The 54,932-nt window shown below is 64.7% G+C and carries 59 protein-coding genes, 1 tRNA gene and 1 pseudogene (2 of these 61 only partly in view); 29 read left to right on the top strand and 32 right to left on the bottom strand.

Features of this window, described 5'->3' with window-relative positions; translation table 11 throughout:
• From PEP31012_RS05905 to PEP31012_RS05920, 4 genes are all read right to left on the bottom strand, one after another.
• Positions 1-353, bottom strand: partial view of a DeoR/GlpR family DNA-binding transcription regulator gene (locus tag PEP31012_RS05905; protein ID WP_150588401.1) — the 5' portion only. The gene continues 403 nt to the left of window position 1, outside the view; the window shows 353 of its 756 coding nt (coding positions 1-353); it begins with the start codon at positions 351-353; its stop codon lies beyond the left edge, outside the window.
• An 83-nt stretch (positions 354-436) separates the two neighbouring features.
• The gene (locus PEP31012_RS05910) at positions 437-1,051 is read right to left on the bottom strand and encodes a LysE family translocator (RefSeq protein ID WP_150588402.1); all 615 of its coding nucleotides are present in this window, start codon (positions 1,049-1,051) and stop codon (positions 437-439) included.
• A gap of 84 nt (positions 1,052-1,135) precedes the next feature.
• Complete coding sequence (locus PEP31012_RS05915; protein WP_150562280.1) at positions 1,136-1,687, bottom strand: adenine phosphoribosyltransferase; 552 nt, start codon at positions 1,685-1,687, stop codon at positions 1,136-1,138.
• A 230-nt stretch (positions 1,688-1,917) separates the two neighbouring features.
• Positions 1,918-3,900 carry a monovalent cation:proton antiporter family protein gene (locus tag PEP31012_RS05920; protein ID WP_150588403.1) on the bottom strand — a complete coding sequence of 661 codons (1,983 nt, stop codon included), beginning with the start codon at positions 3,898-3,900 and terminating at the stop codon, positions 1,918-1,920.
• A 215-nt stretch (positions 3,901-4,115) separates the two neighbouring features.
• Here PEP31012_RS05920 and PEP31012_RS05925 point away from each other — a divergent pair, with 215 nt between their 5' ends.
• From PEP31012_RS05925 to rapZ, 11 genes are all read left to right on the top strand, one after another.
• Entirely contained in the window at positions 4,116-5,096 is a 981-nt protein-coding gene (locus tag PEP31012_RS05925; protein WP_150588404.1) for a KpsF/GutQ family sugar-phosphate isomerase, read from the top strand.
• 125 nt (positions 5,097-5,221) lie between these two features.
• Complete coding sequence (locus PEP31012_RS05930; protein ID WP_150588817.1) at positions 5,222-5,707, top strand: KdsC family phosphatase; 486 nt, start codon at positions 5,222-5,224, stop codon at positions 5,705-5,707.
• Positions 5,708-5,730: 23 nt separating this feature from the next.
• Complete coding sequence (gene lptC, locus PEP31012_RS05935) at positions 5,731-6,390, top strand: LPS export ABC transporter periplasmic protein LptC (RefSeq protein WP_150588405.1); 660 nt, start codon at positions 5,731-5,733, stop codon at positions 6,388-6,390.
• Entirely contained in the window at positions 6,387-7,085 is a 699-nt protein-coding gene (gene lptA / locus PEP31012_RS05940; RefSeq protein WP_150588406.1) for a lipopolysaccharide transport periplasmic protein LptA, read from the top strand. The genes lptC and lptA overlap by 4 nt, the downstream gene beginning before the upstream one ends.
• A 25-nt stretch (positions 7,086-7,110) precedes the next feature.
• The gene (gene lptB / locus PEP31012_RS05945; protein WP_174978160.1) at positions 7,111-7,881 is read left to right on the top strand and encodes an LPS export ABC transporter ATP-binding protein; all 771 of its coding nucleotides are present in this window, start codon (positions 7,111-7,113) and stop codon (positions 7,879-7,881) included.
• A 94-nt stretch (positions 7,882-7,975) separates the two neighbouring features.
• Positions 7,976-9,463: an RNA polymerase factor sigma-54 gene (locus PEP31012_RS05950; protein ID WP_150588407.1), complete on the top strand. Its 1,488-nt coding sequence runs from the start codon at positions 7,976-7,978 to the stop codon at positions 9,461-9,463.
• A gap of 142 nt (positions 9,464-9,605) precedes the next feature.
• On the top strand, positions 9,606-9,959 hold the full coding sequence (gene hpf / locus PEP31012_RS05955; protein WP_017232648.1) for a ribosome hibernation-promoting factor, HPF/YfiA family: 354 nt from the start codon (positions 9,606-9,608) through the stop codon (positions 9,957-9,959).
• 227 nt (positions 9,960-10,186) lie between these two features.
• Positions 10,187-10,642, top strand: a complete 456-nt coding sequence (gene ptsN, locus PEP31012_RS05960) for a PTS IIA-like nitrogen regulatory protein PtsN (protein ID WP_150588408.1) — start codon at positions 10,187-10,189, stop codon at positions 10,640-10,642.
• Between the two features lie 95 nt (positions 10,643-10,737).
• On the top strand, positions 10,738-11,703 hold the full coding sequence (gene hprK / locus PEP31012_RS05965) for an HPr(Ser) kinase/phosphatase (protein ID WP_150588409.1): 966 nt from the start codon (positions 10,738-10,740) through the stop codon (positions 11,701-11,703).
• Between the two features lie 158 nt (positions 11,704-11,861).
• Complete coding sequence (locus PEP31012_RS05970) at positions 11,862-12,173, top strand: PsiF family protein (protein ID WP_150588410.1); 312 nt, start codon at positions 11,862-11,864, stop codon at positions 12,171-12,173.
• A 230-nt stretch (positions 12,174-12,403) separates the two neighbouring features.
• A complete protein-coding gene (rapZ, locus tag PEP31012_RS05975) occupies positions 12,404-13,279 on the top strand; it encodes an RNase adapter RapZ (protein WP_150588411.1) in 876 nt (291 codons plus the stop codon).
• Between the two features lie 57 nt (positions 13,280-13,336).
• Here rapZ and mutY read toward each other — a convergent pair whose 3' ends face one another.
• Positions 13,337-14,509 carry an A/G-specific adenine glycosylase gene (gene mutY / locus PEP31012_RS05980; protein WP_150588412.1) on the bottom strand — a complete coding sequence of 391 codons (1,173 nt, stop codon included), beginning with the start codon at positions 14,507-14,509 and terminating at the stop codon, positions 13,337-13,339.
• Between the two features lie 94 nt (positions 14,510-14,603).
• Positions 14,604-15,434: a bifunctional DNA-formamidopyrimidine glycosylase/DNA-(apurinic or apyrimidinic site) lyase gene (gene mutM / locus PEP31012_RS05985; protein WP_150588413.1), complete on the bottom strand. Its 831-nt coding sequence runs from the start codon at positions 15,432-15,434 to the stop codon at positions 14,604-14,606.
• A 79-nt stretch (positions 15,435-15,513) separates the two neighbouring features.
• Between mutM and PEP31012_RS05990 the strand changes: the two genes are divergently transcribed.
• From PEP31012_RS05990 to pth, 7 genes are all read left to right on the top strand, one after another.
• A complete protein-coding gene (locus tag PEP31012_RS05990) occupies positions 15,514-17,424 on the top strand; it encodes a tetratricopeptide repeat protein (RefSeq protein WP_150588414.1) in 1,911 nt (636 codons plus the stop codon).
• Entirely contained in the window at positions 17,424-18,047 is a 624-nt protein-coding gene (locus tag PEP31012_RS05995) for an outer membrane lipoprotein LolB (protein WP_246171160.1), read from the top strand. Before PEP31012_RS05990 ends, PEP31012_RS05995 begins: the two co-directional genes overlap by 1 nt.
• Positions 18,048-18,333: 286 nt before the next feature.
• Positions 18,334-19,203, top strand: coding sequence for a 4-(cytidine 5'-diphospho)-2-C-methyl-D-erythritol kinase (gene ispE / locus PEP31012_RS06000; protein WP_150588415.1), 870 nt, complete (start codon positions 18,334-18,336; stop codon positions 19,201-19,203).
• 53 nt (positions 19,204-19,256) lie between these two features.
• Positions 19,257-19,333, top strand: a tRNA-Gln gene (locus PEP31012_RS06005).
• Between the two features lie 49 nt (positions 19,334-19,382).
• Complete coding sequence (locus PEP31012_RS06010) at positions 19,383-20,330, top strand: ribose-phosphate pyrophosphokinase (protein ID WP_150553858.1); 948 nt, start codon at positions 19,383-19,385, stop codon at positions 20,328-20,330.
• A gap of 154 nt (positions 20,331-20,484) precedes the next feature.
• Positions 20,485-21,105, top strand: a complete 621-nt coding sequence (locus PEP31012_RS06015) for a 50S ribosomal protein L25/general stress protein Ctc (protein ID WP_150588416.1) — start codon at positions 20,485-20,487, stop codon at positions 21,103-21,105.
• Between the two features lie 123 nt (positions 21,106-21,228).
• Complete coding sequence (pth, locus tag PEP31012_RS06020; RefSeq protein ID WP_150588417.1) at positions 21,229-21,825, top strand: aminoacyl-tRNA hydrolase; 597 nt, start codon at positions 21,229-21,231, stop codon at positions 21,823-21,825.
• Positions 21,826-21,845: 20 nt separating this feature from the next.
• Here pth and PEP31012_RS06025 read toward each other — a convergent pair whose 3' ends face one another.
• The 3 genes from PEP31012_RS06025 to rsmD all read right to left on the bottom strand — a co-directional run bounded on the left by PEP31012_RS06025 (position 21,846) and on the right by rsmD (position 23,311).
• The gene (locus PEP31012_RS06025; RefSeq protein ID WP_150588418.1) at positions 21,846-22,103 is read right to left on the bottom strand and encodes a YfhL family 4Fe-4S dicluster ferredoxin; all 258 of its coding nucleotides are present in this window, start codon (positions 22,101-22,103) and stop codon (positions 21,846-21,848) included.
• Positions 22,104-22,167: 64 nt separating this feature from the next.
• Positions 22,168-22,662, bottom strand: coding sequence for a pantetheine-phosphate adenylyltransferase (gene coaD / locus PEP31012_RS06030; RefSeq protein WP_150588419.1), 495 nt, complete (start codon positions 22,660-22,662; stop codon positions 22,168-22,170).
• A gap of 55 nt (positions 22,663-22,717) precedes the next feature.
• Positions 22,718-23,311 (bottom strand): 16S rRNA (guanine(966)-N(2))-methyltransferase RsmD, encoded by a 594-nt coding sequence (rsmD, locus tag PEP31012_RS06035; RefSeq protein WP_150588420.1) that lies wholly within the window; start codon positions 23,309-23,311, stop codon positions 22,718-22,720.
• Between the two features lie 304 nt (positions 23,312-23,615).
• Between rsmD and nodI the strand changes: the two genes are divergently transcribed.
• A complete protein-coding gene (gene nodI, locus PEP31012_RS06040) occupies positions 23,616-24,533 on the top strand; it encodes a nodulation factor ABC transporter ATP-binding protein NodI (protein WP_150588421.1) in 918 nt (305 codons plus the stop codon).
• A 103-nt stretch (positions 24,534-24,636) separates the two neighbouring features.
• Complete coding sequence (locus tag PEP31012_RS06045; RefSeq protein WP_281355416.1) at positions 24,637-25,476, top strand: ABC transporter permease; 840 nt, start codon at positions 24,637-24,639, stop codon at positions 25,474-25,476.
• Positions 25,477-25,654: 178 nt separating this feature from the next.
• On the opposite strand, the gene PEP31012_RS06050 is transcribed toward PEP31012_RS06045, so the two are convergent.
• Together PEP31012_RS06050 and PEP31012_RS06055 are read right to left on the bottom strand one after the other, a co-directional pair.
• A complete protein-coding gene (locus PEP31012_RS06050; protein WP_425494934.1) occupies positions 25,655-27,052 on the bottom strand; it encodes a M16 family metallopeptidase in 1,398 nt (465 codons plus the stop codon).
• Between the two features lie 69 nt (positions 27,053-27,121).
• Entirely contained in the window at positions 27,122-28,540 is a 1,419-nt protein-coding gene (locus PEP31012_RS06055; RefSeq protein ID WP_150588423.1) for a M16 family metallopeptidase, read from the bottom strand.
• 171 nt (positions 28,541-28,711) lie between these two features.
• On the opposite strand from PEP31012_RS06055, the gene ftsY reads away from it, so the two are divergent.
• Complete coding sequence (gene ftsY, locus PEP31012_RS06060) at positions 28,712-30,244, top strand: signal recognition particle-docking protein FtsY (protein ID WP_150588424.1); 1,533 nt, start codon at positions 28,712-28,714, stop codon at positions 30,242-30,244.
• Here ftsY and PEP31012_RS23600 read toward each other — a convergent pair.
• From PEP31012_RS23600 to maiA, 3 genes are read right to left on the bottom strand one after another with little or no spacing between them, the layout of a single operon-like run.
• Positions 30,241-30,627, bottom strand: coding sequence for a hypothetical protein (locus tag PEP31012_RS23600; RefSeq protein ID WP_174978131.1), 387 nt, complete (start codon positions 30,625-30,627; stop codon positions 30,241-30,243). The genes ftsY and PEP31012_RS23600 overlap by 4 nt on opposite strands.
• A gap of 58 nt (positions 30,628-30,685) precedes the next feature.
• Entirely contained in the window at positions 30,686-31,312 is a 627-nt protein-coding gene (locus PEP31012_RS06070; RefSeq protein ID WP_150588425.1) for a LysE/ArgO family amino acid transporter, read from the bottom strand.
• Positions 31,313-31,320: 8 nt separating this feature from the next.
• Positions 31,321-31,968 carry a maleylacetoacetate isomerase gene (gene maiA / locus PEP31012_RS06075; protein WP_150588426.1) on the bottom strand — a complete coding sequence of 216 codons (648 nt, stop codon included), beginning with the start codon at positions 31,966-31,968 and terminating at the stop codon, positions 31,321-31,323.
• Positions 31,969-32,166: 198 nt separating this feature from the next.
• On the opposite strand from maiA, the gene ybiB reads away from it, so the two are divergent.
• Positions 32,167-33,156, top strand: a complete 990-nt coding sequence (gene ybiB / locus PEP31012_RS06080; protein WP_150588427.1) for a DNA-binding protein YbiB — start codon at positions 32,167-32,169, stop codon at positions 33,154-33,156.
• On the opposite strand, the gene PEP31012_RS06085 is transcribed toward ybiB, so the two are convergent.
• Positions 33,116-33,499: a nuclear transport factor 2 family protein gene (locus PEP31012_RS06085; RefSeq protein WP_150588428.1), complete on the bottom strand. Its 384-nt coding sequence runs from the start codon at positions 33,497-33,499 to the stop codon at positions 33,116-33,118. The two genes, ybiB and PEP31012_RS06085, sit on opposite strands and share 41 nt — an antisense overlap.
• Before the next feature lie 221 nt (positions 33,500-33,720).
• Here PEP31012_RS06085 and rpoH point away from each other — a divergent pair, with 221 nt between their 5' ends.
• The 5 genes from rpoH to cydX all read left to right on the top strand — a co-directional run bounded on the left by rpoH (position 33,721) and on the right by cydX (position 38,283).
• Positions 33,721-34,659: an RNA polymerase sigma factor RpoH gene (gene rpoH / locus PEP31012_RS06090; protein ID WP_150588429.1), complete on the top strand. Its 939-nt coding sequence runs from the start codon at positions 33,721-33,723 to the stop codon at positions 34,657-34,659.
• Between the two features lie 416 nt (positions 34,660-35,075).
• Positions 35,076-35,387: a cytochrome oxidase putative small subunit CydP gene (gene cydP, locus PEP31012_RS06095; RefSeq protein ID WP_150588430.1), complete on the top strand. Its 312-nt coding sequence runs from the start codon at positions 35,076-35,078 to the stop codon at positions 35,385-35,387.
• Positions 35,377-36,981: a cytochrome ubiquinol oxidase subunit I gene (locus tag PEP31012_RS06100; RefSeq protein ID WP_150588431.1), complete on the top strand. Its 1,605-nt coding sequence runs from the start codon at positions 35,377-35,379 to the stop codon at positions 36,979-36,981. The genes cydP and PEP31012_RS06100 overlap by 11 nt, the downstream gene beginning before the upstream one ends.
• Positions 36,982-37,008: 27 nt before the next feature.
• The gene (gene cydB, locus PEP31012_RS06105; RefSeq protein WP_174978162.1) at positions 37,009-38,145 is read left to right on the top strand and encodes a cytochrome d ubiquinol oxidase subunit II; all 1,137 of its coding nucleotides are present in this window, start codon (positions 37,009-37,011) and stop codon (positions 38,143-38,145) included.
• 15 nt (positions 38,146-38,160) lie between these two features.
• Positions 38,161-38,283 (top strand): cytochrome bd-I oxidase subunit CydX, encoded by a 123-nt coding sequence (gene cydX, locus PEP31012_RS06110; RefSeq protein WP_150588433.1) that lies wholly within the window; start codon positions 38,161-38,163, stop codon positions 38,281-38,283.
• A 98-nt stretch (positions 38,284-38,381) separates the two neighbouring features.
• Here cydX and PEP31012_RS06115 read toward each other — a convergent pair whose 3' ends face one another.
• The 5 genes from PEP31012_RS06115 to PEP31012_RS06135 all read right to left on the bottom strand — a co-directional run bounded on the left by PEP31012_RS06115 (position 38,382) and on the right by PEP31012_RS06135 (position 42,673).
• A complete protein-coding gene (locus PEP31012_RS06115) occupies positions 38,382-38,984 on the bottom strand; it encodes an SCO family protein (RefSeq protein ID WP_150588434.1) in 603 nt (200 codons plus the stop codon).
• A gap of 139 nt (positions 38,985-39,123) precedes the next feature.
• Entirely contained in the window at positions 39,124-40,029 is a 906-nt protein-coding gene (gene cyoE / locus PEP31012_RS06120; RefSeq protein ID WP_150588435.1) for a heme o synthase, read from the bottom strand.
• Positions 40,030-40,047: 18 nt separating this feature from the next.
• Complete coding sequence (locus PEP31012_RS06125; RefSeq protein WP_150588436.1) at positions 40,048-41,232, bottom strand: COX15/CtaA family protein; 1,185 nt, start codon at positions 41,230-41,232, stop codon at positions 40,048-40,050.
• A 75-nt stretch (positions 41,233-41,307) separates the two neighbouring features.
• The gene (locus PEP31012_RS06130; RefSeq protein ID WP_150588437.1) at positions 41,308-41,940 is read right to left on the bottom strand and encodes an SCO family protein; all 633 of its coding nucleotides are present in this window, start codon (positions 41,938-41,940) and stop codon (positions 41,308-41,310) included.
• 7 nt (positions 41,941-41,947) lie between these two features.
• Positions 41,948-42,673: an SURF1 family protein gene (locus PEP31012_RS06135; protein ID WP_150588822.1), complete on the bottom strand. Its 726-nt coding sequence runs from the start codon at positions 42,671-42,673 to the stop codon at positions 41,948-41,950.
• Between the two features lie 138 nt (positions 42,674-42,811).
• On the opposite strand from PEP31012_RS06135, the gene PEP31012_RS06140 reads away from it, so the two are divergent.
• A complete protein-coding gene (locus PEP31012_RS06140; protein WP_023597799.1) occupies positions 42,812-43,015 on the top strand; it encodes a twin transmembrane helix small protein in 204 nt (67 codons plus the stop codon).
• Between the two features lie 334 nt (positions 43,016-43,349).
• Here PEP31012_RS06140 and PEP31012_RS06145 read toward each other — a convergent pair whose 3' ends face one another.
• The 7 genes and pseudogenes from PEP31012_RS06145 to PEP31012_RS06170 form a co-directional block, all read right to left on the bottom strand.
• Positions 43,350-44,210, bottom strand: a complete 861-nt coding sequence (locus tag PEP31012_RS06145) for a cytochrome c oxidase subunit 3 (RefSeq protein ID WP_017232684.1) — start codon at positions 44,208-44,210, stop codon at positions 43,350-43,352.
• Between the two features lie 39 nt (positions 44,211-44,249).
• Positions 44,250-44,471, bottom strand: a complete 222-nt coding sequence (locus PEP31012_RS06150; protein WP_150588438.1) for a DUF2970 domain-containing protein — start codon at positions 44,469-44,471, stop codon at positions 44,250-44,252.
• A complete protein-coding gene (locus PEP31012_RS06155) occupies positions 44,464-45,081 on the bottom strand; it encodes a cytochrome c oxidase assembly protein (protein WP_150588439.1) in 618 nt (205 codons plus the stop codon). Before PEP31012_RS06155 ends, PEP31012_RS06150 begins: the two co-directional genes overlap by 8 nt.
• 139 nt (positions 45,082-45,220) lie before the next feature.
• Entirely contained in the window at positions 45,221-45,340 is a 120-nt protein-coding gene (locus PEP31012_RS23815; protein WP_217427112.1) for a cytochrome oxidase small assembly protein, read from the bottom strand.
• A gap of 2 nt (positions 45,341-45,342) precedes the next feature.
• The gene (gene ctaD / locus PEP31012_RS06160) at positions 45,343-46,935 is read right to left on the bottom strand and encodes a cytochrome c oxidase subunit I (protein ID WP_150588440.1); all 1,593 of its coding nucleotides are present in this window, start codon (positions 46,933-46,935) and stop codon (positions 45,343-45,345) included.
• Positions 46,936-46,982: 47 nt separating this feature from the next.
• A pseudogene (gene coxB / locus PEP31012_RS06165) lies at positions 46,983-48,200 on the bottom strand (cytochrome c oxidase subunit II); the annotation flags it as partial.
• Positions 48,201-48,240: 40 nt separating this feature from the next.
• On the bottom strand, positions 48,241-48,714 hold the full coding sequence (locus PEP31012_RS06170) for a DUF2244 domain-containing protein (RefSeq protein WP_150588442.1): 474 nt from the start codon (positions 48,712-48,714) through the stop codon (positions 48,241-48,243).
• 579 nt (positions 48,715-49,293) lie between these two features.
• Between PEP31012_RS06170 and PEP31012_RS06175 the strand changes: the two genes are divergently transcribed.
• On the top strand, positions 49,294-50,106 hold the full coding sequence (locus tag PEP31012_RS06175) for a helix-turn-helix transcriptional regulator (protein ID WP_174978132.1): 813 nt from the start codon (positions 49,294-49,296) through the stop codon (positions 50,104-50,106).
• Here PEP31012_RS06175 and PEP31012_RS06180 read toward each other — a convergent pair.
• From PEP31012_RS06180 to PEP31012_RS06200, 5 genes are all read right to left on the bottom strand, one after another.
• Entirely contained in the window at positions 50,054-50,701 is a 648-nt protein-coding gene (locus tag PEP31012_RS06180; protein WP_174978133.1) for a flavin reductase family protein, read from the bottom strand. The two genes, PEP31012_RS06175 and PEP31012_RS06180, sit on opposite strands and share 53 nt — an antisense overlap.
• Before the next feature lie 31 nt (positions 50,702-50,732).
• Positions 50,733-51,707, bottom strand: a complete 975-nt coding sequence (locus PEP31012_RS06185) for an FAD-dependent oxidoreductase (protein ID WP_174978134.1) — start codon at positions 51,705-51,707, stop codon at positions 50,733-50,735.
• Positions 51,704-52,966 carry a threonine synthase gene (locus PEP31012_RS06190; protein ID WP_174978135.1) on the bottom strand — a complete coding sequence of 421 codons (1,263 nt, stop codon included), beginning with the start codon at positions 52,964-52,966 and terminating at the stop codon, positions 51,704-51,706. Before PEP31012_RS06190 ends, PEP31012_RS06185 begins: the two co-directional genes overlap by 4 nt.
• Positions 52,963-54,009, bottom strand: coding sequence for an ornithine carbamoyltransferase (locus PEP31012_RS06195; RefSeq protein ID WP_174978136.1), 1,047 nt, complete (start codon positions 54,007-54,009; stop codon positions 52,963-52,965). The genes PEP31012_RS06190 and PEP31012_RS06195 overlap by 4 nt, the downstream gene beginning before the upstream one ends.
• A gap of 125 nt (positions 54,010-54,134) precedes the next feature.
• Positions 54,135-54,932, bottom strand: the 3' portion of a protein-coding gene (locus PEP31012_RS06200) for a diiron oxygenase (protein ID WP_150588448.1). It continues 168 nt past the right edge of the window; 798 of the gene's 966 nt are visible here — the last part of the coding sequence; its start codon lies off the right edge, out of view; it ends in the stop codon at positions 54,135-54,137.

Genomic DNA, 54,932 nt, shown 5'->3' on the forward strand with positions numbered 1-54,932 from the left:
TAGATGCGCAACCGGTGCTTGGCAAGCAGCGCCTGCGCTACCGCCCGTGTCGTCGTGCCGTAGTCGATGATCACCGACGCCCCATCGGGCACCAGTTCCGCCGCGCGCATGCCGATGGCGCGCTTGCCCACGGCGTTCACGTTCTCGCGCAGCGTCCAGTCGGGCTCGCTGCGGTCGGCGGCCAGCGCGCCGCCGTGCGTCATAAGCAGCAACCCTCGCGCGGCAAGCGTGTTGAGGTCGCGACGCACGGTCTCTCGCGAGACGCCCAGCTCACGCACCAGATCGCTGATCGCGAGCGCCCCGGTTTTGGCAAGTTGTTCAAGCACGTACTGTTGGCGTTGTTCGGCAAGCATGATCTGGCAATGTCGGTTGGACTACGAATTCTTGAGAGGCATCGGTGCGGCCGATGCCGGCCATGCCGGTGCGCGGATGTGCCCTACGCCTGAAACGCGACACGCAGGCCCAGGCCGATGAAGATGGCGCCGGCGGCACGGTCGAGCCAGCGCCCTGTACCGGGGCGTCGCTTGAGCCACGTACCCAGCACGCCCGCAAACCATCCGTATGCGCTGAACACGACAATCGTCTGCGCCATGAACACGAGGCCGAGCAACAGCATCTGCGCGCCGGGATGGGCGGTGTCGGCGCTCACGAACTGCGGCAGGAACACCAGGAAGAACAACGTGACCTTGGGATTGAGCATGTTCGCCAGCACGCTTTGGCGGAAGACGGCCGAGAGCGGTTGCGGTGCGGCCTCGTTGGCCAGCGCCAGGGCACCGCGCGCGCGCAACGCCTTGATGCCGATCCAGATCAGATAGGCCGCCCCCGCCAGCTTGATCCCCTCGAAGGCCCACGGCGACGAACGCAGCACGGCGGCCAGGCCGACTGCGGCGACGCTCGTGTGGAAAAGGCAACCGGACGTAAACCCCGCGGCCGCGGCCAGTCCCGCGCGGCGGCCCTGCGCAATGCCTCGCGCGATGACCTGCATGTTGTCCGGCCCCGGGGCAAGCGTGATCGCCACCGAGGTCAGCAGGAACAGCCAGAGATTGGGCATCGGCACGTCCGGGGTCGGGTGATGAGAGAGAAGACAGCGATGGAGCGACGCCAACGCGCCCGCTCAGGTCATCGGGTTCAGTGTTCAGTGGCCTTCGAATGAGCACAGCAGGAAGAGCGGCAATCCGGCCTCGCGAATCAGACGCGAGCCGCCCAGCTCCGGCAGGTCGACGATGGCCGCCCCTTCGATGACGGTCGCTCCCAGGCGCTCGAGCAGCTTCTTGCCGGCGAGCATCGTGCCGCCCGTGGCGACCAGATCGTCGATGAGCAGCACGCGGTCGCCCGGGCCGCAGGCATCGGCATGGATCTCGACCGTCGCACTGCCGTATTCCAGTTCGTACTCCTCCGCGACCGTCTGATACGGCAGCTTGCCCTTCTTCCGAATGGGGATGAAGCCGATGTTCAATTCATAGGCGAGGATCGAACCGAGAATGAAGCCGCGCGCGTCGAGACCCGCGATGTAATCGGGACGCTGCGTCATGTAGCGGTGCACGAACACATCGATGAGCACCCGCAAGGTGCGCGGGTTCTTGAGCAACGGGGTGATGTCGCGAAACTGCACGCCCGGCGCAGGCCAGTCCGGCACGGTGCGAATCTGGCTCTTGATATAGGCGGCAGGGGACTCGTCGATCTGCACGGGGATCCTTCTTGGAATACTGAGGGGAAACACGCCACATTATGCCAAAAATCGCCCGCCGCCCCGCGACCGAGCGGGCGGCGCCGCCCGGCGCACGACGTACGCCCGGGCAGCACGTCCCGACAGCACGCCCCAGCAGCGCGCCCCGGCAGCACGCCCCGGCAGCACACCCCGGCAGCACAGCCCGGCAGCACGCCCGCTTCGCAGTCTGGCCGTCGGCTAGTGGTCGTCTATTCGCGGCCGAGCAGGCGCGCCTCGGCCGCGACCAGCTTGTCGGGCAAGCCGCGCAGCACCACGATGTCCTCGGCCATCAGACGCGTCTCCGACACCGGCTCGACACCGCGAATGCCATGCCGGCGAATGGCCGTGACGGTCACGCCGAGCTTGTCGAGCCGAAGCTCGCCAAGGGTGCGCCCAACCGCATCCGAATGGAGGCTGAGCGGCACCGATTGCAGACGCACCTGCTCGCGCTCGCCACCATCGTCCTCGTCGTCGAGGCCGTGGAAGTAGCCGCGCAGCAGGCTGTAGCGCTCGTTGCGCGCCTGCGCCACCCGGCGCAGCACGCGGCGCATCGGCACACCCATGAGCACCAGCGCATGCGACGCCAGCATCAGGCTGCCCTCCACGATCTCGGGCACGACTTCGGTCGCGCCAGCAGCAATCAGTTCGTCCATGTGCGTGTCGTCGACCGTGCGCACCACCACCGGCAAGGTCGGCTCCAGCGCCTGTACCTGCGCCAGCACCTTCAGCGCCGCCGGGGTACTGTCGTACGTCACCACGATACCGGCGGCGCGGTGAATCCCTGCGGCGATCAGCGCTTCGCGCCGCGCCGCGTCGCCGAAGACGACGGTCTCGCCGGAGCTGGCCGCCGCCATCACCCGATCGGGGTCGAGATCGAGTGCCACATAGCCGATGCCCTCCTGTTCGAGCATGCGCGCCAGATTCTGGCCGCATCGGCCGTAGCCGCAGATGATGACGTGGCCCGACGTCTTGATGCTCTGCGTGGCGATCTTGGTCATCTGCAACGACTGCATCATCCATTCGTTGGCGACGAAGCGCAGCGCGATACGGTCGGCGTTGATGATGAGAAACGGCGCGCACAGCATCGAGAGCAGCATGCCCGCGAGCACGGCCTGCGAGAGCAAAGCGTCGAGCAGGTGCCGGTCGATCACCAGATTGAGCAGCACGAAGCCAAACTCGCCCGCCTGCGCGAGACCCAGGCCCGTGCGGATCGCCGTGCCCGGCGCGCTGCCGAACAGGCGCGCGAGCCCCGCGATGAGCGTGAATTTGACGACCAGCGGACCGACGAAAAACAGCAGCACGAGCAGCGGCTGCTGCATCACGATCGACGGATCGAGCAACATGCCGGTCGTGATGAAGAACAGCCCCAGCAGTACGTCGCGAAAGGGCTTGATGTCGTCCTCCACCTGATGGCGAAACGGCGTCTCGGCGATCAGCATGCCGGCAATGAAGGCGCCAAGCGCCATCGACAGGCCCAGGTGCTCGGTGACATAGGCCAGCCCCAGCGTGAGCAGCAGCAGGTTGAGCATGAACAACTCTTGCGAGCGCCGCGCTGCCACGATGTGGAACCACCGTCCGACCAGCTTCTGGCCGATCCACAGCAGCAGCGCGAGTGCGCCCGTGATCTTGAGCGCTGCGAGCGACAACGCCAGCATCAGCGCCTTCGGATTGCCGCCCAGTGCGGAGATCACGATCAGCAACGGCACGACCGCCAGATCCTGGAACAGCAGCACCCCCATGATGTTGCGGCCATGCTCCGTCTCGAGTTCGAGCCGCTCCGCGAGCATCTTGGTGACGATGGCCGTCGACGACATGGCCAGCGCACCGCCCAGGGCCACCGAGGCTTGCCAAGAGAACGACCAGAAGAGGTTGACGAGTGCCCCCAGCCCCACGGCCACGAGCAACGTTCCCATGACCTGGGACACGCCCAGCCCCAGCACCACGCGGCGCATGCTTCTGAGCTTGGGCAGCGAGAATTCGATGCCGATGGAGAACATCAGGAAGACGACGCCGAACTCCGCAAGGTATTGCACGCGTTGCGTATCGGCGGCCAGCCCGATGGCATGCGGGCCGATTACGATGCCCACGCTCAGGTAGCCGAGCATCGGCGGCAGATGGAGCATGCGGAACAGCACCACCCCGACGCAGGCGGCAAACAGCAGGACGAGAGTGAGTTCGAGCGGGGACGCCATCGGCTAAGATCGATTTCCTGAGTGAATCCGACTGAATCTGATGATAAGGGGCCGGAGGGAACACGGTGCTGGCTATGCAAGTGCCGTGCCAGATGACCTCCGTGCGGCGGAATTCGACGAAGCGAGAGGCCGCTTCCTGAGCGGCCCTGATCAGCGCAGGTCCAAGCCTGGCGCGGCTGTCCTCGGCGCCGCGTGCGTTTTGATATACTTCGCGCATGATAGCGAAAATCAATCCAGGCCGGGCACTCGAGGTCGCCCGGGAGGTGTTGCGCACGGAAGCCGACGCCATCGAACGCGTCTCCGCGCACCTCGACGACAGCTTCTTCGAAGCGATCTCGCTGTTGCTCGCCTGTCGCGGGCGCGTGGTCGTCACCGGCATGGGCAAATCGGGCCACATCGGCCGCAAACTGGCCGCCACGTTCGCCAGCACCGGCACGCCCGCCTTCTTCGTTCACCCTGCCGAAGCCAGCCACGGGGACCTGGGCATGATCACGACCGACGATGTCGTCGTCGCCCTGTCCAACTCCGGCGAGACGGGAGAACTCGTGAGCATTCTGCCGATGATAAAGCGCATCGGCGCGAAGCTCATCGCCATGACCGGCAACGCCGCCTCCAGCCTGGGCCGCCTGTCTGACGTGCACCTCGACGCGCACGTCGACCGCGAAGCTTGCCCGCTGGGCCTCGCCCCGACCGCCAGCACCACCGCCGCCCTCGCCCTGGGCGATGCGCTCGCGGTCACGCTGCTCGACGCGCGTGGCTTCGGCGCCGAGGACTTCGCCCGCTCGCATCCGGGCGGCGCGCTCGGCCGCCGTCTGCTCACGTTCGTGCGCGATGTCATGCGCACCGACGAACGTGTTCCGCGCGTGCGTGCCGACGCCAGCCTGTCCGATGCCCTGCTCGAAATGACCGCCAAGGGCCTGGGCATGACGGCCATCGTCGATGCCGACGACCGCGTCGTGGGCATCTTTACCGACGGTGACTTGCGCCGTCTGTTCAAGCGCACGCTCGATTTCACCACGCTCACGCTGGCCGACGTCATGAAGGCCGGCCCGCGCAGCATCGGCCCCGATCAACTCGCCGCCGAAGCCGCCGAACTGATGGAACGTTTCGGCATCACGCAATTGCTCGTGACCGAGAACGACCGCCTCGTCGGCGCGCTCAACGTGCACGACCTGTTCGCCGCCAAGGTCGTGTGAGCCGCTTGCCCATGAATCAGCCCAGTCTCGCCCAACCCACCCATTCCGCCCCGCCCGACGCGACTGCCGCGACTATCGCAACCGACGCGACCGACGCTGCTGCGCGCGCCGCTCGCCTGCGTGTCATGGTGTTCGACGTCGACGGCGTTCTGACCGACGGCGGCCTGCGCTACGGCCCGGCCGGCGAAGTCATCAAAACCTTCGATTCGCTCGACGGCCACGGCCTGAAGCTGCTCGCCGAAGTCGGTATCGTCACGGCCATCATCACCGGCCGTCAGTCCGAGATCGTCGCCAAGCGTGCGGCCGATCTTCGTGTCGCGCACGTCTATCAGGGCGTGCAGGACAAGCGCGCCGCGTTCGAAGACCTGTGCGCCAAGGTGTCCGCGACGAGCGAGGTTTGCGGACATATCGGCGACGACTGGCCCGATTTGCCCATCCTGAGCCGTGTTGGCTTCGCGGCCTGCCCGGCCAATGCCCACGCCGAAGTGAAGGCGCGCTGCCACTGGATTGCGGCCACACGCGGCGGCGAAGGCGCCGTGCGCGAGCTGTGCGATTTCATCCTGCGTGCCCAGGGGCGTTACGACGCCCTGCTCGCCGACGCCCTCGCCTGACGCGTCGAGGAAGCCGATCCGCCATGGCCACGCAACGCCTCTCACCCGCTTCCCTGATCGCTGTCGTCGTGCTGGCCGGCCTGGCCGCCGGCACGTACTGGCTCGTGCAACGCACGTTGCCGTCAGACGCCGATCGCGCGCCGTATGTGAAGCAGCACATCCCCGATTACTTCGCCGACGACATGGTGATCTCCACGCTGTCGGCGACCGGCCTCACGCAATACCGCGTCAATGCCGTGCATATGACGCATTACGAGGACGATCAGACCACGGCCATGACCATGCCCGCCGTGCGCGCGTTCACGCCAGATCAACCGGAAGTGACGGCCACCGGCAAGCGCGGCACGCTCAATGCCGACATGTCCGTCGTCGATTTGTACGACAACGCCGTCGTGGTGCGTCAGGCCGGACCGCGCGATCCGCAAATGCGCGCGCTGTCCGAGCACTTCCAGGTCCTCGTGAACGAGGACATCGTGCGCACGGAATTGCCGGTCCAGCTTTTCCGCGGTTCGTCCGTGATGTACGGCGATGGCATGATTTTCAATAACATCTCACGCGCCGTACAATTGCTCGGCAATGTTCACGGCACGATCCAGCCGGCGGAACTGGGCGGCAATCGCCCGGCACCGGCCGCCGCGCCGAGCGCGCCACCCCAGACCAAACCGGGCCCCAAGACCCCATGACCGATCGCCGCCAACCGCGCCCCGTTTCTCTGTCGCTGCGTACCCTTCGTTCACTGGCGACCGCCGTCGCCGTGCTCGGTGCGCTCGCGTCGCCGCTCGCTCATGCCGAACGCGCCGACCGCGACAAACCGCTCAATATCGAGTCGGATCACATGAGCTACGACGACCTCAAGCAGGTCAACATCTTCACCGGCAACGTGACGATGACCAAGGGGACGATTCTCCTCAAGGCCGACCGCGTCGAAGTGACTCAGGATCCGGAGGGCTATCAGTACGCCACGGCCTACTATAAGCCGGGCGGCCCGCTCGCCTATATGCGCCAGAAACGCGACGGCCTGGACGAATACATCGACGGCTGGGGCCAGACGATCTACTACAACGGCAAGACCGAAGTCGCCACGCTCACCACACAGGCCACGCTCAAGCGCCTGGCCGGCGGCACGAAGGTGCTCGACGAGATTCACGGCAGCGTGATCACGTACGACACGTACAACGAGGTCTACACGGCCAACAGCGGCGCCGATCAGGTCAACGCCAACAATCCGAACGGCCGCGTGCGTGCCACGCTCGCCCCGCGCAACGCCACCGGCGCGAATCAGGCGAGCGCGGGCGGCACGAGCAAGCCGGCCGCGGCGCCCAAGGGCGACCTGCCGCCGCTGTCGCCCTCCAAAAGCATTGGGAATCCGCGTGAGTAATCCTGTGAACAGCAACGCCTCGACGATCCATCAGGGCGCCGGTCCCTCGGGCAAGCCGAGTGCGCTCGTGGTGCGCTCGCTCAAGAAACAATACGGCGCCCGTACTGTCGTCAAGGACGTCTCGCTCGACGTGAAAAGCGGCGAAGTCGTGGGTCTGCTCGGCCCCAACGGCGCGGGCAAAACGACATCGTTTTACATGATCGTGGGCCTCGTGCCCGCCGACGACGGTGAAATCCAGCTCGACGGCAACGTGATCAGCGAACTGCCGATTCACGAACGCGCCCGCATGGGGGTTTCGTATCTGCCGCAGGAAGCGTCGGTCTTTCGCAAGCTCACGGTCGAAGACAACATCCGCGCCGTGCTCGAATTGCAGCTCGACGCGCAAGGCAAGCCGCTCAAGCGCGACGAGATCGACCGCCGCATCGAAGCGCTGCTCGACGAGCTGCAGGTGAGCCATCTGCGCGAGAACCCCGCGATGTCGCTCTCGGGCGGAGAACGCCGCCGCGTGGAAATCGCCCGCGCGCTGGCCACGCAACCGCGCTTCATTTTGCTGGACGAACCGTTCGCAGGCGTCGATCCGATTGCCGTGCTGGAAATTCAGCGCATCGTGCGTTTTCTGAAAGATCGTGGCATCGGTGTCCTGATTACCGACCACAACGTACGCGAGACGCTGGGCATCTGCGATCACGCCTACATCATCAGCGAAGGCTCGGTGCTCGCCGCCGGCACGCCTGACCAGATCGTGGCCGACGAAAGCGTCCGGCGCGTGTATCTGGGCGAAAATTTCCGGATGTAAAGCAAATTTTTCGCATGTAAACCCTGCCTCCGATAGGGGGCCGGGCCGGTTCCGCTGGCGTAACAAAGCCTCTACAATGAAGGCGAGACACGCTATGAAACCGACTCTTCAACTTCGCACCTCGCAGCACCTGACCCTCACGCCGCAGTTGCAGCAATCCATCCGGTTGCTGCAACTGTCGACGCTCGAACTCCAGCAGGAAGTCGAGCACGCCCTCACCCAGAACCCGATGCTCGAGCGCGAGGACGATTGGCTCGCCGGCACGATCCGAGTGGGCACGGACGGATCGCTGCGCAATGAGCGGAGTGCCTCGGGCAGCAACACCAACGACGCACCAGAGTCCGCCAACGGCCACGACGACGCCCGCGAACTCGACGGCGAAACCCGCTTCGACGACAACGCACAGGACAGCGGCAACGACTGGAGCCTGAACGACTTCGCCCGCTCGGGCAGTGCGTCGGACGACGACGACAACGGGCGGCCGCAACTGCACGTCGATCACCCCAATCTTCGCGAACACCTGCTGGCCCAGTTGCGCCTGACCAAGGCCAGCCCGCGCGACCGCGCGCTGGTCGAGTTCCTGATCGAATCGCTCGACGAAGACGGCTACCTGGGCTCCCTGCTCGATGAAATTCAGGCGGAAATGCCCGAGGAGCTGGCGCTCGAGACCGAAGAGATCAATGCCGCGCTCGCGCTGCTGCAAAGCTTCGACCCGGCGGGGGTGGGCGCGCGCAGTCCGTCCGAATGCCTGCGCTTGCAGTTGCAGCGGCTGCCGGCCAGCAGCGTGCGAACGCTCTCGCTGCGCATCGTCTCCGATCACCTGGAACTGCTCGCCGCGCGCGATTACACGCGCCTGCGCCGCCTGCTGGGCGTGAGCGAGGACAGCCTGCGCGCCGCCCATCAGCTGATTCGCTCGCTCGACCCGTTCCCGGGGGCCGCGTACGGCACGCCGCAGGCCGATTACGTCATCCCCGACGTGCTCGTGCGCAAGCAGGGCGGCGGCTGGACCGCCGAACTCAATCCGGAAGTCATGCCGCGCCTGCGCATCAACGAAATGTACGCGCGCATCCTTCGCAACAACCGCAACGCGCCGGGCACCGGCAACCTGCAGCAGCAGCTTCAGGAAGCCCGCTGGCTCATCAAGAACATCCAGCAGCGCTTCGACACGATCCTGCGCGTGTCGCAGGCCATCGTCGAGCGCCAGAAGAACTTCTTCACGCACGGCGAAATCGGCATGCGGCCCTTGGTTTTACGCGAGATTGCTGATACGCTGGGTTTACATGAATCCACGATTTCACGGGTGACAACCAGTAAGTACATGCTCACTCCATTTGGAACCTTCGAGCTGAAGTACTTCTTTGGTTCACACGTGGCCACGGAAGCCGGGGGCGCCGCCTCATCGACCGCCATCCGCGCACTCATCAAGCAACTCATAGGAGCAGAAGATCCGCAGAGCCCCCTTTCCGACAGCCGTATCGCGGAGCTGCTGGCAGAGCAAGGGTTCGTGGTAGCGCGACGCACCGTCGCGAAATACCGCGAAGCCATGCGAATTCCCGCAGTGAACTTGCGCAAATCTTTGTAGGACGGTCCTGGTGTGCCATCTTGGCTCGCTGGGGCATTACGCCGCAGTGCGACATTGCGTCACGTCAATGGCTCGCACTCCCGCTAGCCAGCGTTGCTCGTGACGCGGCCTGCACTTCGGCATTTCAGCAAGGAGAGCAGCTATGAATCTGAAGATCAGTGGACATCATCTCGAACTCACGCCGTCGCTGCGCGAATTCGTGGTCAACAAGCTCGAACGCGTGTTGCGCCATTTTGACCAGCTCATCGGTGCCGAGGTGATCCTATCTGTCGACAAGACCAAGGAGAAGACCGGACGCCAGATCGCAAGCGTCACCGTGTATCTCAAGGGCAAGGAGATTTTCGTCGAGAAGTGTGACGAGAATATGTATGCCGCCATCGACAAGCTGATCGACATGCTCGACCGCAAGGTTATGCAATACAAGGACAAGGTTCAGGATCATGGCCGCGAGGCCCTCAAACACCAGGAACCTCCCGAGGCGGAACCGCTGCAATGAGTCTGCCTGGGCATGGTAGCCGCATCGACTGAGACCGACGGCAATTCGCGCAGCACCACACGAGCGCATCTGCGTCTGTCGTAAGTCTGGCATCACCCACCGCGGGGCCGTTGAACGGCCCCTTTTGTATGCACCCGAGCATCACCGGGAGCGCGACGACGGGTGGTCTATAATGCGAGGTCAACCGGGGGGCTGGAGGGCGACCAAGCGTTCGCCCGCATTACAAGATGAACCGTTTAGTCAAACTCTTACCTGCGTCCAACATCCTGCTTGGACTGTCTGTCACCAGCAAGAAGCGCGTCTTCGAGCAAGCCGGGCTTCTCTTCGAGAACAATGCCGGCCTGTCGCGCGCGCTCGTCACCGACAATCTGTTCGCACGCGAGCGTCTTGGCTCGACCGGACTCGGTGAAGGTGTTGCCATTCCGCACGGGCGCATCAAGGGCCTCAAGCATCCGATGGCAGCCTTCGTGCGGCTGGACGATCCGATTCCGTTCGAGGCCCCCGACGCGCAGCCGGTATCCCTGCTGTTCTTCCTGTTGGTGCCAGAGCAGGCCACGCAGCAGCATCTCGAGATTTTGTCCGAAATCGCACAGCTGCTCTCGGATCGCTCGATGCGCGAGACATTGGCCAACGCGCCGAGCGCGGACGATATCCACACCGCCCTCGAGAACTGGCAACCCTGAGCCGGCGCCAAGCGCGGCTATCCCGGCCACCGGGTGCGCGCCGCGACGCTGGACGAACTCCGTAGCTCCCAACCCCAACCGAACGAGGCGACGCGGTGGAACTGACCGGCATCAACGCGCAAAGCATTTTCGACGACAACGCCGCCACGCTGCGTTTGTCGTGGCTGACCGGCCACGAGGGGTGGGAGCGCGGCTTCACGCCCGAGAGCGTGGCGACGGCCACCTCCAGTGCCGACCTCGTGGGGCACTTGAATCTCATTCACCCGAACCGGATCCAGGTTCTCGGCGAGGCCGAACTGCGCTACTACCAGCGCCTGACGGACGAAAACCGCAAGCGTCACATGGGCGAAGTCATCGCGCTCGAGCCACCGTTTCTCGTGGTAGCCGATGGTCTCGAAGCCCCGCCCGATCTGGTGCTGCGCTGTACCCGGTCCTCGACACCGCTGTTCACCACGCCGATGTCGACGGCGGCGGTCATCGACAGCCTGCGCATGTACATTTCGCGCGTGTTCGCTCCGCGATGCACGATGCACGGCGTATTTCTCGACATTCTGGGCATGGGGGTGCTGCTCACCGGCGATTCCGGCCTCGGCAAGAGCGAACTCGGCCTGGAACTGATCAGCCGCGGTCACGGGCTGGTGGCGGACGACGCCGTCGATTTCGTGCGCCTCGGACCCGATTTTGTCGAGGGTCGCTGCCCACCGCTGCTGCAAAACCTGCTGGAGGTGCGCGGCCTGGGATTGCTCGACATCAAGACGATCTTCGGTGAGACGGCCGTGCGCCGGAAAATGAAGCTCAAGCTGATCGTTCAGTTGGTGCGCCGCCCCGATGGCGAATTCCAGCGGCTGCCGCTCGAAGCGCAGACGGTGGACGTGCTGGGCCTGCCCATCAACAAGGTGATTTTGCAAGTGGCCGCCGGGCGAAACCTCGCCGTGCTGGTCGAAGCCGCCGTGCGCAACACGATCCTGCAACTGCGTGGTATCGACACGCTCAAGGACTTCATGGAACGCCAGCGCCAGGCCATGCAGGATCCCGACGGCATGCAGAACCGGCTGCTCTGAGCCCCCGGGGGGCAAGGCAGTCTCCGGACGAATGCCCCGGGTTTACCGCGATTTTTGCGTCTTTCTGTCAACGCCACGCGATTGCGGCGCGTTTTCTTTCATGTTGTAATCGCCACGCGGTCCAACCCCGTGCGTGTCGACCTTATGGAGAGACGATCATGAAAAAAGCACTTGCTGCATGGCTTCTGGTATCCCCGCTGCTCGCATCGCCCGTGTTTGCCCAGACGGCCGCCCCCGCACCCGCGGCCAAGGCTGCCAATTCCCAGCAGAGCAAGATGGGGGCCTGCAATGCGCAAGCCGGCAGCAAGAAGGGCGACGAGCGCAAGGCCTTCATGAAGGAATGCCTGTCGAACAAGCCCGCCGCCAAGCCGACCCAGCAGGAAAAGATGAAGACCTGCAATGCCCAGGCCAGCGGCAAGAAGGGCGAGGAGCGCAAGGCCTTCATGAAGTCGTGCCTGTCGAACAAGTAAGCGTCTTGCCGTCTCTCGCCCGCCGACGTTCCGGCGGTTAAGCGGGTTGATGGATAGGCGATTCGATGCCTACACGCCTCCCCCAACGGCGCCCCTTGCGGGCGCCGTCGTCGTTTGTCACGCATGCGTCTTGCGAATGGAGCAAAAACACACGGAACGTTCTTGTTTTTGGCGGCTCGACACCCATACGACACAATCGCTTACCATGATCGTTGTATCCGGGGAATCTCATGAAGATCGTACTGATTACCGGCGTTTCGGGTTCCGGCAAATCGCTCGCCCTGAACGTCCTCGAGGATGCGGGTTACTACTGCGTCGACAATCTGCCGTCGCGCTTTCTGCCTGAACTCGCCGAATATCTCGAAACACAGAACTACACACGCCTCGCCGTCGCCATCGACGCACGCAGCGGCGGCTCGCTCGCCGATCTTCCACCGATCATCGGCGGTCTGCGCCGCTTTGGTCATGATGTCCGTGCGCTGTTCCTCAACGCCACCACCCAAACCCTGGTACAGCGGTTCTCGGAGACACGCCGCCGCCACCCCCTTTCCGTGGCGGGCGACGATACGGTCTCGGCGAATGGCTCGCTCGTCGAGGCCATCGAGAAAGAGCGCGAAATGCTGAACAGCGTGACCGAACTCGGCCACCAGATCGACACCAGCAATTTGCGCGCGAGTGCGCTGCGCCGCTGGATTCGCGAGTTCGTCCAGCATGATCACACCGGACTCACGCTGATGTTCGAGTCGTTCGGTTTCAAGCACGGTGTGCCGCTCGACGCCGATCTCGTCTTCGACGTGCGCTCGCTGCCCAATCCGTATTACGACGCGGTGCTACGCCCGCTGACCGGCCGCGACCAACCGGTGATCGATTTTCTGTCGGCCATCCCCGAAGTCGACGAGATGATCAACGACATCGGCGCCTATCTGCAGAAGTGGCTGCCGAGCTATATGCGCGACAACCGCAGCTATCTGACGGTGGCGATCGGCTGCACGGGCGGCCAGCACCGCTCCGTGTTCATCGCCGAAACGCTGGGCCGGCGTTTTCGCGCCGAAGCCGGTGTGCTGGTGCGACATCGCGAACTCGCCCCGCTGGAGTCGACGAGCTGATTCAAGCCGACGAGGTCAGGTCAACGAGGTCTGGCCGACGAGTTGAGGTCGATGAGATCAGGTTGGCAAGGAAAGTTGGCCGTCGTTCGGTGAGCCAATGGACAAGGCATCGGTAATCTTGCGGATCGGTGACGGCAGGCCGGCGGCGGCAACCCCCGCGGCGTCCAGCCACGCATGGCGAGCGCCGTTCGATGGCGACGCAGACGTGCGAGTCTCGCCTGGTGTGGCCAACGTCACCTGCCACGGCCGCAAGTGCAGCCGGAAGTGCGTGAAGACGTGCGTGAGCCCCTGCAGTGGTTCGAGCGACTGCACCGTCCCCTCTTCTGCACCGAGCGCCGCGGCATGGGCGCTCAGGCGCGCACGCAGCGCCGCATCGTCCGCGTCGGGCGCGTCGGTCGGCGGCGTCAGCTCCGGCAGGCTCCACAACCCGCCCCAGATGCCGCTGTCCGGACGTCGCTCGAACAGCACGCGCTCGCCCGCGCCAATCACCAGGACATCGACATAACGCTCCGGCTGCGCCTTCTTGGGCTTGGATGTCGGCAAGGTGCGCTCGCGTCCCGTGGCATGGGCGACGCAATCGCTGTCGAACGGACACTCGCCGCAACGCGGCTTGCCCCGACCACACAGCGTTGCGCCCAGATCCATCATCCCCTGGGTGTAAGCCGGTAAGTCGCGCTCGGGCAATAACGTCTCAGCCAGCGTCCACATCTCACGCTCGATCTTCGGCGTGCCCGGAAACCCCTCGATGCCGAACACCCGCGCGAGCACCCGCTTGACGTTGCCATCGAGAATCGCGGCGTGCGCATCGTAGGCGAACGCCGCAATCGCCGCGGCCGTCGAGCGGCCAATGCCCGGCAGCGAGGCCAGCGCCTCGGGGTCGGACGGAAAACGGCCGCCGTGCTCGGCCACCACGACCTGTGCGCAACGATGCAGATTGCGCGCGCGAGAGTAGTAACCCAAGCCGCTCCAGAGGGCCATCACATCATCCTGCGCAGCCCCCGCCAACGCGGCGACGTCTGGGAATCGCTCGAGAAATCGCGTGTAGTACGGAATCACCGTGGCGACCTGCGTCTGCTGCAACATGATCTCGGAGAGCCAGATGCGGTAGGCATCGCGCGTGTTCTGCCACGGCAGGTCGTGACGGCCGTGTTCGGCCTGCCAGGCAATCAGACGCTCGGCAAAAGTGCCGGCCAGCGAGCCGGCAGTGAAATCGTTCGGGGAATGGTTCATAGGTTTATTTGGGGGGCGTCGTGTGCGATGGCCGACCGGGCGCGGGCGGGGGCAACTCGCCGTTCAGCCGCAGGATCTGTCATCGCCGCATGCGTTATTTCTGACAATGCGGGCAGAAGAACGTCGAGCGCTGCCCTTGCACGATTTGCCGAATGGGGGTGCCGCACACCCGACAAGGTTGCCCGGCACGATCGTAGACGAAATACTCCTGCTGGAAATACCCGCGATTGCCATCGCTGCCGACGAAGTCGCGCAACGTGCTGCCGCCCTTCTCGATGGCCGCGGCAAGCACGTCCTTGATCGCCTGGGCGAGCTTTTCCGCGCGAGGCCGAGACAGTTTGCCCGCCGGCAGACGCGGCGAGATGCCGGCGCGGAACAGGCTCTCGGACGCATAGATATTGCCCACCCCGACCACGATGCTGCCCGCGAGCAGCGCTTGCTTGATGGCGACGGTCCGCCCGCGGGTGCCGGCGTAAAGCCGCTCGCCGTCGAAGTCGTCCGTCAGGGGCTCGACGCCGAGACTGGCAAGCAGCGGATGCGCCAGCACGTCGCCCGCCGAGCGCGGATGGAACAGCACCGCACCGAAGCGGCGCGGATCGCGATAGCGCAGCGCGCATCGCTCGAACACGAGATCGATGTGGTCGTGCACGCCGGCGCTGGGCAGCGCCTGCGGCTCGGGCAGGACGCGCAATGTACCGGTCATGCCCAGATGCACGAGCAGCCAGCCCGGGGCGTATTCCAGCAGCAGATACTTGCCGCGACGGGTCACGCCGACGAGCGTTTCGCCGCGCAGGAGCGTGTCGAGGCCGTCGGGCACCGGCCAGCGCAACGAGGCGTTGCGCACATCGACACGCGCGACGCGCTCGCCCGCCACGTGCGGCGCAATCCCGCGGCGGGTGACTTCGACTTCTGGGAGTTCAGGCATGCCTGCGAACGTTTGCTGAGGATTTAGACTCTATTGTATCGGGCGCGCTACAATCGCTCGAAACCTGCCGTGGATCCCTATGCCGAACACCCGATTCCAGTCCATCCCCGCCGCGACCCGCACGGCGCTCACCGTGGCACCCGTGGTTTTGCGCCTGCGCGGCGCCTTGGCACGCGGGGCGTGGGCCGGCGCGACGGCGCTTGGCGTGACCTGCGCGAGCGCCATCATGGCATTCCTGCCATCGTCGAATGCGTTCGCCCAGGCCGGACCTCTCGCCCAGGCGGCCCCGGCAAGCGCGCCAGCGGTGGCGAGCGGCGCGGCCGCCGACTTCGGCAGCGAGGCCGTACCGACCGGCGAGAACACCCCGCGCGAAAAGCTTCCGAACGTCGCGCTGACCAGCGAAATCGTGTTCGAGGTCATGGCCGCCGAACTGAGCCTGCAGCAGGGCAATCTGGCGCCGGCCTTCAACACTTACGTCGCGCTGGCCAATCGCACGAAGGACCCGCGCATGGCCCGCCGCGCGGTCGAGATCGCCCTTGGCGCCCGCCAGCTTGGCGACGCACTCATCGCCGCCCGACTGTGGCATGAACTCGATCCGACCTGGCGTCCCGCCTCGCAGTTGCTCGCGAGCCTCGACGTCGGCACCGGTCATCTGGCCGAAGCCGAACCGCTGCTCGTCGACGAGTTGAACAAGGTGCCGGAAGCGCGTCGCGGTCAAGCCATTCTCGAGCTGCAACAGATGATTGCGCGCAGTCCTGAGCGCGCCACGGGCATTGAGTCGCTCAAGCGGATGCTGGCGAACGACATGCAACGCCCCGAGGCGCAACTGGCCATCGCCCGCTCGCAACTCGATGCCGGCGACACCGCCGGCGCCCGCGCGTCGCTCGAAAAGGCACTCAGTCTCAAGCCCGATTACGAGGCCGCCGCACTGCTCTACGGGCAGATGGGGCCGCAGGAACGCAGCAGCGCCATCGCCGGACTGAAGACGTTCCTCGATCGCAATCCGAACGCCAAGGAAGCGCGCTTCGCCTACGCCAAGCTCCTGCTCGCCGACAACCAGCTTGACGCGGCACAGCAGCAGTTCGAAACGCTGGAAAAGCGTTACCCGCACGAACTCTCGACGCTCATGGCGCTCGCGCTGCTCAACCTGCACGCCAAACATCCGGGGCAGGCCGAACAATATCTGCAGAAGTACGCGTCGGAAGCCGAGCAACAGAACACCGACGGCGCGCAGGCGTATGTCTATCTCGCGCAGATCGCGCAGGACCGCAAGGATTACCCCGCCGCCGACAAATGGCTCTCGAAGATTCGCGAAGACAGCAACGCCTATCTGCCCGCGCAGATCGGCCGCGCGCAGTTGCTCGCCGATCAGGGCAAGGTCGACGAAGGTCGCGCGCTGCTGCACGGCATCAAGACGAACGATCCGCGTGAACAACTCGCGCTCAAGCGCGCCGAGTCGGACCTGCTCGTCAAGGCGAAGCGCTACGGCGAAGCGGAGAAGCTGCTCGCCGCCGAGGTCAAGACCAATCCCGACGATCCGGACCTGCTGTATCAGTACGGCATGGTCGCCGAACTGAACAAGCACTACGACATCATGGAAAAAACCATGCGTCGTGTCATGGCGTCGCAGCCCGAAAACGCGCAGGCTTATAACGCACTCGGCTACTCGCTGACCGTGCGAAACACGCGTCTGCCCGAAGCGCTCAAGTTGCTGCAAAAGGCGTCATCGCTCGCCCCGGAAGATCCGTACATCATGGACAGCCTGGGTTGGGTGAAATATCGTCTCGGCGACAAGGCGAAGGCGCTCGAACTGCTGCGTCGTGCCTATGGCATTCAGGCGCAGGCGGAGATCGGTGCGCATCTGGGCGAAGTGCTGTGGGAATCGGGCCAGCAGGACGAGGCGCGCAAGACCTGGCGCGAGGCCTTCAAGGTCGACGGCGACGACGACACGCTGCGCGCGACGATGAAACGCTACAACGTGACGCCGTAATGCCGATGATGTCTCGGTTTTCGCGGGGGGCGTCGCGTTCGGCCCGCACGCTAACGCTGGCGTTGGCCTGCTCGGCAGCGGCACTCGTCACTGGGTGCGCGAGCCTCGCACCGCCTGCGCCTGTCACATCTGCCGCCGGCGCCAGCATCGAACACTACCGTGGCCGCTTCGCCGTGCGTTACGAACAGAACGGCGAGACGCGCAATACCTACGGCAATTTCGACTGGCAGCAGAATGGCGACAACGCGACCGTCCAGTTGCTCGACCCTCTCGGACAAACCCAGGCGATCGTGCGCGAGAATCCGCGCCGTGCGTCGCTCGAATTGCCCGGCAAGGCGCCGTTGAGCGGCCCGCGTCTCGAAGATGTCATGCACGACGCACTGGGCTTCGCGCTGCCGGTGGGCGGTCTGCGCTACTGGTTGCGCATGCAGGGCGCCCCGGGATCGCAGGCGAGTATCGAGCGAGACCCCCAGACACAACGTCCGACGCAATTGAAGCAGGACGGGTGGACGATCGACTACCAGGCCTTTTTCGACGGCGCGCCGCTGCGAGTCAAGCGCATCGACCTGTCGCGCGAACTCGGTGGCTCGCCGCTGGCCGTGCGGCTCGTAATCGACGAATAAGGGGGTCACAGGCCGGGCGACGCAACGTGCGCACCTCGTGCCTCGTTGGTTGGGCGCCGCTGTCGTATCGGCAACACCCGCGCTCCCCCGGACGCCCGCGTCGCGACGGTGCTATGCTTGGCGCCGCCCGATCCGGTGTGCGTCGCGCCCCACGATGCCACGCACGCCATGAGCGAAGGGCGATCCGGAAGGGATCGATTTGCGCGGGGGGAAACCTCCGCACCTCCAGACACCGCCGTTGCGACGTTGCCGCGACGGCGTTCGCCAGCCATCGTTTTGCATCGCCATGTACGAAATCCTGCGTGATTGCCCGGCTCCGGCCAAGCTGAACCTGTTCCTGCACATCGTGGGACGCCGGCCGAACGGCTATCACGAGCTGCAGACCGCATTCCAACTGATCGACTGGGCCGATACGCTGCATTTCGCGCGTCGCGACGATGGTCGCATCGTGCACACCAACCCGCTGCCGGGCGTGCCGCCGGAGACGGATCTGACGGTGCGGGCCGCCCGCCTCCTGCAGGCGCATTGCGGTGTGCGCTTCGGCGTCGAGATTGCCATCGAGAAGCGGCTGCCGGCCGGTGGCGGTATCGGTGGGGGCAGCTCCGATGCCGCGACGACGCTGCTCGCGCTCAATCGTATGTGGCAGCTCGATCTGCCGCGCGCGGAACTCCAGGCGCTCGCCCTGACGCTCGGTGCCGACGTGCCGTTTTTCGTGTTCGGTCGCAATGCGTTTGCCGAGGGACTGGGTGAGGCATTGCACGCCGTGGATTTGCCGCAGCACCACTTCCTCGTGGTCAATCCGCGTGTACACGTGGCGACCGACAAAATATTTCGCGATCCCCTGTTGACAAGGGATTCGAAGATCGTCACAATGGCGTTCTTTCTTGAGCACGCCAACAAAAACGTGTTAGGGACGGATGAAATTTTCCGTAACGACATGCAAGCGGCGGTCACTCGAGAATACGCGGAAGTCGCTGCAGTGATTGACTGGTTCAGAACCTTCACCACTGCACGTATGACAGGATCCGGCGCCAGTGTGTTTGCGGCATTCGACACAAAGGCAGATGCGGAAGCTGCATACCAGCGATTGCCAGAACACTGGCTGGGTCAAGTGACCTCCAGTCTGGCCGAACACCCGCTGTTCGCCTTCGCGTGAAAGGTTTTACTTTGCTGCGTTTCCTACGACGCAGCAAGGGCATCGGTTAGTGTAGGGGAGTCGCCAAGTTGGTTAAGGCACCGGATTTTGATTCCGGCATACGAGGGTTCGAGTCCTTCCTCCCCTGCCAATTTCTCTGTCGTGCAGTCTCAGCATTCAAACGTTCCGCAGGTAGCCAGATGAGTAGTGATAACCTAATGGTATTCACCGGGAACGCCAATCCCGCCCTGGCCCAAGCGGTCGTCGACACTCTTGGCATCCCCCTCGGCAAGGCCATGGCGAGCCGGTTCTCGGACGGTGAGATCCAGGTCGAAATCCAGGAAAACGTGCGCGGCAAGGACGTATTCGTCCTCCAGTCGACGTGCGCGCCGACCAACGATAATCTGATGGAACTGATGATCATGGTCGATGCGCTCAAGCGCGCATCCGCCGGCCGGATCACCGCTGCCATCCCGTATTTCGGCTATGCCCGTCAAGATCGCCGCCCCCGTTCGGCGCGCGTGGCGATCTCGGCGAAGGTCGTGGCCAACATGCTGCAAATCGCAGGCGTCGAGCGCATCATCACGATGGACCTGCACGCCGACCAGATTCAGGGCTTCTTCGATATTCCGGTCGACAACATCTACGCTTCGCCGCTGCTGCTGGCCGATGTGCGCGCGCAGAACCACGAAAACCTGCTGGTGGTGTCGCCGGACGTTGGCGGCGTGGTGCGTGCGCGTGCCCTGGCAAAGCAACTGCATTGCGATCTGGCCATCATCGACAAGCGTCGTCCGAAGGCCAATGTGGCCGAAGTGATGAACATCATCGGTGAAGTCGAAGGCCGCACCTGCGTCATCATGGACGACATGGTCGACACCGCCGGTACGCTGTGCAAGGCCGCACAAGTGCTGAAGGAACGTGGCGCGCAGAAGGTCTATGCCTACTGCACACACCCGGTGCTCTCCGGTGGTGCCGCGGCCCGCATCAACGCGTCGGAACTCGACGAAGTGGTCGTGACGGACACGATCCCGCTGCGCGACGATTCGAAGGGCGGCAAGATTCGCCAGTTGAGTTGCGCCAATCTGCTCGCCGAGACGTTCTCGCGCATCCGTCGTGGCGACTCGGTGATGTCGCTGTTCGCGGAATAAGCGTTCGGTAAAGTTTTGCGACGGCGCCTGTGTGGCGCCGTTGTTATGTCGGCGGGGAGCGTCTCCCCGCCTTTGTCGTTCCTGAAGCCGATGTTTTTTGCATGGCATTCGGGAAGTTATCGCTGCCTGGTCGCGGGCAGTCCAAGGAGTTGTTATGAAAGTCGTCGCTTTTGAGCGTAATCTGCAAGGTACGGGTGCGAGCCGCCGCCTGCGCAATGCCGGTAAGACCGCGGGCATCGTGTACGGTGGAAACGTTGATCCGAAGATGATCGAACTCGATCACAATGCGCTGTGGCACGCCCTGCGCAAGGAAGCGTTCCACTCGTCGATTCTCGAGCTGGAAGTCGCCGGCAAGACCGAACAAGTGCTGCTGCGCGATGTGCAGTACCACCCGTTCAAGCAACTGGTGCTGCACGTGGATTTCCAACGTGTCGACCCGAACAAGCCGATCCACGTGAAGGTGCCCCTGCACTTCCTGGGCGCTGAGAACGCCCCGGCCGTGAAGCTGGCCTCGAACGTGATCAGCCACACCGTGAACGAACTCGACGTGAGCTGCCTGCCGGGCAAGCTGCCGGAATTCCTGGAAGTCGACCTGTCGAAGCTGGAAGCCGGCAAGACGGTGCACGCCAAGGACGTCAAGCTGCCCGCCGGCGTGACGCTCACGCTGCACGTCGAGCAAGAAAACCCGGTGGTCGCGCAAGCGGTCCAACCGGCAGGTGCTGCTGCTGACGAAGCGGCTGCCCCGGCTGCCGAAGGCGCAACGCCGGCCGCCTAAGGCCCGCGCGTTAGCCTTCAGCGGCGACGCTGGACGCAAGACCCGCCGCGACGTCATGTCCGGCGGGTTTTTTTATGGCGGCGCGCAGGCCGATACGGCGCGCGCCAAGATTGTGATACCGAAATGATCAAGCTGATCGTAGGGCTCGGCAATCCGGGCGCCGAATATACCGCGACGCGGCACAATGCCGGCTTCTGGTTCGTCGACGCGCTGGCGCAGCAATGCGGTGCGTCGCTCACGAACCAGAAGCACTTCCACGGCTTTGCGGCACGCACGCGCATTGCCGGCCACGAAGTCTGGCTGCTCGAGCCGCAGACCTTCATGAACCGCTCAGGGCAGTCGGTCGTGGCGCTCGCACGCTTCTACAAGATCCTGCCGGATGAAATTCTCGTCGTGCACGACGAGCTCGATCTGCTGCCCGGCACCGTGAAACTCAAGCGCGGCGGCGGCAGCGGCGGTCACAACGGTCTGAAGGATATTGCGGCGCATCTGACGACGCCCGAATTCTGGCGCTTGCGCCTGGGCATCGGCCACCCGCGCACGCTCCAGCCCACGGGCAGCCAGCAGCAAGTCGTGGACTTCGTGCTCAAGCCGCCGCGCAAGGAAGAGCAGGCGCAGATCGACGACGCGATGTCGCGCTCGCTCGATATCGTCGATCAGGTCGTCAAGGGCGAGATGGAAAAAGCGATGATGCGCCTGCACGCCACGCCGGCAAAGTGAATGCGCGGTTGGCGCGCCGCTCAGGCGGTCTTGGTCGCTTGCAGGTGGGTGTACTTCTCGCGTAGTTGCTCGGGCGTCTCGACGTGTTCGGGGTTGATGGGAATGCACTCCACCGGACACACCTGCACGCACTGCGGTTCATCGAAGTGCCCCACGCACTCGGTGCACTTGTTCGGATCGATCTCGTAGATCTCGACCCCCATCGAAATCGCGTCGTTCGGGCACTCCGGCTCGCACACGTCGCAATTGATGCATTCATCGGTAATCATCAAGGCCATACGGCACCTCCAGCCGTATCGGAACGCCGGCCAGCCGCCAGGGCCGGACCGGCGTGCGCGATACTCATCCGTTCGTCGGCAGGCTGCCGACTTTCGTCATCAGCCATTTTTCGACGGAAGGAAACACAAACTTGCTGACATCGCCGCCCAGTTGCGCGATCTCGCGCACGATCGTGCCCGAGATGAACTGGTACTGGTCGGACGGCGTCATGAACATCGTTTCCACATCGGGCAATAGATAGCGGTTCATCCCCGCCATCTGGAACTCGTACTCGAAGTCGGACACGGCACGCAGGCCGCGCACGATCACACGGGCCTGGTGCTTGCGCACGAAGTCCTTGAGCAGACCGGAAAACCCTTCCACGCTGACGTTCGGATAGTGGCCCAGCACTTCACGTGCGATGTCGATGCGCTCTTCCAGCGTGAAGAACGGCTTCTTGTTGCGGCTGTCCGCCACGCCGACGACGAGCTTGTCGAAAATCCCGGCCGCACGGCGGACCAGATCTTCGTGTCCTCGGGTCAACGGATCGAACGTCCCCGGATAAATCGCCACTACCATGCCAACGTCTCCTCGCGGCTGGGGACCGATGCTGCGTACTTGTTCATTATGGTCTCTAGGTTTTCGGAATCGATTCAAGCAAATGATAATGCACGGCCCCGGCTTTCGCCCGGCGCACGCATACGAGGTCGAGCGCCGCCAGCGCGTCGTCCTCGAGCGCTATGTCCGATTCGGCGTAGATCACCCCGCCAGGGGCGAGCAGCCGGGCGGCAGGCGCCAGCAAGTCGTTCAACCAGCCACTCGCAAACGGCGGATCGAGAAACACCACATCGAAAGCCCCAGGCGAGAGTGTGGTTATCAGGCGCCTGGTGTCGGCCTGCACGATCTCGATCTGGCTGGCCCCGAGTTTGGCTTGATTGGCTCGCAGTTGCCGAACGGCCGGCGCGGCGTGCTCGAGCATCAGGACCCGGGCGGCGCCACGCGAGGCCGCCTCGAATCCCAGCGCGCCGCTGCCCGCGAACGCATCGAGGCACTGCATGCCGTTCAGATCCTGACCGAGCCAGTTGAACAGGGTTTCCCGCACGCGGTCGGGCGTAGGCCGCAGGCCGTCGCCCGGCGGCACCGGCAGCGGCGTGCGCTTCCACTGGCCGCCGATGATGCGCACCTGTTGCGGCGCGCCGCGCGCCACGTTTCCCGGACCGGACTTCATAGCGGTCCCCGCGGCACGGCCTTGCCGGATACACCGTTGTCCAGGCAAAAATGAGTTTGCGCGCGCCGCTGCGCACGCCAGGCATCCAAAATCATGACAATTCACGCTACATTGTTGAGGCGAAACATACCACATCGCCCGCGAGACCTGCCCCCTCAGCGCAACCGATGGCACATGAGGGTACACGCCGCGCGCGGCAATGCGCCGATGCCGACCGGTGAGCGTGCGTCTCGGCGCAGGTGTGGCAACGATGACGCGCCCGGCTACCCCGGCCGGGGGACAACAGGAGACCGCTCGATTCGTCATGACCGAAGCCGCCATCGAGGTAATTGAGCTGTGCAAGGCCTATGACGGCCGTCCCGTGGTCGATCATCTCTCGCTGCGGGTCGCGCCGGGTGAGTGCTTCGGCTTGCTGGGGCCCAATGGGGCCGGCAAGACCACCACGCTGCGCATGTTGCTGGGTCTGGTCACGCCCGACAGCGGCGAGATCCGTCTCGGCGGCCTGCCGGTCCCGAGACAGGCGCCTCAGGCGCGACGCCGGGTCGGTGTCGTGCCGCAGTTCGACAATCTCGACCCCGACTTCACCGTGCGCGAGAATCTCGCCGTCTTCGGGCGCTATTTCGGACTCTCCTCTGCCGACGTCCGGGAACGCGTGCCCGCCCTGCTCGCGTTCGCGCGACTGGAGTCCAAGGCCGATGCCCGGGTCAGCCAACTCTCGGGCGGTATGAAACGACGCCTCACGCTCGCTCGCGCCCTCATCAACAATCCCGACGTGCTGGTGCTCGACGAGCCCACCACGGGCCTCGATCCGCAAGCACGGCACCTGATCTGGGAACGGCTCAAGTCGCTGATGAACGAGGGCAAGACGATCCTGCTTACGACGCACTTCATGGAGGAAGCCGAGCGGCTGTGCCATCGCCTGTGCGTGATCGATGCCGGGCGCAAGATCGCCGAAGGCACGCCCCCCGAACTCGTCGCCCGCGAAATCGGCTGCGACGTCGTGGAGGTGTTCGGCGACGTGCCGCAAGCGCTGCTCGCACGACTGGCCCCGTTGGCCGAGCGCATCGAGACCAGCGGCGAGACCCACTTCTGCTATGTACGCGACGCTGGCCCGGTCGTCGCCGCGCTGCAGGATCAGCCCGGCGTTCGCTATCTGCATCGGCGTGCCAACCTGGAGGACGTCTTCCTCAAGCTCACCGGACGGGAGATGCGCGATGACTGAGCACGATCGTCACCCCGCCGACATGCCTGGCATGCCTGACACGCCTGATGTGCCTGATGTGCCTGACATGCCTGACATGCCTGACAAGCGCGACAGGAGGGACATGCCCCGTGCCCCCGGCAAGCCCAACCGTGCGGCCGTCTCGACGGCGCGATCACGTCGCGGTGACGCCCCCCGCTATCTCCCCGGCATGTCACCATGGATGGGCGTCTGGCGGCGCAACTTCCTCGTCTGGCGCAAGCTCGCCATCGCGTCGTTGTTCGGCAATCTGGCCGACCCGATGATCTACCTCTTCGGGCTGGGGTTCGGTCTCGGCATGATGGTCGGCGAGGTCGACGGCACTTCGTACATCGCGTTCCTCGCCGCGGGCACCGTCGGCTCCAGCGTAATGTTCTCCGCGAGCTTCGAGTCGATGTACTCGGGCTTCTCGCGCATGCATGTGCAGCGCACGTGGGAAGCCCTCATGCACACGCCGCTCACGCTGGGCGACGTGGTGCTCGGCGAAGTCGTGTGGGCCGCCAGCAAGGCCGTGCTCTCGGGCGTCGCGATCCTGCTGGTGGCCAGCGTGCTTGGCTACGCGCGCATCGACAGCCTGCCGGTCGTGCTGCCGGTGATCCTGCTTGCGGGACTCGCCTTTGCGAGCCTGGCCATGGTAACGACGGCACTCGCGCCGAGCTATGACTTCTTCATGTTCTACCAGACGCTGGTGATGACACCGATGCTGCTGCTCTCGGGCGTGTTCTTCCCGCTGGCGCAACTACCGGCCGCAGCTCGTCACGTGACGGAGTGGTTGCCCCTGGCCCACGCCGTGGCCCTGATTCGTCCGGCCATGCTCGGACGCCCCATCGACCTGCCCTGGCTGCACGCCGGCGCGCTCGCGGTCTATGCGGTCGCCGGGTTCGCCGTGGCGCTCGTGCTACTGCGCAGACGCATCCTTCGGTAACGCCACGGCGCGCCTCCACCCGCACGTCGAAACCAACGAAGTCAACGAAGTCAACGAAGTCAACGAAGTCAACGAAGTCAACGAAGTCAACGAAAAACGGCACCGGAAAATGCGGGTGCCGTTTTTCAGAGGGCATTCGCCGCGACAGCCACGCGACGATACGCAGATACGCCGATTCCTACTTTTGCGCGGCTTCCGCGGGCTTGCCGCCGGGCGCCGCTGCGCCCGTATCTGCCTTGCCGAAGACACCGCTCGGCCCCACGACCACCGTGACGAGATGGTCCGGCTTCACGTGACGCGCGAAAGCGTCCTTTACCTGTGCGGCCGTCACGGCTTCGACGTTGCGGGTCCAGGTGTCGAGGTAGTCCAGCGGCAAATGATAGAAGCCGATCGCAGCCACGTTTGCCAGCAGCTTGCGGTTACTGTCCAGTCGCAGCGGGAAGCCGTTGGTCAGGTTGTCCTTGGCGGCCTGCATCTCCGCGTCGGTCGGCCCGTTCTGCACGAACGTGGCGAGCGTCTCACGCACGACCTTGAGCGCTTCCGGCGCCTGCTCGCGACGCGTCTGCAGACTGATCTCAAACGGCCCTTCCTGCAACTGGGGCATGAAGCCGCTCGACACCCCATACGTCAGGCCGCGCTTCTCGCGCACTTCCGACGTCAGGCGTGACACGAAACCACCGCCGCCCAGCACGTAGTTGCCCACGAGCAACGGGAAGTAATCGGGATCGCTGCGCGCCACCGACGCCTGCCCCGTCACGATATGCGCCTGTTCGGCCGGGTGCGGCAGATCGATCTGCACGGCACTTCGCAACGGCGCCACCGCGGGCATCGCCGGGGGCGTCACCCCCGCCGGCATGGCATCGATGAGCGTGGCCACGATCGTTTCCGCCTGCGCGCGATCGATGTCCCCGACGATCGTGACGACGGCCCGCTTCGGGCTGTACATGTCGCGGTAGAAGCGCACCAGATCGTCGCGCTTTACTGCGCTCACACTGGCCACCGTCGGGCTGACGCCATACGGATGGCTGCCATAGATCGCGCGGCGAAACGCCTTCTCGGCAATCGCCTCGGGCTTCGTATCGGATTCGGCAATCGCCGACGACAGACGCGCCGCCTCGCGCTTGAGCACCGCCTCGGGGAACGTCGGATGTTGCAGAAACTGCGCCATCGCGCCGACCGCGGCATCGCGCTCGGTCGCCGACGACAACGTGCGCAGGGTGACGGTCGCGGCGTCGCGTCCGGCGCTTGTCGCTTCCATCGCCCCCACATCCGCAAATCGGTCGGCAATTTGCGCCTCGGTCAGCGCGGGGCGCCCCGCCGACGCCGCCGCGCCCGCGTCGAGCAAGCCCGCCGTGAGCATCGCCAAGCCCGACTTCCCGGGCGGATCGTAGCGGCTGCCGGCATCGAAATCGATGTTTAGGTCGATCATCGGGATCGAACGGCTCTCGACGAACATCACCTTGGCGCCCGACGGCGCCACCCAGCTTTGAATCGGCAACGCCGCGCGAGCGCTCAGCGGCGTGACGGCGATCGCCACGCCCACCATCCCAGCGGCAACGGCCCCTGCGGCCGCCATCAAGTCCGTGCGCGCAGGCACGGCAAACGCACGCAACAGTGCGGAAATTTTCATCATCGTGTGGCCCTCTCAGCGCAGGTTCTTCAGGTCATCCGCCCCTTGGGCGCGGCGCTTGCGTGTCGCCTCGTCGATCGGCTGCGGCACCAGCGTTGCCACGGTCAACGACGCGTCGCCGAAGTACTTGCCGGCCACCGCCTGCACTTGCGCCGGTGTCACCGCTTTCACCTTTTCGAGCATGCGATCGATCTGCCGCCACGAGATGCCCGACATTTCGTTCAGGCCGATTTCCATCGCCTGCCCGAACACCGAGTCACGCTTGTAGATCTGCGAGGCAACGACCTGTGCCTTCACGCGCGCGAGCTCCACCGCGGTCACGCCATGCGCCGCAATGTCGGCGACTTGCGCGCGAAGCGCCTTCTCGATCTGCTCGGGCGTCTTGCCCTGCGCCGGGGTACCGTCGAGGAGGAAAAACTGCGGCCCACGTCCCACGCCGTCATAGTTGGCACCGACATCGTTCGCGATGCGTTGCTCCCGCACGAGCCGGCTCGTCAGACGCGCATTGTCATAACCGTCGAGCACGGCGGCGAGCACTTGCAATGCATAGACGTCGTCATCCTTCTCGACGTCGGTCAGACGCGGCGCGCGCCACGCGAGCATGACGTGCGGATTCTCGGCCGGCGCTTTCACGAACACCCGACGCACGCCCAGTTGTTCGGGCTCGTTCTGCGGGCGCCGCTCGGGCAACGCATGAGGCTTGATCGGGCCGTAATACGTCTCGGCGAGTTGCTTGACCTGCGCCGGATCGACGTCGCCGCTGACCACCACCACCGCATTGTTCGGCGCATACCAGCGCGCGTACCAATCGCGCGCGTCCTGAACGGTCATGTGTTGAAGGTCGTCCATCCAGCCGACGATCGGACGACGATACGGATTGGCAACGAGCGCCGAGGCCATCAATTGTTCGTAGAGCAATGCGCGCGGCTGATCGTCCGTGCGGAGTCGGCGCTCCTCCATGACCACCTGGATCTCCTTCGCGAACTCGTCGCCGGCGAGCGTGAGATTGGCCATGCGGTCGGCCTCGAGACGCATCATCTCGGGCAGACGCGACTTCTCCGTCTGCTCGAAGTACCCGGTGTAGTCCTTGCTGGTGAACGCGTTCTCGCGGCCCCCCAGCGCGGCAACCTGACGCGAGAACTGGCCGGGCCCGACCGTCTTCGTGCCCTTGAACATCATGTGTTCGAGCACGTGGGCCACGCCCGTGGTGCCATTGAATTCGTCGAGCGAGCCGGCGCGGTACCAGACCACATGCGCCACCGTCGGCGCGCGGTGATCTTCTCGCACGATCAATCGCAGCCCGTTCGATAGCGTGAATTCCGAAGTGTTATCGGTCGTTTTGCTGCCCGTCGTGTCGGCCGCCTGGCTCAGGCATGTCACACCGGCCAGGATGAGTCCGGCCAAGGCATGTCGCCAGCGCATGGTTCCCGTCATGGATCCCCTTTCGCCCGTCGTGGACGTCGATTCGCGTCTGATAAAATAGGTCGCATTTCCCGCGTTGGAAACCACGACCCGCCCATTGTAGGGTGTTTTGTGCGACGCGAATGGCAGGACAAATCACAGACGCACGCCGATCGCGTGCGCCCACGTCGAGTTCTTCACCCCATGTTCAGTTTCTTCAAGCGCTTCAAGTCGGGCGGCAACAAGGCCGCCGAGACGAGTGCCGCATCGACCGAATCGACCGCCGCCGAGTCGGCCCAATCGCTGGACGCGCCCGAATCGCTGCACTCGCCGATCGATGGCGCTGCCGCGCAGGCCGGGATCGCCCCGGCCCAACCCGCTGCGCCCGCCCCCGCGAGCCCGCCGCAGCCAGTCGCACCGGCCATCGCCCCCGTTTCCGCACCGGCTGCGGCGCAAGCGCCCGCCGCCCCGGCAATCGCCCCGCGCTCGCCGCTCAGCCCGGTCGAAAATGTGGAACCGTCTGAGCCGGCGAAGGGGCATGTCCCAACGCTCGTCGTGCCAGCGCAGTCTGCGCCGTCGCTCGCCCCGCAGATCGCGCCCGAACGGTCCGGATCGGCTGGATCGGTTGAGTCTGTTGAGTCTGTCGAGTCTGTCGAGTCGGCTGAGTCGGTTGAGTCGGTTGAATCGACTGAATTGGTTGAGTCCGTTGAGTCGGCTGAGTCGGCTGAGTCCGCTGAGTCCGCCGAACCGACCGCCCCGCCCCCGCCCGTCGTCGTCAAGGACGTGCATGGCGACGCCATCGGCGAGATCGTCGCCGCACCCGCCCCGGCACCGGCGGCCAAGCGCTCCTGGCTCTCGCGCCTGAAGGCGGGACTGTCGAAGACGAGCGCCGGCCTCACGGGCATCTTCATCGGCGTGAAGGTCGACGACAACCTGTTCGAGGAACTGGAAGACGCCTTGCTGATGAGCGACGCCGGCGTGGAAGCCACGGCGTTCCTGATCGGCGCCCTGCGCAAGAAGGTGAAGGCCGAACGGCTAACCGAAGGCGAGCAGGTCAAACGCGCCCTGCACGATCTTCTGGTGGAACTGCTCAAACCGCTGGAGCAAAGCCTGGTGCTGGGTCGCGAAGCACCGTTGGTCGTGATGATCGCGGGCGTGAACGGCGCCGGCAAAACGACGAGCATCGGCAAGCTGGCCAAACACTTCCAGCACTATGGCCAGTCTGTGCTCCTCGCTGCCGGCGACACGTTCCGCGCGGCGGCACGCGAACAACTGGCAATCTGGGGCGAGCGCAACAACGTTGCCGTCGTCTCACAGGAAAACGGCGACCCGGCCGCCGTGGTGTTCGACGCCGTGAATGCCGCTCGCGCACGCAAGATCGACATCGTGATGGCCGACACCGCTGGCCGCCTGCCCACGCAACTGCATTTGATGGAAGAGCTGAAGAAGATCAAGCGCGTGCTGGGCAAGGCCGCCGAGGGCGCGCCGCACGAAGTGCTGCTCGTGATCGACGCCAATACAGGACAAAACGCGCTTACGCAGGTCAAGGCGTTCGACGACGCGCTGCAGCTCACCGGGCTCATCGTCACGAAGCTCGACGGCACGGCCAAGGGCGGCATTCTCGCCGCGATTGCGCGCCAGCGTCCGGTGCCCGTGTACTTCATTGGCGTGGGCGAGAAGGTCGAGGACCTGCAGCCGTTCTCGGCACGCGAGTTCGCCGACGCCCTGCTCGGCTAAATCAGCGAAACCAGTTGGTTCGGCTGGTTCGGCTGGTTCGGCTGGTTCGGCTGGTTCGGCTGGTTCGGCTGGTTCGGCTGGCTCGACTGGTTCGGCTGGCTCGACTGGCTCAACTGGTTCGGCTGGTTCGGCTGGTTCGGCTGGTTCGGCTGGCTCGACTCGCTCGACTCGCTCGACTGGCTCAACTGGCTCAACTGGCTCAACTGGCTCGACTGGCTCGACTGGCTCGACTGGCTCGACTGGCTCGACTGGCTCAACTGGCTCAACTGGCTCAACTGGCTCAACTGGCTCGGCTGGCTCGGCTGGCTTGGCGGCCCCGGCCAAGCCAGCCGGTAGACACGGCCAGCGACACCGGCCTCAACGTCAACGGCCCGCCACGTCATGTGGGCGGGCCGTTGGCTTTTCAGGCGGCCCACATCGGTGCGACCGGGCGTCAATGCCTTACCACTGCTGCACAACGAGTCCCGCGCAAAGCCCCCACATCATCATGCCGACGATGCCGTCGAGGATCTGCCAGGCACGCGCGCGAGAGAACAACGGTGCGAGCCACCGCGCGCCATAGCCTAGCGTGGAGAACCACAGGACGGACGCCGTCATCGCGCCGGCGGCGAACCAGGTATTCCCGGGCGACGCCTCGCGCGCGCCGATGCCGCCGAGCAGAATCACCGTGTCCAGATAGACGTGGGGATTGAGTATCGAGAGCATCAGGGCGAGCACGAACGCACGCGACCAGTGCATCTCCTGCATGGCTGCGCGGCTGCCGTCGGCCTGCAGGGCCCCCGCACCGCGCAATGCGGCCCGCCACGCGCGCAGGCCGTACCAGAACAGGAACGCCGCGCCGCCCCACGTCACCGCCGTCAGGAAGCGGGGATAAGCGGCGATCAGGCCCCCCATGCCGGCCACTCCCGCCGCAATCAGGATCATGTCGCAGATGGCGCAGACGGCCACAACCACGCCAACGTGACGTCGAAGAATGCCTTGGCGCAGCACAAATGCATTCTGGGCGCCAATGGCCACGATGAGGCTGGCGCCAAGCGCCATGCCCCGCCAGAACGCGGGATCGACCATCGTGCGGCTTACTCCGCGTCGGGCTGCGCCTCGGGCGCGGCACGGCGGAAAGCGTCGAGCGTCAGGCAGTGCGCGGTCACCGCGGCGATGCGCGGGAACGGTGTCATGTCCACCCGGAATCGGTTGGCGTTGTAGACCTGCGGCACGAGGCAGCAGTCCGCCAGCGTCGGGGTGTCGCCAAAGGTGAACCGGCCTGGCGACGACTGCGCCGCCAGCCGGGCTTCCAGCGACGTGAACCCCTCCATGACCCAGTGGACGTACCATGCGTCCTTCTGCGCATCGGTCACACCGAGGTCGTGCTTGAGGTAACGCAGCACGCGCAGGTTGTCGATCGGATGAATGTCGGCGGCGATGTCGAGCGCCAGCGCCCGCACCTGGGCGCGCGCGACCGGGTCGGCCGGCAGAAGCGCAGGCGTCGGATGTATCTCTTCGAGATACTCGATGATGGCCAACGACTGATGCAGGTTCACGCCGTCCTCGACGAACGTCGGCACCAATCCGTTGACGTTGAGCGCCCGGTACGCCGGTTTTCGCTGCTCGCCGCCATCACGCACCAGATGCACCGGTACGGTCTCGTACGCGAGACCCTTCAAATTCAGGGCGATCCGCACGCGATACGCGGCGGAACTGCGGAAATAGCTGTACAGCGTGGACATGGCTGACCTCAGGGGCGGAAATTGGGAAGGCGCGGTGTCGGGGTCAAGCCCCAGGTGCCGCGCCTGAACACGAAATGGTACTTCAAGCGCTGGCCCCGATGACACCTGATTGCGTATGATGGAGTGGTATCCGGCGGCAGGATCACGGCGGCTCGCCGTCCCCTGTACCGCCCCCGCGACCCTCACCACCGACGTGCCATGACCTCTGCCGCCCCCTTTGCCTGTGCCCCGCTACTCAAAATCATCGCCCGCGGGGCGAAAGGCGCCCGGGCACTGGACGCCGACGAGACGCGCACCCTGTTCGACGCCATCCTTGCCGAGCGCGTGGCCCCGGCGGAGCTGGGCGGGGTTCTGATCGCCTACCGCATCAAGGGCGAGACGCCGGTCGAACTGCGCGCGATGCTCGACGCCGCGCACGCGACGTTCACACCGCTCATCGCCCCTGCCGATGCTCCGCCGCCGGTGCTGCTGCCCAGTTACAACGGGGCCCGCAAGCAACCGAATCTCACGCCGCTGCTCGCGCTGCTGCTCGCCCGCGAGGGCATTCCGGTACTCGTGCATGGTCAGCATCACAGCGGCGCGAATCGCGTGGGTTCACAAGCGATCTTTGCCGCGCTGGGTCACGCGGCCTGTCAATCGGCGGACGAGGCCGAGGCGGCTTTGCGCACGCGTCGCGTCGCCTACCTGCCGATCGCGGCGCTTTCCCCCGCACTGGAGCGGCTGCTGGAGATGCGTGCCGCGCTGGGCGTGCGTAACTCCGGCCATACCGTCGTGAAGTTGTTACAGCCGTTTGCCGGCCCGGCGTTGCGGCTCGTGAATTACACCCATCCGGAATATCGGGAGACGCTCAGCGAGATGTTTGCCGTGGCGGCCAACAGCCCGGCACCGGGCGTACTGCTCGCGCGTGGCACGGAAGGCGAGCCGGTCGCGGATGCCCGCCGCCAAGCCGCCATTGACGGCTTTTCGGACGGAACCTACCAGCTATGGCAAGCCGCGGAAGAGGGGGCCACGGGCACGCCGCCGATGCTGCCGGCCGCTGACGCGACGGCCACCGCACGGTGGATCGAAGCCGTGCTGGCCGGCAACATTGCCGTGCCCGCACCGATCGCCCGGCAAGTCGAGGTGATTCGCCAGGCGCTCGGACGCGTCAGTCGGTCGATGCCATGCGGGTCGCCTGCCACGAGATAAGGTGCCATTCGTCGGCCTCGAGCACGTGCACGGCCGTGTAGGCCATCTGCGATTCCAGCGATCCGGTGGCGGTTTCCAGCTCCACCTTCAGCTTGCCGGTGACGACCACGGTGTCGCCGAACTGGCGCAACTCCTGTGCCCGGATATCGATGTCGAGGTAACGGCGGCGGCCCGAGGTGAGCGCGTCGAGGAATTCGCGCTTCGATTCGCGTTTGCCGTTCGAATGCACATAGTGGAGGCCGTCGGCCAGGAGGGCGTCGAGCTGTTCGACATCCCCCTCGACCATCGCGTCAAAGCGCGCCGATTCGCGTTCGCGTACCGCGTCAATGTGCTTTCCCGCCATGTCGACCTCCCGTCGTCGTCGCCCCAAACGCTCGCGGCTTGGGTTGCAATTTACACCATCCGCGTGACGTTTGCGCCAGTGACTTCCCCCGTTTGACGGGGGGTGCTGGAAAACCCCGAGACAGCGGAAACTTCCCGCCCGGTAAGGGTTCTAACGTCTTTAGCACTCATCTGGAGAGAGTGCTAAAATGCTTTCCCAGAGGCTAACCAGGAGTCTGCCACTTGAGTACTGCCGCCACTTTGCATCCGACGACGCCGGCCACCGGCACGGCGCCGACTTCGCGTGCCCTTACGCTTGCCCCGTCGGCGTTGATGCTGCCGGGCAGTCTGGGCAATATCGAGAGCTACATTCAGGCTGTCCACCGCATTCCGCTGCTGAGCGCCGAGGAAGAGCAGTCGCTCGCCAAGCGTCTGCGTGAGAACGACGACCTCGAAGCCGCTCGCCAGCTCGTGCTCTCGCACCTGCGTCTGGTGGTGTCGATCGCGCGTAACTACCTCGGCTACGGTCTGCCGCACGCCGACCTGATCCAGGAAGGCAACATCGGCCTGATGAAGGCCGTCAAGCGCTTCGATCCGACCCAGGGGGTGCGACTCGTGTCGTATGCCATGCACTGGATCAAGGCCGAGATTCACGAGTATGTGCTGCGCAACTGGCGCACGGTCAAGGTCGCGACGACCAAGGCCCAGCGCAAGCTGTTCTTCAATCTGCGTAGCCAGAAGCAAGGCCTGCAGGCGTTCACGCCGGACGAGATCGATCAGGTCGCCCGCGATCTGAACGTCAAGCGCGAAGACGTCATCGAGATGGAAACGCGCATGTCGGGCGGCGACATCGCCCTGGAAGGTCACAGCGACGACAGCGACAGCGCAAGCTTCGCTCCCATCGCTTACCTGGCCGACTCGCACCAGGAGCCAACCGCCGTGATCGCCGCGCGCGAGCGCGATCACCTGCAAAGCGACGGCCTGCAAACCGCACTCGGCCGTCTCGACGCACGCAGCCGCCGCATTATCGAAGCGCGCTGGCTGTCGGTGGCCGACGACGGCAGCGGCGGTGCCACGCTGCACGAACTGGCGGACGAATTCGGCGTGTCCGCCGAGCGCATCCGACAGATCGAAGTCGCCGCGATGAAGAAGATGAAGGGCGCGCTGCAAGCCCTCGCCTAACCCATCGATCGAATCCGCGTGTGGCAATGCGACACATTGCCACACGCGACGGCCGACAACGAAACCCCGTGAAACTCACGGGGTTTTTTATTGGACTTCGAAAGTTCACGCATCATTTGCGCCGGATTTGATGCATCGCAAGGTCGTGCGCGGGCGCGATCGATAGAATCGATGCGTACGTGGCCATGCTGCGTGCATGGGACGGCCCGGGGGCCGTTCGCTGCGCCGGACCCTTGTCTCGAATCCATTTCTCGTCGGCCGTCTTCCCTGACGGCGGAACTGCATCGAACGGGTGTCACCTGCGTGTCATCCGCCCCCCGCGCCGCGGTTTGACATTTTCAAGCGATAAGGCAAAATGCGCCGAAAGTCGACGCTGTTTCCAACACAACGACTTTCGATGCCAGGAGCCGTCACGGATGGACACCCACTCTCCTAGCAGTCTGAAACCGCCCGCCACGGCCGCGCCTGTCGCGGCGTCGCGTCCCGCTATCGCCGTCTGGGCGATCCGGCGCTGGCGCAACCGCCCGTCCCGCTTCATGTTCGAAATCCTGATCGTCCTCGCGATCAAGGTAGCACTCCTTTTCATTCTGAAGCACGCGTTCTTCGACGCGCCGATGGCCAAGCACATGCAATTGCCACCGGATGTCGTGGCGCGCGCCCTGATCGGGCCGCAAGCCGTCGAAGCGCCATCCCCCACCCCAAGTCAAGGTGTCCGCCATGATCAGTAGCGAAGTCGTCGACCTCTCGCGCCTGCAGTTCGCCATAACGGCGTTGTATCACTTCCTGTTCGTCCCACTCACCCTGGGCCTGTCCTGGCTGCTTGTCATCATGGAGTCGGTCTACGTGATGACCGGCAAGCCGGTCTACAAGGACATGACCCAGTTCTGGGGCAAGCTCTTCCTGATCAACTTCGCGATGGGCGTGACCACCGGTCTCACGCTCGAATTCCAGTTCGGCACCAACTGGGCTTACTACTCGCACTACGTCGGTGACATCTTCGGCGTGCCGCTCGCGATCGAAGGCCTGATGGCGTTCTTCCTCGAAGCGACGTTCGTCGGCCTGTTCTTCTTCGGCTGGAACAAGCTCTCGCGCATTGGCCACCTTGCCACCACGTTCGCGGTGGCCTTGGGCTCGAACCTGTCGGCGCTGTGGATTCTCGTGGCCAACGGCTGGATGAACAATCCCGTCGGCGCGCACTTCAACTACGAGACCATGCGCATGGAGCTCACGAGCATCTGGGACGTGATCTTCAACCCGGTGGCCCAGGTGAAGTTCGTGCACACGCTCTCGGCCGGCTATGTGACCGCCGCCATGTTCGTGCTCGGCATCTCCGCGTGGTATCTGCTCAAGCGCCGTGACGTGCCGTTCGCGCTGCGCTCCTTCGCCGTCGCGGCGGGCTTCGGTCTGGCCTCGACGCTGTCGGTCATCGTGCTGGGCGACGAATCGGGCTACACCACGGGCGAGGTGCAGAAGGTCAAGCTCGCCGCCATCGAAGCGGAATGGGAGACGGCCAAGCCGCCCGCATCGTTCACACTGTTCGGCTTGCCGAACCAGAAGGAAGCGCGCACCGACTATGCAGTGAAGATTCCCTGGGCGATGGGCCTGATCGCTACGCGCTCGATCGACACGCCCGTGATCGGTCTCACGCAATTGCGCGACGAACACAAGGAGAATATCCGGCGTGGCATGCTCGCGTTCGCGGCGCTCGAGAAGCTGCGTGGCGGCGATACCTCGCCAGCCGTACGCGCCGAATTCGACAAATACAAGGACGATCTCGGCTACGGCCTGCTGCTCAAGAAGTACACGCCGAACGTTGTCGATGCCACGCCTGAGCAGATCCACCTGGCGGCCAACGACACGATCCCGCCGGTCGCGCCCGTGTTCTGGTCGTTCCGTGTGATGGTCGCGCTGGGCTTCCTGTTCCTGTTCACGTTCGTCTGGGCATTCTGGCTGTGCGCGCGTCGTCGCTTGCTCAAACCGCGCTCGGCGTGGTTCCTGCGCTGGACGGTGTGGGCGATTCCGCTGCCGTGGATCGCCATCGAATTCGGGTGGATCGTCGCCGAGATGGGACGCCAGCCATGGACCATCGCCGGCGTGCTGCCGACGCACCTCTCGGCGTCGTCGCTCTCGGCAACCGACCTGTATCTGAGCCTCGCGGGTTTCATCGTCTTCTACACCGCGTTGCTTATCATCGAAATGTTCCTGATGGTGAAGTACGTCAAGCTCGGCCCGTCGTCGCTGCACACCGGCCGCTATCACTTCGAGACCGACGGCACCGACGGCGTAGCGATCACCGCCAAGCGTCCGACCGCATCGGTCTGATCGTCAGGGAGACACCACATCATGATGATCGATTACACCGTACTCAAGCTGGTCTGGTGGGTGCTCATCGGCGTACTGCTGATCGGCTTCGCCTTCTTCGACGGCTTCGACATGGGCACGGCCACGCTGCTGCCTTTTCTGGGCAAGACTGACGCTGAGCGTCGCGTCATCATCAACACCGTCGCCCCGACCTGGGAAGGCAACCAGGTCTGGTTCGTGACGGCGGGCGGCGCAATGTTCGCCGCCTGGCCGCTGGTCTACGCGGCCGCGTTCTCGGGCCTTTACTGGGCGCTGCTGCTCGTGCTCTTCGCCTTGTTTCTGCGCCCCGTCGGCTTCGACTACCGCAACAAGCTGCCGAGCGCGCGCTGGCGCAACTCGTGGGACTGGGCGCTGTTCGCCGGCAGCGTGGTGCCGTCGCTGGTGTTCGGCGTGGCCTTCGGCAACCTGCTGCTCGGCCTGCCGTTCTCGTTCGACAACACCATGCGCTCGACCTACACGGGCTCGTTCTGGGCGCTGCTCAACCCGTTCGCGCTGCTGTGCGGCCTGGTGAGCCTGCTGATGCTGCTCACGCACGGCGCAGCCCACCTACGCATGAAGGCCGATCCGATCGTGGCCGTGCGCGCCGGACGCATCATGCGCCTCACCGCGCTGGGCACGCTGCTGCTGTTCCTGGTGGCGGGCATGCTCGTCGCCACGCACGTCGACGGCTTCGCCATCACGAAGATGGGGGCGACCGACTCGCCGGCCAATCCGCTGCTCAAGCAGGTGATGACCGGCCCCGGCCTCTGGCTCACGAACTATCAGACCTATCCGTGGATGATCGCGGCACCGGTCGTTGCGTGCCTGTGCGCACTGCTCGCAGCCGTGCTGGCGACCAGCCGGGCCTACGCGTGGACGTTCGTCGTCACCGGGCTGATGATGGCCGGCATCATCCTCACTGCCGGCTTCTCGATGTTCCCGTTCGTGATGCCCTCGGCCACGGCGCCCGGCAATAGCCTGACCATCTGGGACGCCACCTCGAGTCAACTCACGCTGCAAATCATGCTCATCGCCGTGGTCATCTTCCTGCCCATCGTCCTGCTCTACACCGGCTGGGTGTATCGCGTGATCCGCGGGCGCGTGACAATCGAGACGGTCAACGACAACCCGCACACGATGTATTGATCAAGGAGTCGCGACATGTGGTACTTCTCTTGGATTCTCGGCCTGGGCCTCGCGCTCGCGTTCGGCATCATCAACGTGATGTGGTTCGAGGCGCATGACGACCTCGAACGCCGCAGTCAGGAAGGCAACGGCACCTGAGCGGACCGCGTTGGGTCAACCCCCGTTAGCCCGTTGAAATGAAAATCGCGCCCCGGGGGCGCGATTTTTTATGCCCTGCGTGGCGCGGCGTCGCGCACTCAGCTCAGCAGCGTCTGCAGATCCTTGGCCATCGCGTCGACCGATTCGTCGGGACGCATGAAAAGGCGCAACTGGCCGCGCGGGTCGAAGACATAGATGCCGGCGGTGTGGTCGATGGTGTAGTTGGTCGGCGTGGAGCCTGCCACCTTGTTGACCACCACACGGAACGATTGGGTGAGCGTCTTGAGCGCCGCGTCGTCGGCCGGACGAAGGCCCACGAACGCCGGGTTGAACGCAGGCACGTACTGCCCCATGAGTTCCGGCGTATCGCGTTGCGGATCGACGGTCACGAAGATGACCTGCACGCGTTGCGCGTCGGGGCCGAGCTTCTGCATCACCTGGTTGAGCTGTGCCATCGTGGTCGGGCAGACGTCGGGACAATGCGTGTAGCCGAAGAACATCACCACCGCCTTGCCCTTGTAATCGGCGAGCGTGCGCGTCTTGCCCTGCGGGTCCTGCAACGAGAAATCTTGCGCAAACTCCTTGTTGCCAGTGATATCGAGACTCTGGAACGTCGGGCCGTCCTTGCCGCACGCGGCGAGGAGCACAGTGAGTCCCATCAGCAACATCGCGCGACGCAACCAGATGACAGCCAGATTCATGAACGAACGATCCCAAAACGAAGGAAGAAAACGCCTCGCGCAAAGACAACAGGCGCGCCGGCCAGCAATACCGTAACGCGCCTGTCATCGTGGCTCGGACGACTGCGGGCCACGCACCCGCGACGCTCGCAACTGCGTCTCAGCCCAGCAGGAAGATCTGAACGTAATGATCGACCAGCAGCGCGGCGAACAGCAACGACAGGTAGATGATCGAGTAGCGGAACATCGAACGCGAGAGCGCATCGGAATAGTGACGCCACAGCTTGATCGCGTAGCCGAGGAAGATGCCCGAGAGCACGACCGCCGAGGCCAGGTAAACATAGCCGCTCATGCGATGCGCGAACGGCAGCAGGGACACCGCGAACAGCACCACGCTGTACAGCAGGATCTGCAGGCGCGTGTACTTTTCGCCGTGCGTGATCGGCAGCATGGGCAGCCCCGAATTCACGTAATCCTGACGGCGGTAGAGCGCGAGCGCCCAGAAATGCGGCGGGGTCCAGACGAAGATGATGAGCACCAGGATCCACGCATCGGCCGGCACGGCACCGGTGGCCGCGGCCCAGCCGAGCGCCGGCGGCATGGCCCCCGACGCGCCGCCGATCACAATGTTCTGTGGTGTCGACGGCTTGAGGATGATCGTATAGATCAGCGCATAGCCGACAAACGTGGCCAGCGTGAGCCACATCGTCAGGGCATTGGTGAACGTATAGAGCACCGCCATGCCGGCCGCGCCGAGAATCGTCGAGAAGACGATGATCTGCCATGGCGCGATCTCGCCACGGGCGGACGGACGCCACGCCGTACGGCGCATCAGCGCGTCCACACGCTGCTCGATCAGGCAATTCACGGCGAAGGCGGAGCCGGCCAGCAGCCAGATACCGATGGTGCCGCCGATCAGCACCTGCCACGGCACCATGCCGCGCGTAGACAGGAACATGCCGATCACGGCACAGAAGACGGCGAGCTGCGTCACACGGGGCTTGGTCAAAGCCCAGTATTGCGCGATACGGCTCGCAGGCGGATGGGGAAGGGTGGTGCTTTTCATACACTCAGAGGCTATGCGCTACGCCGAGCCAGTCGGGGCGCCGGCGAGTGGTGCGGCGGCCGGCTGCGCTGCTGGGAGGGGCGTCTGGCGGGCCGGAAGGTCTGCCTGATCGCTCAGGCCGGCCGCAACGGGCGCCGTTTTGGCGGCGCGAATGCGGTAGTTTAACATAACGAGCAACAGCAGCAGGATCGCCGCCCCGCCGTTGTGGGCGATGGCGTTGAGCAACGGCCATTGGAAAACGATGTTGGACAATCCGGTCGCGAATTGCACCAGCACCAGTACCAACACCAGCGTCGACGGCTTTCTGAGCGCGGCGTGGCGTCGCAGCCGGCTTGCCAGCCAGGCCAGGTACGCCACCACCACGATCGCGAAGGTCCGGTGCACCCAGTGGATCGCGACGAGCGCGTCCATCGGAATCACCTCGCCACCGGCCGTTTTCCCTAGCGCGCGCCAGAGTTTGAAGCCGTTATGGAAGTCCATCGGCGGCACCCACTGCCCCTGACACGTCGGGAAGTCGGTACACGCCAGTACTGCGTAGTTAGTGCTCACCCAACCGCCAAGTGCAATCTGAAACACCAGCAGCGCCAGTCCGATGAGCGCCGCCCAGCGCCAGCGCAAGGCCCCGGGGTCGGCCGCCACGCTGGCGAGCGGCATCTGGCGCGACGCCAGCCACACGAGCGAGCCCAACAACGTGAGCGCCAACATCAAGTGCGTGGAGACGATCACCGGTTGGAGCTTCAGGGTGACGGTCCAGGCGCCAAACGCGCCCTGCACGCAGACGAGCACGAACAGCCACGTGGCGAGCCACGGCGACTGCTTGAGTTCACGCCGCTTCACCCAGGCCATCACCATCAGCGTGATGATGAGCACGCCCACGGCCATGGCGAAGTAGCGGTGCACCATCTCGATCCACGCCTTGACGAACGTCACCGGGCCGGTCGGCAGCAGCAACTGCGCGGCATGAATGTCGGCATGCGCGGCGAACGGCGACGACGTGCCGTAGCAGCCCGGCCAGTCGGGGCACCCGAGGCCCGAATCGGTGAGCCGCGTGAAGCCGCCGAACATGATCAGGTCGAGCGTGAGAAAGGTCGTCACCCAGGCCAGTTTGCGGTACTTGTTCGCGTCGCGGCGCAACAGCACCCAGCCGAGTGGCAGCACCGCGATACACAGGCCGATAAAGCCCAGTTCCAAAAGGTAAAGCATCGGTTTTACGTCAGGTTTTCGTCATGTCCGCTGCGCCATCGCACGCGGTCTTGTTACGGTTGACGGGCGCGCCCCTCAACCCGTTCCCGACCACTTGAGCAGGCGCGACAGATCGCGCTTGATCTTGCTCGGGTCGGCGTGCTTCGGGAACGCCATCATCAGGTTGCCCAGCGGATCGACCAGGTAGATGTGGTCGCTCACTTGGCTGCCGTCCTGCGTTGGCAGCCAGGCGGCCAGTGCCGCCGGATCGACGCGCAGACGGCGCGTGTCCGGATAGGCGCTGTCGATTTTCTGCGGCACCGCGGCGGCATCCGTCACCAGCCAGAGCGTTTCCACGCGCGTGCGCTCATTGCCCTGCAACACACGAATCTGCCGCATGTAGAAGAGCTTGCTCACGCAATTCTCGTCGCAAGCGGCCGTGTCCGCGCTGATCATCAACCACTTGCCTTTGAGCGACGACATTGGCAGTGTCTGTCCCGTCTCGTCGTCGCGCACCACCAGTGCAGGCAGCGGACGCTGCGGCTCGATCAGCTTGCCGTAAGCCGACGTGCCGCCCTGTGGCTTGAACACGTAATACATCAGGTACGCCGCCACCGCGGGCGCTGCGCACACCACGAACAGCAAGATCAGCATGCGCCGCGCGCGGCGTTGCTGCGCCGGGTCGATGGCGGGGCTCCCGGTGCGCCCGGAATTCACCTCTGTGCTCATGTTCGCCTCATGCCCGCTTGAAGTTGTCGGGGACCGTCGTCAGCCGGCGTCCGCGTCGATACGCCAGGCGCAAGCCCAGCAGCGCGAGCATCAGCGACATGCCAGCCCACTGGGCCATATAACCATAGTTGCGATCCGCACCGCTCGCGGGCGCAGGCCAGTCGCGCAACAGATGATCGCCCGTGTCGTTCGTCTGCATGATCACGAACGGTTGCAGCGGCAGCGCCGTCTCGCGCGCGTAATCCGCCACGTCGAGATTCTGCCGAATGGCCAGCCCCGGCGCCGAACCGCCCTTGCCCAATTCGAAGGCACGCGACGGATCGGGCTGCGCCAGGCCTTCGATCGTGACATCGCCAGCCGGGGTCGCGTACGGCATGATCGATGTACGATCGCGCAAATCGCGCGGCAGCCATCCACGGTTGACGAGCACCACGTGGTCCGGGGCCGTTTGCAACGCCATCACCACGTAAAAACCGGGCAGTTCGTTGCGAGGTCGATTGTCCAGATACACCACTCGGTTCTGCAGGAAGCGGCCCGTGACGCGCACGCGCCGGTTCGCCACGTCGCCCAGCGCGTAGGTCTGTGCGCCCAGCGCAAGCACCGGCGCATGTTCGGCCTGCTCGATCTGTGCCTGGCGCGTCAGGCGCATCTGCGCGCGCTGGTACTGCCATACGCCAAGTGCCGCGGTGAGCATCACCGCGAACAGCATCAGCAGGGCCGGCACAGGACGCATGCCTCGTAAAAGGGTTTTCAACACATCCATTCCTTGTCTGGCAGCACGAGGCAGGCGGGTCGCCGAATACACCGCATTGCAGCGTGTCAGCGCGTGTGCGTTGCCCGATAATGTCGCATCACCGTCATCGGACACATCATGCGCATTATCGTTGCCATCGCCTTCGTCCTGATTCTCGGCAGTCTGGCGTCCGCATTGTTTTTCATGATGCGGGACAAGGGCCGATCGAACCGCACCGTGCATTCGCTCATGGTGCGCGTCGGCCTGTCGGTGACGCTGTTCCTGCTCATCCTGTTCGCCAACTGGATGGGATGGATTCACAGCACGGGCATACGATACTGAGTCCCGCGCCGCTTCGCTGCGGCAAATCGCCGCACCCCATGCCCACCCTCCGGCTTCGATCCGTGTGATGCGACGCGTCGTCGCGCGGCGTCATCGCTTGCAGCCCGGCGACGGTCGTGCGACATAAAGCCGCATTGCGTCCGCATCCGCCTCTCGTCTCCCCCGCCTCGCCCGCCGCGCCCATCCGGGCCATCCCGCCGGCCATCGAGCCCTGAAAGCGCGTGCCGGGCGCTGGCCCGCCTCGCTGCCCTCGCCTCAGCCCCCGCCATCGCTGCAAAAGGAAACGCCGCCGGAATCCGGCGGCGTTCCCCCCATGCACAGACGGCTGTCGGCGTCAGAGCCAGTAGACCACCACGTACAGTCCCAGCCAGACCACATCGACGAAGTGCCAATACCACGCGGCGCCCTCGAACCCGAAGTGATGCTCCGGCGTGAAGTGCCCCTTCATCATACGAACCATCATGACGGTCAGCATGATCGCGCCCAACATCACGTGAAAGCCGTGGAAGCCGGTGAGCAGGAAGAACGTCGAGCCATACACGCCCGAGGTCAGCTTCAGGTTCAGCTCGGTATAGGCATGGTGATACTCGTACGCCTGGAAGCCCAGGAACGTGAAGCCCAACGCCACGGTGGCAAACAGCCAGAAAATCGCGCGGGCGCGATGGTTGGCACGCAGGGCGTGGTGCGAGATCGTCAGCGTGACGCCAGAGGTCAGCAGCAGTGCCGTATTGAGCGTGGGGATCGGCCACGGGCCCATCGTCTCGAAGGCGTCCACAACGCCTGCCGGACCGGCGTTCGGCCACACGGCGCTGAAATCCGGCCACAGCAGCTTATTGTCGAGGTCACCGAGCCACGGCATTGCCAGCGTGCGGGCATAGAACAGCGCGCCGAAGAACGCGGCGAAGAACATCACCTCGGAGAAGATGAACCAGCTCATGCCCCAGCGGTAGGACGCGTCGATGCGCTTGCCGTACAGGCCGCCCTCGGACTCGGCGATCGAGTCGCCGAACCAGCTACGCAGTACCCACAGCACCCACAGCAGGCCGGCCAGCGCCGTCCACGGGGCCCATGGTTGCCCATTGACCCACGCGGCCGCCGAGCCGAGCACCACCAGCAGGCCGACGCTGCAGCTTACGGGATGGCGCGACGGGGCCGGTACGAAGTAGTAAGGCGCCGTTTGGTGTTGACCACTCATTCTTATTTCTCCAGGCTTGGTTCTCTTTGTCGATGCCACTCACGTCGCGAGCCGAATGGCGAGCTTCGCCAGCAACACCAGCGCCACGACGAACAGGATGCCCCCGATCAGCCCCGCGACGATCAGATGCACAGGGTTGAGTTGCGCCATGTCGCGGTCGTGATCACGTCCCTTGCGCACACCGAAAAACGACCAGAACACGGCATTGATGGTCTGGACGAATGACAGCTTGCGCCGGGTCGCCTCCTTCAGGTCATCCATTGCTCCCCTTGCCTCCCCCCGTCGCTCCTGCCTTCAAGTCGCCAGCCTGCGCACCGGTTGAGATATCCGCGCGCGGCGTGGCGTCGTTCTTGCCGAGATCGAAAAAAGTATAGGACAGCGTAATCGTATTCACATCCTTGGGCAGCTTCGTGTCCACCACGAAGACCACCGGGTACTCCTTGGCCTCTCCGGCCTTGAGGGTCTGCTGCGTGAAGCAGAAGCACTCGATCTTCTTGAAGTAGCTCGCGGCCAGCGCTGGCGCATAGCTCGGAATCGCCTGCGCACGCACCTCATGCGACTGCTGGTTCGCCACTTCGTACTCGATGGTCGCGATCTGCCCCGGATGCACCTTCAGACTGCTCTTCGCCGGCTTGAAGCGCAACGGCCCCTGGGCATTGGCATCAAACTCGACGGTGATCGTACGGCTTTCGTCGACCTGCGAATTGCGAGCGGTGATCTCGGTCGCGCGATCGCCCAACTGGTTGATCCCCACCAGACTGCAGAACGCCCGGTAGAACGGCACCATGGCGTAGCCGAAACCAAACATCACCACGACCATCAGCAGCAGCTTGCTGAAGGTGCGCCCATTGACTCGTCGCAAACCACTCATATTCGCCTTGCCGGTTCCCCGCTTGACGGCCGTCAGTCTCCGACGCCGTCGGTTGCCGTGTACTGCCCTGTACTGCCGTGTACCCTCGCGCGCCGGCTTCCCGAACCGCGCGTCCCGCCGGTGTGGCAGAACGTGCGGATCAGATGCCGCCCACCAGCTTGACCTTGATCATGACCCCAAAGAAGAACACCAGCACGACGGAGCCCAGGATCAGCCCCGTGCGCAGGTTCTTCGCGCGTTGCTCGCGACTGGCGGCCATGATCAATGCACCTTCGGCGGCGTCTCGAACGTATGGAACGGTGCCGGGCTCGGCACGGTCCACTCGAGGCCCTCCGCGCCATCCCACGGCTTCGCTTCGGCCGCCGGGCCGCTGCGCCACGTCGGCAGCGCCACGAAGAACAGGAAGTACACCTGCATCAGGCCGAAGGCGAACGCGCCGATGGTCGCGATCTGGTTGAAATCCGTGAATTGCGCCGGGTAGTCGGCGTAGCGACGTGGCATGCCGGCCAGTCCCAGGAAGTGCATCGGGAAGAACGTCACGTTGAACGAGATGAGCGTGCCCCAGAAGTGGAATTTGCCACGCCACTCGTTGTACATGTGGCCTGTCCACTTTGGCACCCAGTAATAGAACCCCGAGAAGAGTGCGAAGAGCGAACCGGCCACGAGCACGTAGTGGAAGTGCGCCACCACGTAGTACGTGCCGTGCATCTGAATGTCGAGCGGCGCCATCGAGAGCATGAGGCCGGTGAAGCCGCCCATCGTGAACACGAACAGGAAGCCGACGGAGAAGAGCATCGGCGTCTCGAACGAGAGCGAGCCCTTCCACATCGTGGCGACCCAGTTGAACACCTTCACGCCGGTCGGCACCGAGATCAGCATCGTGGCGTACATGAAGAAGAGCTGCCCGGTGACCGGCATGCCCGTCACGAACATGTGGTGCGCCCACACCATGAACGACAGAATCGCGATCGACGCCGTGGCGTACACCATCGAGCTATAGCCGAACAGTCGCTTGCGCGAGAACGCCGGAATCACCTGCGAGACGATCCCGAACGCCGGCAGAATCATGATGTACACCTCCGGGTGCCCAAAGAACCAGAAGATGTGCTGGTACATCACCGGATCGCCGCCGCCCGCCGCGTTGAAGAAGGACGTTCCGAAGTGACGGTCCGTGAGCAGCATCGTGATCGCGCCGGCGAGCACCGGCATCACGGCGATGAGCAGATAGGCGGTGATCAGCCACGTCCACACGAACATCGGCATCTTCATGAGCGTCATGCCCGGCGCACGCATGTTCAGGATGGTGACGATGATGTTGATCGCGCCCATGATCGACGACGCACCGAGAATGTGCGCCCCGAAGATGGCCAGATCCTGGCCCGGCCCCATCTGCACCGACAGCGGCGCGTACATCGTCCAGCCGGCTGCCGTGGCGCCGCCCGGCACGAGGAACGACGAGAGCAGCAGCAGGCCGCCGACCGGCAGCAGCCAGAAGCTGAAATTGTTCATGCGCGCGAAGGCCATGTCCGACGCGCCGATCTGCAGCGGGATCATCCAGTTCGCGAACCCCACGAACGCCGGCATGATCGCGCCGAAAATCATCACCAGCCCGTGCATGGTGGTGAGCTGATTGAAGAACTCCGGACGAATGAACTGCAGGCCCGGTTCGAACAATTCCGTACGGATCATCAACGCCATCACGCCGCCCGAGAGCAGCATGACGAACGAGAAGATCATGTACATCGTGCCGATGTCCTTGTGATTCGTCGCGAACAGCCAGCGACGCCACCCGTGCGGATGGTCGTGCGCGTGATCGTCGTGACCCGCCACGTGATCGTGAGCGATGGAACTCATACCCAATCTCCTTCCTCGAACTGGTCGAACGGCACTTAACTGTTCTTCGCTGCGCCTGCGTCGGCAGCCCCTGCGGCCTTGGCCGATTTGTTGCCACGCGCTTCGCGCACCTGTGCCGGCTGAACCACGTCGCCGGTCTTGTTGCTCCACGAGTTGCGCTCGAACGTAATCACGGACGCAAGCTCCACATCGTTCAGATGCGACCAGTTGGGCATCGCATTCTTGCCGTGCAGCACGATGCTGATGTGGTCCGCCACCGGGCCGTTCGCGATCTTCGAGCCGTCGAGCGCCGGGAACGCGCCGCCGCCCTTGCCGTTCGGCTGGTGGCACACCGCGCAATTCGACGCGTAGACCTTCTGGCCGCGCTCCATGAGCTCCTGCACCGTGTAAGTCTTGTTCGGATCGTCGGCCGACGCGGCCATCAGCTTCTTCTGCGCCTGGACCCACGTGTTGTAATCGGCTTCCGAGACCACCTTCACCACGACCGGCATGAACGCATGCTCCTTGCCGCACAGCTCGGTACAGAAGCCGCGATACTCGCCGACCTTTTCGGCCTTGAACCAGGTGTCACGCACGAAGCCCGGAATCGCGTCCTGCTTGATGCCGAAGGCCGGCACGTAGAACGAATGGATGACGTCGTTGGCCGTGGTGATCAGACGCACCTTCTTGTTGACCGGCACGACCATCGGGTGGTCGACTTCCTGCAGATACGTGTTGCTCTTCGGGGCTTCTCCGTCGATCTGGGTGCGCGGCGTGGTAAGCGTGGAGAGGAACTTGATGCCCTCGCCTTCGCCATTCAGGTAGTCGTAGCCCCACTTCCACTGATAGCCGGTGACCTTGATCGTGAGGTCGGCGTTGGTGGTGTCCTTCATCGCCACCACGGTCTTCGTGGCAGGCAGCGCCATCAGAATCACGATGATGAACGGCACGACCGTCCAGATCACCTCGACCGTGGTGCTTTCATGGAAGTTCGCGGGTTGATGGCCCTTGGATTTGCGATGCTTGAAAATCGAGTAGAACATCACGCCGAACACGCCGAGGAAGATCACCAGACAGATGATCAACATCATGGTGTGCAGGCTGTGAAGCTCTTGCGCGAGCTTCGTGACCGGCGGCTGGAAGTTGAGTTCGTTGACGGCCGGCCCCCCGGGCATGTCCGTGACCGCCGCCAGGGCCGGAACGCAGGCGAGCAGCGAGGCGCCCGCAAGGAAGGCCGCCAAGGCGTGTTTCGTTTTTTTCATAGCTTCCTTACCCAAAATTACCATCCAAACCTCCCTGGCGGTCGCCCGAGACTGTCTCCATCTCTCAGGCCTGTTGGGCAAGACAACGGCGCAGCTCGCGCGCCAACGTTTCGCGGCGATGCGGCGCAAGATAGGCACCGACGGTGACCGAGCGGCTCCCCGAGCGCAAGACGATGCGCATACGCGGCGGCTTCTCGATGTCGATGCGCACCCAGCGTGGATTGAACTCGTACTGCGTCAACCTCTGTGCTGAACGTTGCTCGACCACAAGGCTCACGGGCGACAACCGAATGACCTCGTAATCTGTGGCATGCCGGGCATGAATGACGAACGCAACGCCCACCACGAGCAAGTCCAGGCCTGTGAACGGCAAGACCAACCACCCACCGCGCCACGCCGCAATCAAGGCAACACCCAGCGACACGGCGGCCAACGACAGGTAGAACAGGACAAACTGGCGCGGCGATATCGCGCAGTTGCGCTTGTGCTTCCATTCCTTCGTGGCCGAATCGGCTTCGGAAGAAGAGGCTGCGAGCATCGCCGTCACCCGTGGGGCATTTTGGGTCTTTCATGTCCGACGGCCGGGAACTTGCTGCGTCCGGGCCGCGACAAACTGCCGCATTATAGAACGCGCATTCTCCAAGCGACAACATTGATACCGAGTATTTGGCGCGCCATAGCATTCTCCTGAACCCATTGATGCAAAAGGGAAATCCGTTTATTCCCCTAGTCGAAAATCGCAACGACGGAGCGACTACGGGATACTCCCTATGTGTCATCGGTTTGACACGTTGCAACAACGCGATGACTCGTTGCGGTGTCCTGACTACCCGACGCCACTGTCTCCGACGATCGACGCCCCACCCGGCCCTACGCCCATCACGCGAAGCACGCCACACCGCACACGCACGACCGCCTTCGCTGCGATGCGGGATTCGTCCGATATCCGTCAACCATGAACGCAACGTCTCGCATCGCGTGCGACGTTATGTCGCGCCCTGACACGGCCCACCGCGACCGCTGCACGGCGCAGGCGCACCCGGCCCCGGCGACCTGCGATGCGCGCGTCGATACAACGCGTGCTAAAACCGAAACTTGTTCCCTACGTCGCCATGCCATGCGTGCCACGCGTTGCGTCACCCCTCGCTCGTTTGCCGACGGTCTGAGCGCCTTGGGCGCCGCCGCCGACGTCGATGCCCTGTGCGCCCTGCTGCCATCGTTGTGCGGCGCGCTCGGTCACCGCCATTTCAGCTATCGCGGACATTTCCCCCTGCCGGGCGGAAAGCGGGCGACACCGCGACTTGGCAACTTGCCGCTCGCGTGGCAAGCACACTACGACGCGCAACACTACGCAAACATTGATCCGGTACTCACGCGCGCCAGCCAGCAACTCACGCCCGTCGAATGGACACCTGCACTCTACACCTCGCCCGGTGCCCGGCAGTTGCTTCGCGAGCAGCGCGCCGCCGGCATGCGCTACGGCGTGACGTATCCGGTGTTCACCCCGTCGGGTGCGTCGGGCATGTTAAGTCTCTCGTCGCCGCGTCCGTTGCCTCGTCACGCGCGCGCGCCCGGCGCGCATGGCGCAGCGTTGCTGGCGATGCATGTGCATGAAGCCGTGTGGCGCATCGTGCAGCGCGACGCCGTACCTCACGGCACCCCTGTGCTGACGCCTCGCGAACGCGAGTGTCTGCGCTGGGTGGCGCGCGGCAAGACCTCGTGGGAAATCGGGCGCATTCTCACGCTCTCCGAGCACGGCGTGGTGTTCCATTTGCGCAGCGTCATGCGCAAGTTCGACGTCTCCAGCCGCCATCGGGCCGCGAAACTCGCGAGCGATTACGGCCTGCTCGACGACATCGCGGGCACCGCGGCGCCCGTCATCGGGACCGCGCCGCCAGATCGCCGAGCGTCTTGTATCGCGTCAACGTGAAGGTATCGCTGGCGGCATTCACGAACGAACCGCCGCCCAATCTCCCGACGGGACTGAGCGCCTGCAAATCCACGTGATGGGTGACGGGATCGAGCAATGCGTCATCGACATGGGCCGCGACGACCGTGCCGAGCACGACCCATCCGCCGCCCGGCGCAGCGCTGATCTCGATGATGTCGCGCACCCGGCATTCGTACGCCACGGCGGCCTCCTGAACCCGCGGCGGCCGTACGCGCGACGACGGAATCGGAGTCACACCGGCCAACGCGAACTCCGACTCGCCGGGCGGCAACGGCGCCGCCGAGAGATTCACGGCGTCGATGCACGCCAGGCTCGCCACGTTCACGACGAATTCCGGCACCGCCTCGACGTTGAGCAGCGTGTCCTTCTTTCGTTGCGGCGCGGGCGGCACCACCGGGCAGAACAGCACCGTCATCGGCACACAGCACACCCCCATGAAGTAGGCATACGGCGCCAGATTCGGCCGGCCCTGCGCATCGACGGTACTCACCCACGCAATGGGACGCGGCAGGATCGTACTCATCATGAAGTTGTAGAGACTTGCCTCGTCGAGCTTCGCCGGATCCAGTTCCATGTCGTCTCCCAGGGTCGTTGAATCTTGCCGGTCATCCCACAGCGGGGTGCGACGCATCTGACGCAATGCCCGTCAGACGAAGTACATCGTTGGCGCATCCCCACGACAACGTGAAGCCCCCGCCCCCGTGGCCGTAGTTGTGAAGCAGACGCGGATGCCGCGCGTCGCGCGCCACGCGCGGTACACGTCGCATCGGCCGAAATCCGAGGTGAGCTTCGACGATACGCAGCGCGGCGACGCCCTCGCACAGCCCGGCGCAGCGGCGAACGATATCCTCGATCTGCCGCTCGCCGATCACCGTCGATGTGAGGTCGAGATCGGCGGTGCCGCCCAGAACGATGTCGTCATCGCGTTCGACGACGTAGGTCGGTGACGCGGGATCGGCATCGTCGATGAAGCAGCCACGCACGGCATCGTCGCGCGCGGCCCGAAGCACGATCGCGCGCGATAACGACAAATCGCTGTCGCCAAACGGTCGGCTTCCGTAGCCGCAACAATTCACCACGTGGTCGGCATCGTCGAGCACCGAGACCGGATCACTGACGCGTCTGTGTACGTACTGCCCCCCGAGGTCGAGAAACAGGGTCATCAGGTAACGAAGATAGATCGGCGCGTCCGCCACGGGCGCGTCCATGCGGTAGGCACAGGCGAAGCGCGACGGCACCTCGGCCGGCGCCAGACGCTCGAGGCCGCTGGCGCATTCCGCCCACCACGGCGCCCCGGCGTCGCGTCGAAAGTATTCGGTCAGCACACGCATGCGCACGCCGGAAGCCGCGTCGGCGGACAGCCGGCGCATCGTCGTGTACGTCTGACGCGCCCGCGCGAGATAGACGAAGTCGGGCGCCTGATAGAACGGATGCCAGATCGCCGCCGCGAGTGCCGATGTCGTCTGCGCCGGTCCTTCCGCCGCGTAGATGACGACATCGCAGCCCGCCAGCGACATCGTCACGGCTGTCGTCAGGCCGCTGACACCGGCGCCGAGCACGATGATGCGCGGACGGCTCACGGTTGCGCCTCCGATGGCCCATATCCGGGTGCGTCAGGCATGCGACGCGGCACGGCATCGACATAGTCACGCAGATGGCCGGGCACCACGCTATCAAAGCATTGTGGGGATTTCAGGCCGCTTCCCGTCCCGAGCAGCACGACACGTGACCGAGGCCGAATGCACTCGGTCGCGAGACCTTCCTCCAATGCGGCGTAGCCCGCGGCCGTCGACGGCTCGAACCAAAGACCGAAACGCTGTGCCAGATCGCGCGACGCCGCCATGATCCGAGCATCGCTGAGCGCAACGCAGGCGCCGCGCGTTGCGCGCAAGGCATGCAGCGCCGCGAAATGATCGCGCGGGCGGCCGACCGACAGACTGTCCGCCACGGTGTCCGGGTTGACGAGGGTGGGCGACGCAGGCAGCGCCATCGCCTCGTCACCGGCGCGCCAATCGCGCGTGATGCTGTCCGAAGTGTCAGCCTGCGCCGCGAGCAGGCGTGGCACGGCGGTCGTGATGCCGAGCGCATGGAGATCGAGAAACCCCGCGGCGATGCCGGACAGCATGTTGCCGTCCCCCGTCGGCACGATCACCCAGTCGGGCACGCGCCAATCGAGCGCCTCGGCGATCTCGAACGCGCACGTCTTCTTGCCCTCGCGCGTGAACGGATTGATGCCCGTATTGCGACAGCAAACGCTGACGTCGTCGGCCAAGCGCTCGGCGATCTCGAACGCGTCGTCGTAGCTGCCGTCGACCTCGCAGACCTTCGCCCCGTAAGCGCGAATCTGCGCCAGCTTGGCCAACGGCGTGCTGGCCGGCACGACCACGGTCGCCGGCATGCCGTGCGATGCCGCAATGCAAGCCAGCGATGCACCGGCATTGCCGGTCGACGCGGTCACCGCGTGCCGGCACCCGGCACGTCTGGCAACCGCCAGCACCACGTCGGTAGCGCGGTCCTTGAGCGATCCGCTTGGGTTACGCGCTTCGTCCTTCACCCAGAGGCGAACACCGCCGTGCTCGCCGCAATCGACCAACGGTGTATCGCCAACGACCAGTCGACTGGCCCATCTGGCTTCGACCGGCAGGAGGGCGCCATATCGCCACTGCCCACGCCCCTGGAACGTGCTCACAATGTCCGCGGCGCTCGGCGAATCTGCGTCGATCTGGCGCTGAATACGAAGGTTCTGTCCGCATACGGGACAGCGATAGCGGATCTCGCCCCAAGGCTGTGGCGCAGCGCACCGCACGCACGCGTAGCGATAGGAAAAAGCCGGGATCACGCGAGGCTCCCCGGATTCAACAAGTGGGCCATCACCGCGTTCTGCGCGTGAAGTCGATTCCCGGCCTGTTGAAAGACCCATGACGACGGGCCGTCGATCACGTCGTCCGTCACCTCCTGTCCTCGGTCGGCGGGCAGGCAGTGCAGGTATCCCGCGTCGGGCGCTGCGCATCGCATGACGTCGGCATCGATACGCCAGTCGCGATGCCGCTCGAACGCGTCGCGCATCGCAGCCTCGTCGACCGGATCGCCGTGGCGTTGCGGCAGCGCGGCGAGACTGCACCATGATTTTGCGTAGACAGCGTGTGCATCGGTCACGCCGTCGCGCAGATCATGCGTCACGCGCAGGCGCGCACCGGTCTGCCCGGCGAACTGCTCGGCCGCGGCCATCACCTGCGGATCGAGACCGAACGGCGCCGGGTGCGCGAGCGTCACGTCCACGCCGGCTTTTACGGCGGCGAGCAACAGACTTTGCGGCACGGCCACTGGCTTGTGCCAGCTTCCAGAGTAGGCCCAACTGATGCATAGCCGTCGTCCGGCCAGCGCGCCCCATTGCTCGCGCATCGTCATCACGTCGGCGAGCGCCTGACACGGATGAAAGCGATCACATTCCATGTTGATGACGGGCACCCGGCTCCCTTGCGCAAAGGCTTCGAGGTGACGATGCGCCGCACCGTACACCCAACCGGCCGGTGCGCCATACATGCGAATGGCAATTGCGTCGCCGTAGGACGCGAGCACCCGCGCCACGTCGGCCACACGCTCCGTCGCATATGGAATCTCCGCCTCGGGCAGCGCGGGCGTATAGATTCCGTTCTGCGGATCGAGCATGACGGCATGCCCACCCATTCGCGCAAGCCCCGTCTGGAAGCTGCTGCGGGTGCGCAACGACGCGTTGTAGAACAGAAAATAGATCGTTCGACCGTGTAGCGCGCACTCCGTGTGCTGCGGATAACGGCGCTTGAAAGCGAGCGCCGCCTCGAGCAGTGCGCGATACGCCGCGGCACTCATGGTCAGATCGGGGGCAAGCCAGTGGCAGTTCACAGATCTCTCCTGATCGTCTATCGGCGAGGCGCGAAGCCGGCACGACATGGACCGGCGGGTTGCCCCTGATCGGCCGCGCGATCACTCGCATCGTGACGCGCTCGGCGCGGACGGCCAGCCGGCGCTCAAGGAGGACGCCAGCGACTCGCTTGTTGCGCGAAACGTTCCGCACAGGTCATGCCCAGCCGCTCGAACAACCGCCGTGGCACGCGCGCGGCCTCCATCATCTGCACGCCCACTTCGAGCGGGTCGATGCTCTCGCAGATCACGAGATCGGCTTCGCTGGCATCCAGCCCCACCGCGCACAAGTGCGCTCGCCACGCCGGCAACTCCGGGGCAAGAAACGCGGTCATCAAGTCGGGCAGAAGGGCGTCGAGAAACCCACGCTCCGCAGACGACAACGACGGGATCCATTCGCTGGCAAACCGGATAAATGCTGCCTGATGACGCCTTTCATCCGCACCATGCTCACTCAACATGCCGCGCACGGGCGGGTAGATGTCGTCACAGGCCCCCGCCTGTCGCAGCGTGCCGGTGATCAACGTCTCGGTGACCGTTGCCGCCGCTACGATGGCCATTGCGCGATGCGTTGCGGGCACCGCCTCACACAACGCCAGCACGCGCGCGACGCTCAACGACGGCGTTCGCGGCAACCCGTACCCGGTCTGTTTCAGCAGGTGCCCACGGAAGCGCTCCATCATCCACGTGTGAAAGCCCTCATCCGTATAGATGGCGAGTAGATCGTCACGGCCGACCGACGCGATGCCCGGCGTGTCGAGCATCGGTTCGATGGCGCGATTGACGATGTGCAATTCGACACGTTCCGTCTTGTTCAGGTAGTCGGCCAGACGATGCGCACTCAACTGCTGACGCGCCGCCTGGCCCCGCGCGCACACCCGCGGATGCGTGGCATACGGCATGAG

It is taken from the genome of Pandoraea eparura (genome assembly GCF_902459725.1).
GTDB lineage: Bacteria > Pseudomonadota > Gammaproteobacteria > Burkholderiales > Burkholderiaceae > Pandoraea > Pandoraea eparura.

Excerpts from the sequence above, each read along its gene's own strand:
- PEP31012_RS05920 (WP_150588403.1), bottom strand. The coding sequence starts at position 3,900 with ATGGCGTCCCCGCTCGAACTCACTCTCGTCCTGCTGTTTGCCGCCTGC.
- PEP31012_RS05995 (WP_246171160.1), top strand. The coding sequence starts at position 17,424 with ATGCCGATGATGTCTCGGTTTTCGCGGGGGGCGTCGCGTTCGGCCCGC.
- PEP31012_RS06045 (WP_281355416.1), top strand. The coding sequence starts at position 24,637 with ATGCCCCGTGCCCCCGGCAAGCCCAACCGTGCGGCCGTCTCGACGGCG.
- PEP31012_RS06055 (WP_150588423.1), bottom strand. The coding sequence starts at position 28,540 with ATGACGGGAACCATGCGCTGGCGACATGCCTTGGCCGGACTCATCCTG.
- ybiB (WP_150588427.1), top strand. The coding sequence starts at position 32,167 with ATGACCTCTGCCGCCCCCTTTGCCTGTGCCCCGCTACTCAAAATCATC.
- PEP31012_RS23815 (WP_217427112.1), bottom strand. The coding sequence starts at position 45,340 with ATGGCCGCCAGTCGCGAGCAACGCGCGAAGAACCTGCGCACGGGGCTG.
- PEP31012_RS06025 (WP_150588418.1), bottom strand. The coding sequence starts at position 22,103 with ATGGCCTTGATGATTACCGATGAATGCATCAATTGCGACGTGTGCGAG.
- PEP31012_RS06050 (WP_425494934.1), bottom strand. The coding sequence starts at position 27,052 with ATGGCGGCCGCAGGGGCCGTTGCCGCTGGGATGGTGGGCGTGGCGATC.
- rapZ (WP_150588411.1), top strand. The coding sequence starts at position 12,404 with ATGAAGATCGTACTGATTACCGGCGTTTCGGGTTCCGGCAAATCGCTC.
- ctaD (WP_150588440.1), bottom strand. The coding sequence starts at position 46,935 with ATGAGTTCCATCGCTCACGATCACGTGGCGGGTCACGACGATCACGCG.
- PEP31012_RS06125 (WP_150588436.1), bottom strand. The coding sequence starts at position 41,232 with ATGCTTTACCTTTTGGAACTGGGCTTTATCGGCCTGTGTATCGCGGTG.
- PEP31012_RS05930 (WP_150588817.1), top strand. The coding sequence starts at position 5,222 with ATGGTGTTCGACGTCGACGGCGTTCTGACCGACGGCGGCCTGCGCTAC.
- PEP31012_RS23600 (WP_174978131.1), bottom strand. The coding sequence starts at position 30,627 with ATGACGTGGCGGGCCGTTGACGTTGAGGCCGGTGTCGCTGGCCGTGTC.
- PEP31012_RS05950 (WP_150588407.1), top strand. The coding sequence starts at position 7,976 with ATGAAACCGACTCTTCAACTTCGCACCTCGCAGCACCTGACCCTCACG.
- coaD (WP_150588419.1), bottom strand. The coding sequence starts at position 22,662 with ATGGTAGTGGCGATTTATCCGGGGACGTTCGATCCGTTGACCCGAGGA.
- ftsY (WP_150588424.1), top strand. The coding sequence starts at position 28,712 with ATGTTCAGTTTCTTCAAGCGCTTCAAGTCGGGCGGCAACAAGGCCGCC.
- lptA (WP_150588406.1), top strand. The coding sequence starts at position 6,387 with ATGACCGATCGCCGCCAACCGCGCCCCGTTTCTCTGTCGCTGCGTACC.
- PEP31012_RS06145 (WP_017232684.1), bottom strand. The coding sequence starts at position 44,210 with ATGAGTGGTCAACACCAAACGGCGCCTTACTACTTCGTACCGGCCCCG.
- cyoE (WP_150588435.1), bottom strand. The coding sequence starts at position 40,029 with ATGAAAAGCACCACCCTTCCCCATCCGCCTGCGAGCCGTATCGCGCAA.
- PEP31012_RS06175 (WP_174978132.1), top strand. The coding sequence starts at position 49,294 with ATGCGTGCCACGCGTTGCGTCACCCCTCGCTCGTTTGCCGACGGTCTG.
- cydX (WP_150588433.1), top strand. The coding sequence starts at position 38,161 with ATGTGGTACTTCTCTTGGATTCTCGGCCTGGGCCTCGCGCTCGCGTTC.
- PEP31012_RS06070 (WP_150588425.1), bottom strand. The coding sequence starts at position 31,312 with ATGGTCGATCCCGCGTTCTGGCGGGGCATGGCGCTTGGCGCCAGCCTC.
- mutY (WP_150588412.1), bottom strand. The coding sequence starts at position 14,509 with ATGAACCATTCCCCGAACGATTTCACTGCCGGCTCGCTGGCCGGCACT.
- PEP31012_RS05925 (WP_150588404.1), top strand. The coding sequence starts at position 4,116 with ATGATAGCGAAAATCAATCCAGGCCGGGCACTCGAGGTCGCCCGGGAG.
- PEP31012_RS06150 (WP_150588438.1), bottom strand. The coding sequence starts at position 44,471 with ATGGATGACCTGAAGGAGGCGACCCGGCGCAAGCTGTCATTCGTCCAG.
- PEP31012_RS06135 (WP_150588822.1), bottom strand. The coding sequence starts at position 42,673 with ATGCGTCCTGTGCCGGCCCTGCTGATGCTGTTCGCGGTGATGCTCACC.
- mutM (WP_150588413.1), bottom strand. The coding sequence starts at position 15,434 with ATGCCTGAACTCCCAGAAGTCGAAGTCACCCGCCGCGGGATTGCGCCG.
- pth (WP_150588417.1), top strand. The coding sequence starts at position 21,229 with ATGATCAAGCTGATCGTAGGGCTCGGCAATCCGGGCGCCGAATATACC.
- PEP31012_RS06085 (WP_150588428.1), bottom strand. The coding sequence starts at position 33,499 with ATGGCGGGAAAGCACATTGACGCGGTACGCGAACGCGAATCGGCGCGC.
- nodI (WP_150588421.1), top strand. The coding sequence starts at position 23,616 with ATGACCGAAGCCGCCATCGAGGTAATTGAGCTGTGCAAGGCCTATGAC.
- hpf (WP_017232648.1), top strand. The coding sequence starts at position 9,606 with ATGAATCTGAAGATCAGTGGACATCATCTCGAACTCACGCCGTCGCTG.
- PEP31012_RS06015 (WP_150588416.1), top strand. The coding sequence starts at position 20,485 with ATGAAAGTCGTCGCTTTTGAGCGTAATCTGCAAGGTACGGGTGCGAGC.
- PEP31012_RS05990 (WP_150588414.1), top strand. The coding sequence starts at position 15,514 with ATGCCGAACACCCGATTCCAGTCCATCCCCGCCGCGACCCGCACGGCG.
- PEP31012_RS05970 (WP_150588410.1), top strand. The coding sequence starts at position 11,862 with ATGAAAAAAGCACTTGCTGCATGGCTTCTGGTATCCCCGCTGCTCGCA.
- lptC (WP_150588405.1), top strand. The coding sequence starts at position 5,731 with ATGGCCACGCAACGCCTCTCACCCGCTTCCCTGATCGCTGTCGTCGTG.
- PEP31012_RS06100 (WP_150588431.1), top strand. The coding sequence starts at position 35,377 with ATGATCAGTAGCGAAGTCGTCGACCTCTCGCGCCTGCAGTTCGCCATA.
- PEP31012_RS05910 (WP_150588402.1), bottom strand. The coding sequence starts at position 1,051 with ATGCCCAATCTCTGGCTGTTCCTGCTGACCTCGGTGGCGATCACGCTT.
- PEP31012_RS06010 (WP_150553858.1), top strand. The coding sequence starts at position 19,383 with ATGAGTAGTGATAACCTAATGGTATTCACCGGGAACGCCAATCCCGCC.
- rsmD (WP_150588420.1), bottom strand. The coding sequence starts at position 23,311 with ATGAAGTCCGGTCCGGGAAACGTGGCGCGCGGCGCGCCGCAACAGGTG.
- PEP31012_RS06140 (WP_023597799.1), top strand. The coding sequence starts at position 42,812 with ATGCGCATTATCGTTGCCATCGCCTTCGTCCTGATTCTCGGCAGTCTG.
- PEP31012_RS06180 (WP_174978133.1), bottom strand. The coding sequence starts at position 50,701 with ATGGAACTGGATCCGGCGAAGCTCGACGAGGCAAGTCTCTACAACTTC.
- PEP31012_RS06115 (WP_150588434.1), bottom strand. The coding sequence starts at position 38,984 with ATGAATCTGGCTGTCATCTGGTTGCGTCGCGCGATGTTGCTGATGGGA.
- ispE (WP_150588415.1), top strand. The coding sequence starts at position 18,334 with ATGTACGAAATCCTGCGTGATTGCCCGGCTCCGGCCAAGCTGAACCTG.
- cydP (WP_150588430.1), top strand. The coding sequence starts at position 35,076 with ATGGACACCCACTCTCCTAGCAGTCTGAAACCGCCCGCCACGGCCGCG.
- PEP31012_RS06155 (WP_150588439.1), bottom strand. The coding sequence starts at position 45,081 with ATGAGTGGTTTGCGACGAGTCAATGGGCGCACCTTCAGCAAGCTGCTG.
- ptsN (WP_150588408.1), top strand. The coding sequence starts at position 10,187 with ATGAACCGTTTAGTCAAACTCTTACCTGCGTCCAACATCCTGCTTGGA.
- maiA (WP_150588426.1), bottom strand. The coding sequence starts at position 31,968 with ATGTCCACGCTGTACAGCTATTTCCGCAGTTCCGCCGCGTATCGCGTG.
- PEP31012_RS06130 (WP_150588437.1), bottom strand. The coding sequence starts at position 41,940 with ATGAGCACAGAGGTGAATTCCGGGCGCACCGGGAGCCCCGCCATCGAC.
- PEP31012_RS06170 (WP_150588442.1), bottom strand. The coding sequence starts at position 48,714 with ATGCTCGCAGCCTCTTCTTCCGAAGCCGATTCGGCCACGAAGGAATGG.